The following is a 41,324-nucleotide window of genomic DNA, read 5'->3' as shown; positions in this document are numbered from 1 at the left end:
GGTCCGGACCCGCCACCCGCTGCGGAGCCGGACCCGCCGCCCGTCGTGAGGCCGGCCTGGGTGTCCATTGCCTCGTTCGCCAGGCGGTCGGCGTGCTTGTTGTCGTTGCGCGGGACCCACTCGTAGGTCACCGACTCGAACGCCCGCGCCGCCTCGCGCGCCTCCGCGACCAGCGGCTTCATCGCCGGGTGCTTCACCTGCCAGCGGCCGGACATCTGTTCGACGACCAGTTTCGAGTCCATCCGCGCGACCACCGCCGAGGCGCCCACCTCCGCCGCCGCGCGCAGGCCCGCGATCAGGCCCCGGTACTCGGCGACGTTGTTGGTGGCGATGCCGATGCCGGCCGACCGCTCGGCCAGCACGTCACCCGACGGCGTCCGCACGACCGCCCCGTAGCCCGCCGGGCCCGGGTTGCCGCGCGAACCGCCGTCCGCCTCGACGACGACCTTCACAGGCCCGATTCCCCGGTCCGCACCATGATCGCGCCGCACTCCTCGCACTGCACGACCTCGTCCGGCGCGGACTCCTTGACGTTGTTGAACGCGCTGCGGTCCAGTTCGATGCGGCACGCGCCGCACCGCCGCGACTGCAGCAGCGCCGCGCCGATGCCCTTGTGCGCCCGGACCCGTTCGTAGAGAGCCAGCAGCGGCTCCGGGAACTGCTTCACCACGATCGCGCGCTCGGCGGTGCGCTTGGCCTCGGTGGACTCCAGGTCGGCCAGCGCGCTGTCCCGCCGCCGCGCCGCGTCGGTCAGCGCCTCCTGCGCCTTGTCCAGCTCGACGCGCGCGTGCGCCACGTCCGCCTCGACGGCCTCCCGGCGCTCCATCAGCTCCAGCAGGTCATCTTCGAGGGCCGCCTGGCGGCGCTCCAGGGTGGCCAGCTCGTGCTCCAGGTCGGTGAGCTGCTTGGCGGCGACCGTGCCGGAGGTGAGCAGCTTGCGGTCGCGGTCCTCGCGGGCGCGGACCTGGTCGATCTCGGTCTCCTGCCGCTTGACGTCGCGGTCCAGGTCGCCCAGCGTCGTCTCGATCGTCGTCAGGGCGTCCTGCTTGGCCCGCACCTGCTTCTCGGCCTCGGCGATCTCGTTGATCTCCGGCAGCGTCCGGCGGCGGTGGGCCACGCGCGACAGCTCGGCGTCGACCTGCGCCAGGTCGAGCAGCCTGCGCTGCACGGCGGGTTCGGCTTTCACTTTCAGCGCCCTCCAGTTCGGCTCGTCACGCCGACGGTCCACGGGTCGGTCCGGCGGGTGGAGACGAGGACATCGACCGTACCGCCGAACGCGGCCCGGACCACGTCGGCCGCCTGCCCGCACCACGGCCACTCCCCGGCCCAGTGCGCCACGTCCACCAGCGCGGGGCCGCCCTTGGCCAGGTGCTCACCCGCCGGGTGATGGCGCAGGTCGGAGGTGACGTAGGCGTCCACGCCCGCGCGGGTCGCGGCGGACAGGTAGCTGTCGCCCGCGCCGCCGCACACGGCCACGGTCCGGATCGGCCGGTCCGGGTCGCCGGCCGCCCGCACACCCCACTCGGTCCGGGGCAGGGCGTCGGCGACGCGCTGGGCGAACACCCGCAGCGGCTCGGGCTCCGGCAGCACGCCGATGCGGCCGATGCCGGTGTCCGACGGCAGCGCCGGGATCTCGTTCAGGTTGAACGCGACCTCTTCATACGGGTGCGCGGCCCGCAAGGCGCGCATCACGTCGGCGCGCAGCCGGCGGTCCAGCACGATCTCGATCCGGGTCTCGGCCACCCGCTCCAACTCGCCGACGCTGCCGATCGCCGGGTTCGCCCCGTCGACCGGGCGGAACTGGCCGGTGCCGTCCACGCTCCACGCGGTGTCGCGGTAGTCGCCGATCGTGCCCGCGCCGGCCGCGTGCAGGGCTTCGAGCACCTTCGCGGCGTCGGCCACCGGGACGTACGTGGCCAGCACGTCCAGCTCGCGGCCGGGGTTGGGGGTCAACGGGCCGGTGACGGTCAGGCCGATCGCCTCCGCGAGCGCGTCGGACACGCCGGGATTGGCCGCGTCGGCGTTGGTGTGCGCGGTGTAGAGGGCGACGCCGGACCGGATGAGCCGGTGCACGAGCGCGCCCTTCGGGTCGTCGGCCGGGACGCCGGTCACGCCGCGCAGCAGCAGCGGGTGGTGCGCCACCAGCAGTTGCGCGCCGACCTCGACCGCCTCGTCCACAGTGGACCGGTCGGCGTCGACGCAGAACAGCACGCGGGACACCGGTTCCGCGCGGTCACCGCACACCAGGCCCACCGCGTCCCACGACTCGGCGGTCGCCGGCGGGTAGGCGCGCTCCAGGGTGGCGAGGACGTCGCCGAGCGTGGTCACCGTTCCTCCAGCACGACTCGCAGGGCGTCCACCAGCAACGCGAACTCCTCGGGCGCGCGCACGGCGACCCGCAGGTGGTCACGGGTCAGCCCGGGGAAGGTGTCCCCGCGCCGCACCGCGATCCCCTTGTCCCGCAACGACGCCCGCACCCGCTCCCCGTCGGGCACGCGCAACAGCACGAACGGCGCGTCCGGCGGGACGACGACCAGGTCACCCAGCGCCGCCACGGCATGCCGGGTGTGCTCCTGGCACTCCACGGCCAGGGCTTGCGCCTCGGCCACCGCGGACGGCTCGCAGCACGCCGTCACCGCCTCCAGCACGAAGCTGCTCACCGGCCACTGTGGACGGTGCAACGCCAGTTTCGCCAGCAGTTCCGGCGCGCCCAGCACGTACCCGGCGCGCAGGCCCGCCAGGCCCCACGTCTTGGTCAGGCTGCGCAGCACCAGCAGACCGGGCAGGTCCCCGCGCCCGGCCAACGACTCCGGCTCACCGGGAACCGTGTCGGCGAACGCCTCGTCCACCACCACGATCCGCCCGGGCCGGCTCAGCGACGCCACCACCTCGGCCGGGTGCAGCACGGACGTCGGGTTGGTCGGGTTGCCCACGACCACCAGGTCCGCGTCGTCGGGGACCAAAGCGGGCCGCAACCGGTAGCCGTCGGACGCTGACAGGTGCACCCGGTGCACCGGCACACCCGCGTCCCGCAGCGCCACCTCGGGCTCGGTGAACGACGGGTGCACGACCGCCGCCAACGACGGGTGCAGCGACGGCAGCAGGGCGAACCCCTCCGCCGCGCCGGCCAGGATCAGCACCTCGTCCGGCCGGCGACCGTGCCGAGCGGCGACGGCCTCCCGCGCGGCCCGGTCCGCCGCCGCGCTCGGGTAGGAACCGAGCCCGTCGAGCACCGCCGCGAGCCGGTGCCTAAGCCACGCCGGAGGGGCGGGCATCCGCACGTTCACCGCGAAGTCGACAAGGCCGGGAGCCGCGTCGACGTCCCCGTGGTGGCGCAGCAGCGCCCGGCCGGAATCCTGGCTGGTCATCGCCGGAAGTCTAGGCGATCCACCACCGCCGACCGGCGAGCCCCGGATCACGCGATCCGGGAGGAAGCCCAATCGAGGTAGGCGCCGGGGAGCTCGCGCAGGATCCCCAGCGCGTCCGACTCCGGCAGGTCCGGCAGCGCGTGCACGGTCTGCGCCGCGAGGCTCGTGCAGTACGCCAGCGTGTCCGGCACCAGGCTGGACGTGCGCAGGTCACGCAGCAGCCCGGTCAGCTCCGCATCGGTCAATTCGCGGCCGCGCGCGGCCAACAACTCCCGTTGCGCATCGGTGACCGCCCGCAGCAACGGGAACGTGTAAACGCCCTGGCGGATGTCGTTGCCGGCGGGCTTGCCCAGGCGTTCGGTGGTGGACGCCAGGTCGAGCAGGTCGTCCAGGATCTGGAACAGCAGTCCGAAGTGCGCCCCGTACTCCGACATCCGCACGGCGGTTTCCTCGTCCGCGTCCGCCACGTGCGCGGCCAGCACGCAGCCGACCCGGAACAGCGCGCCGGTCTTGAGCGCGATGGAGCGCAACGCGTTCTCCGGCGTCCGGTGCGGGTCGAACAGGTCGAGCACCTCCAGGACCTGGCCCTCGACGAGGTCGGCGACGGCCGCCGCGAGCTTGCCCGCCGCGAACGGCGAGATCTGCTCCAGGGCGGTCTGGCTCGCGCGGGCCAGCATGAAGTCACCCACCAGGACGGCGGGGCCGGTGCCCCACTCGGCGTTGACCGTGCGGACGCCGCGCCGCTCGACGGCGTTGTCCATCAGGTCGTCGTGCACCAGGGAACCGGCGTGCAGCAACTCGACGCACGCCGCCGAGGTGACCGCCTTCGGCCCGATCTCGCCGGACATCGCCAGGGCGCCCGACAGGATCAGCACGGAGCGCAGGCGCTTGCCGCCGGCGGCCGTGATGCGGCCGGAGAACGTGTTGACGATCGGCAGCGTCGACGAGGTCGCCAGCCGCCGGATCTCGTCCTCGACCACAGGCAGCGCGTCGGCGAGCGCCGGGATGGTCGGCATGGTCGTGGTGCTCACGGGTCGATCGTCGCGCGGGCCTGCTGAGAGGCGGCTGAGACGATCGACCTACATGATCGACGCGGCGACCGCGATCAACACCAGTACGACGCACAGCACCCAATGCCACCGCATCGGCGGACGTGCGTCATGGGCCGCGAAGTCCCTCATTGGGTCGCTCATGTCCTCTCCACGAGGATTTACCGCTACACGCAATACTTCGCACGAATAGGCGCGGACGTTACCCCTGATCGCGTTTGCGGAGGTTTGCGTCGATCTCGGAGATCAGCTTCTCCCGATCGCGTCTGGCCTGCTCACGCTGCTCCTGCTCACGCACGAGCGCCACCACGTCACGCTCCGAGTAACCGGCGGATTCGCGGTAGAAAGCGTCCTCGAACCACCACCAGGAACGCAGTCCGACCCGGGCTATGCGCACCGGCTGCGCACGCCTGCGCACATCCAGTGACGAGAAGTCCGCGATTCGCGTCGGCGGGCACCCGGTGGCGACGAAGAAATGCCGTTTGCGGAACAGGAACCCGCGATCGGTGAAGAAGCCCGCGTTGGCGTCGGGCCGCAACCCGCGCTCCACCGCGCCGGACGGGCGGGGCCGGGCGAACACGGGCGTCTCCGGCCACGACCGCTGCCACCACGAGACCGCGACCAACACCGCGGCTCCCGCGCACAACAGCAGCACCACGCCGACAACGCCTGACATCCGAAGTCCCCCAACGAGCCGGTGGGTCCGATGGTCGGGCGCGCTGGACCGTCGCGTCCAGAACCCTCACCCGGAGCGCCCAACCTGGCAGACTCCTCTGCCGTGACGCTTTCGGTGACCTTTGTCTGCACCGGCAACATCTGCCGCTCTCCCGTGGCCGCGATCATATTCCGCGAGCACCTGCGGCGGGCCGGGTTGGGTGATCAAGTGGAGGTCACCAGCGCGGGCACCGGCGGCTGGCACGTCGGCGACGCGGCCGACCCGCGGGCGGCGAAGTCGTTGGCGGACAACGGTTATCCGACCGAGCACACGGCCGCGCAGGTCGACGAGAACCACCTCGACGCCGACCTGCTGGTGGCGCTGGACTCCGGTCACGCCCGCGCGCTGCGGCGGATGGTGCCCGACCACGACCGGGTCCGGCTGCTGCGCTCGTTCGACCCGGACGCCGACGGGCCGGACGTCCCGGACCCGTACTACGGCGACCGCGCCGGGTTCGACCTCGTGATCGCGCAGGTCGAAGCGGCGATGCCGGGCCTGCTGGCGTGGGTGCGGGAGAACCTGTGACTCCCGGCGAGGCCGCCGCCGAGCTGACCGGGGTGCCCGCGCTGGACGTGCGGCACCTGGGCAACTCGGTGTTCGAAGTCGATCTCGAAGACGGCGACCTGGTGGTGGCCAAGCGGCACGACGACCCGAACGCCGTGCTCGCCGAGGCCAAGTCCCTGGAGTGGCTGGCCGAACCGGAAGGCCCGCCGGTGCCGGGCGTGCGCGGGTTCGCCGGCCACTGGCTGGTCATGGACCAGGTCGAGCGCGGCACGGCCTCACCCGAAGCCGCCGAGGAGTTCGGGCGCCGGCTCGCCGCCCTGCACGCCACCGGAGCACCCGCGTTCGGAGCGCCCCCGCCGGACGGTCCCGAGCACGCCTCCATCGGCCTCGCGCCCATGCTCAACCGACCCCACGACACGTGGGCGGACTGGTTCAGGGCCGATCGCATCGACTTCTACGTGCGCAAAGCCGTCGACCAGGGCGAGCTGACCACGGCCCAGGCCCGGACGATCGAAGCCGTCCGCGTCGAAGCGCCCGACGAGCCGCCCGCGCGGCTGCACGGCGACCTGTGGAACGGCAACGTCCACTGGGCCGCCGACGGGCGGGCCTGGCTGATCGACCCGGCCGCCCACGGCGGGCACCGGGAGAGCGACCTGGCCATGCTCGACCTGTTCGGCTGCACCCACCTCGACCGCGTCCTGGCCGCCTACCACGAGGTCGCGCCGCCGGCGGACGGGTGGCGCGACCGGGTACCACTGCACCAGTTGTTCCCGCTGCTGGTCCACGTGGTGGTCTTCGGCGGCAGCTACGTGCAACGGACCCTGGCGACCGCCCGCGCGCTGTCATGATGGCCGCATGGGGATCTCGGCGTTCGACCGCGACGACTGGCAGTGGCTCAACGAGCCCGCCTCCTGGTCCGACGAGGGCGGCCTGACCATCACCGCCGAACCGGACACGGACTTCTGGCGCACCACCCACTACGGGTACGACCGGGACACCGGCCACGTGCTCGGCGTCCCGCTGACCGGCGACTTCTGCCTGCTGGCCGCCTTCACCGCCGACTACGCCGCCCAGTACGACCAGGCCGGCATCGCGCTGCGGGTCGACGAGCGGAACTGGATCAAGGCGGGCGTCGAGCTGGTGGACGACGAGTTCCAGATCAGCACCGTCGTCACCCGCGACTTCTCGGACTGGTCGGTCGTCCCCGCCGGGCCGATCACCCGGGTCACGATCTCCGCCGCGCGCGAGGGCGACGCGGTGACCGTCCGGTACGGCCTGGGCGACGACGAGCCGACCACGATGCTGCGCCTGGCGTACTTCCCGCCCGAGGTCCCGGTGCTGGCCGGGGTGATGGTGGCTGCGCCCACGGGGCCCGGTTTCGCCGCCCGGTTCGACCGGGTGCAGGTCACAACGGCCTAGGGCTTACCGTGGAACAGTGCGGTTGAGCTTCCTGTTGCGGCCCGGCTGGCTCGCGTTGACGCTGGCGGTCTGGGTGTTCGCGGGCGCGTGCTTCGCGCTGCTCGCGCCGTGGCAGTTCAGCCGCGACGCCGAGCGCGAAGCCCAGAACAACGCCGTGACCTCGTCGATCCGCGACGAGCCGGTGCCGATCGCGTCGGTGCTGGGCGAGCCGAACGCGGCCAACGAGTGGCGGCGGGTCACCATGACCGGCCGCTACCTACCCGAGGGTCAGGCCATCGCGCGCCTGCGGACCGTGCAGGGCGAGGCGGCCTCCGAGGTGCTGACCCCGTTCAAGCTGGACAGCGGCGAGATCGTGCTGGTCGACCGCGGGTACGTGCGGCCGGTGAACGGGCTCAAGGTGCCGGACCTCAAGCCCGTGCCGACGGACACCGTGACGCTGGTCGCCTGGGTGCGGGCCGGGGAGAACGACAACCGGGACGCCATCGAGCGCGACGGCCACCGCGAGGTCTACGCGATCAACTCGGCCGTCGTGGGCCGCGCGACGGGGCTGGACATCCGCCCCGGCTACTTCCAGCTCACCGAGGGCCAGCCCGGCCTGGAAGAGGCGCTGCCGCTGCCCAAGCTGGACGCGGGACCGTTCTTCTCCTACGCCCTGCAGTGGATCGCGTTCGGCGCGATGGCCCTGGCCGGCTGGCTGTACTTCACCGTCCGCGAGGCCCGGCCGGGCGGCGCGCTCAGCGAGCCGAAGGCGAAGCGGAAGTCCGTCGCCGAGATGCTCGCCGAGGACGAAGCAGGAGCGCCAGCGCCGAGGTGACCGCGGCGGCGCCCGCCCCGACCACCCGGGACAGCTCCACCGCCCGGGTCACGTGGCCCGCGTCCGGGTTGCGGCCGTGGCCGAGCACCGGGCGGTCCTCCGCGCCGTGCGAGTAGACCGTGCGGCCACCCAGCCGGATCTCCAGCGCGCCCGCGAACGCCGCCTCCACCTGACCCGCGTTGGGGCTGGGGTGGGCCGACGCGTCCCGCCGCCAGGTCCGCCACGCCTCCCCGCCCGACCCGCCGACCACCGGCGCGCCGGCCGTGGTGAGCAGGGCCGCGAGCCGCGAGGGCACCAGGTTGGCCAGGTCGTCCAGGCGGGCCGCGGCCCAGCCGAACCGGGTGTAGCGGTCGTTGCGGTGGCCGACCATCGCGTCCAGGGTGTTCGCCGCGCGGTAGCCGAGCAGGCCCGGCACGCCGGCGACCGCGCCCCAGAACAGCGGGGCGACGACCGCGTCGGACGTGTTCTCCGCCACGGATTCGACGGTCGCCTTGGCCAGGCCGAGGGTGTCCAGGCGGTGCGCTTCCCGGCCGCACAGGTTGGGCAGCCGGCGGCGGGCCGCGTCCAAGTCGCCGCCGTCCAGCTCGCGGCCCATCGCGGTGCCCTCGTCGGCCAGTGACGACCCACCGAGCACGGCCCACGTGGCGGCCGCTGTGGTCACGGCTTGGAAGACGGGATGCCGTTTGCCGAGGCGTTCCACGGCGACGCCGACCAGCACCGTGCCGCCGACGAGCGCGGCGGTGTAGGCCGCGCCGGCGGCCTTGTGGTCCCGGTAGACCTTGCGCTCGAGCGCCGCGGCGACCCGGCCGAATCCAGCTACCGGGTGATATCTGCGGGGGTCCCCGAACACCGCGTCGGCGGCCACCCCCAGCACCAACCCGACCGCGCGTCCCACACTCACGGGGGCACGGTATCCCGCGCGGGGTCGGTGCCCCGCATTAGGGTGCCTCCCGTGGAACCGGCCCGCCTGAAGCTCTACGCGTACCTGGACGCCCGTGATCACCAGCGCACCTACCTGGCGATCATGCGGCTGTTCACGTCCACGCTGCTGGCCGACCTGTCCGCGGGCGAGGTCGCGGGCGCGCTGGCCGGGGCCGAGCGGGAGGGCCGGGTCGAGCCGGGCGAGTCGCGCATCGAGAACGTGATCAACCGGCTCAAGCAGCTCGTCGAGTGGGGCAACCTGGTGCAGGGCCGGCGCGAGGTGGTGGCGTCCAGCATCGCCGAGTTCCAGCACGGCAGCGTGCGCTACCAGGTGTCCAAGCTCGCCGTGCGGGTGCAGCGGGACGTGGACGAGCTGCTGCGCGTGCCCGAGGGCGCGCGGGAGGTGTCCCGGGAGCTGCTGCCCGCCGTCGAGCGCGGCCTGGGCGCGTTGGGGCACACGCTGTCCGAGGCGCTGATGAGCGAGGGCCGCCGGCCGCGCGAGGTGCTGGCCGAGCAGGTGACCACGCTGTTCCTCCAGCACGCCGAGCTGGCCGCCACGGTCCGCGACTTCTACGCCTACCTGGGCCAGGTCGTGACCCGGCACCACCTGGCGCCCGAGGAGATCTCCGGCTTCCGCAACCTGCTCGTCGAGTACATCCAGATGGTCGTGGAGGACGTGCTGCGGCACACGCCCGCCATCGCCGACGCCCTGTCCCGGTTGAACGGCGCCCGCGGCGAGCTGCTGCGCCTGCTGGGCCGCGCCGACCTGGGCGACCGGGTGGAACGGGCGCGCGGCCGCACCGACGCGGACTGGCAGGAGCTGACCGACTGGTTCGTGGACCGGCCCGGCCGCCCCAGCCAGGTCACCGCGCTGCGGGAGGCGACCGCGCGGGCCATCGGGTCGCTGCTGGCCAGCGTGAAGCGGGCCACGTCCGGCGGCGGGCTGCTGCCGTCCCGGCGCGCGGACCTGCTCAAGCTCGCGGCCTGGTTCGACGCCGGCACCCGGTCCCAGGCGCACACCCTGTACGCGGCGGCGTTCGGCCTGCACTCCGCGCGGCACCTGTCCCCCGCGCCCGAGCACGACAGCGACAACGAGCGCACCCCATGGCGCGACGGCCCGGTGGTGGACGTGACGGTGAGCGTGCGCAGCCGAGCCGACCGGGCGGGCCGTGGCAAGACCTCGCGCATCCTCGACGACCCGATGACCGAGCAGTCACTGCTGGCCGAGGCGCGGGAAGCCGACGAGCGGCGCGCGGCGTCGGTGGCCGAGCTGTCCGCCGCCGCGCCCCGACTGGCCACCACGACCCTGTCCGGCGAGGCGCTGGGCGTGCTGTGCGAGCTGCTGACCCTGGCCATGGCCCAGCGGGACACCGCCGCCGACTCCGGATCGGCCACGGACCCGGTGCGCGGCCTGCGGGTGACGGTGGCCCACGCGCCCGGCCAGTCGGCGGTGGTCCGCTCGCACGGCGGCACCCTGACCCTCCACGACTCGAGTCTGGTGCTCGACTGATGCTCGACGACCTCTCCGACATCGACGCCGCCAACGTGGTCCGCTGCGCCCGGACCCTGCTGCGGCGGCCCCTGCTGCGCGCCGACGGGCCGGACGGCGAGCTGGTGGCCCTGGTGTACCGGCACCGGTTCGTGCTCCAGGACCTGTTCGCCCGGCTGCTGGGCTACCGGCTGGTCGTGGAACGGCGGTTCGCCCGGCTGTACAAGGCCGGTCCGGGCGAGGACGACTCGCGCGGCGTGCTGGGGTTGTCCCCGCGCGGGTACGCGTACGTGGCGCTGACCATGGCGGTGCTGATCGGCATCGGTCGGCAGACCCTGTTGTCCCGGCTGGTCGCGGACGTGCGGGCGGCGGCGGTGGAGGCGGGTCTGGAGGTCGTCGACGACGTCGTGGACCGGCGGGCGCTCACGGCGGCGCTGCGGCACCTGGTGTCGTTGGGCGTCCTGCACGAGACCGAGGGCACGGTCGACATGCAGACCGAGGCGCTGATCACCGTGGACACGGACCTGCTGGGCCAGTTGCTGACCGGTCCGGTGGGCGAGGCGTCGTCGCCGGAGCGGCTGGTGGAGCTGGCGGCCCGGCCCGGTCCGCGCGGGGTGGAGCACGCGGTGCGGCGCAAGCTCGTGGAGAACCCCGTGGTGCTGTACGCGGACCTGCCGCCGGAGCAGGCGGAGTGGTTGCGGCGCAACCAGCGCAAGGAGTCCGTGCTGCTGGAGACCTCGTTCGGGCTGTACACCGAGAGCCGGTCCGAGGGCGTGCTGGCGGCCGACCCCGAGGACTACCTGACCGACCTGTACTTCCCCGGCACGTCCACGGTGGCCCGCTTGGCTTTGCTGGCCCTGCCAGCTTTGTTGGAGGACGAACCCCGCTCGGACGGTCGGCACCCCGTGGTGCGGGAGCGGCTGCTGGAAGTGTGCGGCGAGTTGGTCGAGGACTACCCGGCGGCGTGGTCGAAGCAGTTCACCGACGACCTGGAGCGGTTGGCGGACGAGGTGCTGGAACTGCTGCGCCGCATGGGCCTGGCAGTATCCACAGAGGACGGTTGGCTGCTCAACGCCGCCGCCCACCGGTGGCTGCCGCAGCCCGACGGTGACCCGGAACGTGAAGTGGAGCAGCCGGTGGCTCCGGAGGTGCCGAGCTGGTCGTTGTTCGATGAGGAGAGCGTGTGAACAGGTGGCGGCTGCACCGCGGCGGCATCGTCAACATCTGGCAGTACACCGAGCAGACGTTCGACTTCTCCGGTGGCCGCGCGATCTTCCAGGGCACCAACGGGTCCGGCAAGTCGCGCACGCTGGAGCTGCTGCTGCCGCTGTGCCTGGACGGCGACCTGCGGCAGGTCGGCTCCAAGGGCTTCGACACGGTGTCGCTGCGCCGGCTCATGCTCGACGACTACGACGGCGGTCCCAACCGGATCGGGTACGCGTGGGTCGAGCTGGTGCGCGGTGACGACGAGTACCTGACCTGCGGGTTGGGCGTGAAGGCGTCCAAGACGTCCCAGGCGATCACGGACTCGTGGCGGTTCGTGACCTCGCGCCGGGTCGGGCACGACCTGACCCTGGTGGGCGCGGAGCGGACGCCGCTGGGACCGGCGCAGCTGCGGGACCTGATCGGCGCGGACTGCGTGCTGGAGGAGGCCGCGTTCCGGGCGAAGATCGCCGAGACGGTGTACGGCGTGCCCGCCGCCCGGTACGGCGACCTGCTGCACCTCCAGCGGACCCTGCGCAACCCGGACGTCGGGTTGAAGGTCTTGGAGGGGCAGTTGGAGCAGATCCTGTCCGACGCCCTGCCGCCGCTGGACCAGGCGATGGTGGAGCAGCTGGCGACGTCGTTCGACGACCTGGAGTCGATCCGGGAGAACATCGTGCGGCTGTCGTCGGCGGACGCGGCGCTCGGGACGTTCCTCAAGACCTACTCCGACTACGCGTTCGGCGGCTTGCGGGCGTCGGCGGAGCGGTTGGGGGCGGCCGAGGAGTCGGTGCGCAAGCTGGAGCGGGCGTCGGCGAAGTTGTCGGCGTCGCTGACCGAGACCCTGGCCGAACGGGCCGCCGCCGAGGCGTCGCTGGAGGCGCTGGAGTCCGGTGAGCAGCAGGCCGAGGAGACCATCGGGGCGCTGAAGGAGTTGCCCGCGTTCCGCGACCTCCAGGACCTGCAGACGCGCGAGAAGCTGGTGGCGGAGAAGCGGTCCTCGGCGATCGCCGCCCTGGACATGGCGAACAAGCAGCGCTCGCAGGAGGACGGCGCGGTCGACGGCGTCCTCCGCCTGCTGCGCCGCCTGGCCGACGACCTGTCGGCGGCCGACGAGCTGGTCGAACCCCTGCGCCACCACCTGCGCGTGGCCGGCCTGGACCCGGCGCTGGTGCCGGACGTGCCCCGGGTGCCGGTGCTGGAGGCCGAGGTGCGCACGGAGTCCGTGCGCGCCAAGCCGGACCCGGAAGCCGAGCCCCTGCCCATCGAACGCCGCGTGCCACCGCCCCTGGTGGATCTGGACCTGTCCGCCGCCGATCGCACCGACGAGATCGCCTCCCTGGCCCGCCAACGCGGCGCCCTGGCCCTGGCCCTGCACCAGCAGGCCGAGGAGCTGGAGGCAGGGCAGCGCAAGGTGGACACCCTCCGCCAGACCGCCCGGGACGCCCAGCAGGCGGCGACCGAGGCCGCGGCGCTGCGCAACCAGGAGGCCCGGGAACTCGCCGAAGTCGCCCTGACCTGGCTGGAGGACGTGCGCGCCTGGCAGGACTCCGGCCCGGCCCGCCCCACCGAAGACCTACCCCTGCCGACCACGGTCGACCCCTCTGCCGCCCGCAAGGTCACGTCCGCCGCCCGCGAGTGGGTAGGCCCGCTGGTCGCGGCGGCCCGCGACACCGCCCACGCCGGCACCGCCCGACGCGCCGAACTGCACGCCACCATCGACGCCCTGGACGCCGAACTGGCCGGCTTGCGCTCCGGCACGGCCCGGGTGCCGGAACGCGACCGGTTCGCGGTCGCCGAACGCGACCCGTCGACCGGCTCGCCGTTCTACCGACTGGTCGACTTCGCCCCCGAGGTACCCGAGGCGGACCGCGCCGGCCTGGAGGCGGCACTGGAGGCGTCGGGCCTGCTCAACGCCTGGGTCACCGCCTCCGGTGCCGTCGCAGGGAATAACGCCGCTGTCCCGACGCCGGTGGGCGGTGATCTGGTCGCGGTGCCGCACGAGCCGGTGTCCGGGCCGTCGCTCGCGTCGGTGCTCGTGCCCGCCGTGGAGCCCAGCTCGCCGGTGTCCGCCGACGTCGTGGCGTCCCTGCTGGCGTCGGTGTCCCTGTCGTCCGCCGACGGCAGCCCCTCCAGTGCCCTCGCCGTGACGGCCGGCGGCCGGTGGAGCGCGGGTGTGCTGACCGGCTCGTGGCACAAGGACGCGGCCGAGTTCATCGGCGCCGGCGCCCGCGAAGCCGCCCGCCGCCGTCGCATCGCCGAACTGGAGGACGAACTCGCCGCCCTCCGCTCCGACCTGGGCACCGCCGAAGCCGACCTGGCCGCCGCGCGCAACCTCGTCGAGCAGTGGGAAGCGCACTTGGAACGCCTCCCCACCGACCGCACCCTGGTCGCCAAGCACGGCCGCCTCCAGGCCGCGCAGGAGTCCGCCGACCGCGCCGCCAAGCGCGCCGCGGAACTGCGCGCCGAACTGGAGTCCGCGCAGGTCCGCGGCGAAGCGGCGCACGCCGAGGTCGTCCGGCAAGCCGGTGACGCGGGCCTCCCCGCCACCACCGAGGGCCTGCGCCAGGCCCAGACCGCCGCCGCCGAAGCCCAGCGCACCGCCGACCGCCTCGGCGACGTGCTGCGCCGCCAGTGCCGCGCGACCCTCACCGACCTCACCGACGCCGGCCACCGGTACCACTCGGCGGTCGAGGACCGGGTGGCCGCCGAGTCCGACGCCGAGGCGCGGTGCGTCGACTACGCGACCCAGGCGGGCGCGTTGGCGGAGCTGACCGATGCGATCGGCGGCGAGGCCAAGGAGACCGCCACCCAGCTGTCCACTTTGGAGCGTTCCCGGCGGGAGATGCGGGACGAGCTGAAGGGCGTCCGGGAACGGGTGGCGTCGGCCCGCGAGCAGGCGGCGAAGCTGTCCGCCCAGCTCGACACCGCCGCCGAGCAGCTGGCGGCGGCGCAGGACGCGCGGGCGCGCGCGGTGGAGCAGTTCAAGGCCACCATCGCCGCGCCCGGTGTGCTGGTGGCGGCCCTGCCGGACGTGCCGGAGGACGTCGAGTCGGTGCGTGCGGCGCTGACCATGTCCGACCGGCGCGGCGCCGGCGAGGCGACGGTGATCACCAAGCTCCAGGCGTTGCAGACGGCGCTGGCGGGCAGCCACGACATCGCGGCCGAGCAGCACGAGGGCCTGCTGACGGTGACCGTGACCGGCGAGGAGGGCGCCCGCCCGGTCGCGGTGGCGGCCCGGCAGGTGACCGCGAAGCTGGCCGAGCAAAGAGGATTCCTCGACGAGCGGTACCAGAACATCTTCGCCGACTACCTCATCCGCGACCTCGCCGAGTGGCTGCGCGGCCAGATCGCGGTGGCCGAGGACCTGTGCCGGCGGATGAACGAGGTGCTGGGGCGGGCGCGGTCGTCGCAGGGCGTGCACGTGAAGCTGGCGTGGAAGCCGTCCGCGGCCCTGGAGGAGGAGACCCGGGACGCGCTGGCCCTCGTCCGCCTGCCCTACGCGGACCGCGACCCCGAGCAGGACGCCGTGCTGCGGCGGGTGTTCACCGAGCGGATCGAGGCCGAACGGGACTCGCACTCCGGCAGCTACGCGGAGATCCTGTCGCGCGCGCTGGACTACCGGACCTGGCACCAGTTCACGGTGACCGTCGCCGACACCGGCCCCGACGGCAACCCCCGCGAGCGGCGGCTGCGGCAGCTGTCGTCGGGTGAGACGCGCCTGATCTCGTACGTGACCCTGTTCGCGGCGGCGGCGTCGTTCTACGACGCGGTGACCGGCGACTTCGCACCGCTGCGGCTGGTGCTGCTGGACGAGGCGTTCGAGCGCTTGGACGACCCGACCATCGCGCGCATGTTGGGCCTGCTGGTGGACCTGGACATGGACTGGGTCATCACGTGGCCCAGCGGCTGGGGCGTGTCGGACAAGATCCCGCGCATGCACATCTACGACGTCCTGCGCCCCAAGAACGGCCGCGGCGTGGCCTGCACCCAAACCACCTGGGACGGCGCCGCCCTGGACCGAGTCGACCCCTGACCTGAGACCGCCGAACCCGACCGGGGCAACTCCCCGCCCAGCTCGGACTCAAGCCGCTCCCGGTCCGCACTGGCTGGAGCCGCTCCTCGCTCCACACGGGCCAGAGCCGCTCCAGTTGGCGCAGAGCCAGAGCGGCTTTCCGCTCCACGCCGGCCGGAGCCGCCCACTCTCCCGCGCCGGGTGTGGCCGTCCCCTGCGCGCGTCGGCCCGGGTCAGCGCTGACCGAGGCGGCCGGCGAACCGCTTCGCCCCGCCCGACGCCAGCAGGTCGGCGACCGGCAGCGTGGCGGCCCCGAGAGCCACCGACTCGGGGCCCAGCTCGCACAGCGTGATCGACACCTGCTCGAACGACCGCCGCAGCGCGTGCGTGGCGGCCTCGGCGCGGATCGTGTCCAGCAACCGCTCCCCGAGCAGCAGCCCGGCCCACCCGCCGAGCACCACCCGCGACGGGTTGAACAGGTTGATCAAATTCCCTATCCCCAACCCGGCGAACCGCGCGGTCTCCGCCAGCACCTCGCGCGCCGCGGGCGTGTCGCTGCCGACCAGCGCCCGCAACGCCTCCTCCTGCTCGACCGGCACACCGCCCTCCAGCGCCCGGTACCGCTCCACCACACCCGCCGCCCCGATGTAGGCCTCCAGGCACCCGGCCCCGCCACACCGGCAAGCCCGCCCGTCCAGCGCGACGGTCGTGTGCCCCCACTCCCCCGCACCACCGGACACCCCGCGGTACGGCACCCCGCCCGCGATGACGCTCGCGCCGACCCCGGACCCGATCAACGCGACGACCACGTCGTCCGTCCCCCGCCCGGCACCGAACCAGGACTCCGCCTGCCCGAGCGTGTTGGCGCCGTTGTCGAGGTACAGCGGCAGGTCGGTGCCCGCGCGCAGCATCCGCTCGAACGGCACCCCGTGCCACCCGACCGTCTGCGTGTAGACGACCCCGTCCTCCACCAGCCCGGGCAGCCCGACCCCGACCCCGAGCACGTCGTCCACCCCGGCCTCGGCGAGGCAGGTCGCCAACCCCACCAGCACCTGACGCGCGACCTCGTCCGCCGGGTACGCGCCGGGATCCATCGGGAAGGTCGCCATCGCCAGCCGCCGCAAGGTCAGGTCGAACACCTCGACCAGCACGTGCGTCTCCCCGACGTCCACCCCGACCACGGCCGCGAACGACGGGTTGACCCGCAGCAGCACCCGGGGCCGCCCACCGTCCGAGTCGACCTGACCGGCCTCCACCACCACGCCGTCGTTGATCAACTCACCGACGACGTTGCTGACCGACGCCTGGCTCAACCCGGTGATCCCCGCGAGTTCCTGCCTGCTGCGCGGCTGGTCGAAGTACAGCGCGCGCAACACCCGCGCCCGGTTCCCGGCGCGCAGGTCGCGCACGGTCAGCTTGCGGTGCACCGTCACCCCCCTCATCCAAGCCGAGTGTCGACGGTACGTCATGGCGATCACCCGGGACGGCCCGCAACGATCCCGCCCACGGCGAGTCCCGCTCGCCACAGGCTGCCCTCCCCGACGAGTCAGCGGTCAGGGAGCCGGCGGGTCGGCGGTCGGGGAGCCGGCGGGTCGGCGGTCGGGGAGCCGGCGGGTCGGCGGTCGGGGAGCCGGCGGGTCGGCGGTCAGGGAGCGAACCGCTGGGCGTCCCACTTGCCGTGCGCCTCCAACAGCTTGCGGCCCACGCGCCGCAGGTCGGCGAGATCGCGTTCGGTGAGCGCCCCCGCGAACTCCTCCGCCACGGCGGCCCGGTAGGCGGGCGCGGTGGTCGCCTTGAGCACCTCCCGACCCTCGTCGGTCAACGCCGCGTAGACCACCCGCCGGTTCTCGGGCAGTTGCGACCGCTCCACCCACCCGCGCCGGACGAGCCGCTCCACCAGCCGCGTCACCCCGCTCGGGCTGACCGCGAGCAGGTCGGACAGCTCGGACATCGGCAGCCGCCCGTTCATGTCGATCCGGTACAGCGCCTCGTGTTCCAGCAGCGAGCACCCGGCCGCCGCCTCCACCCGCTCACCCATCGCGACGCGCACGGCGTCCACGCCCTGCTGGACGTACAGCCACGCCAGCAGCGCCTCGCTCGGCTCGAGCCGCTCCACGCCGACCATGCTAGCAAGTCACTTGACGCAGGTACATTTTCAGAGTCAACCTTTGAGTGTGGAAACGACATTGGTCACCGGCGCCACCGGCGCCCAGGGCGGTGCCGTCGCCCGGCTCCTGCTCGACCGCGGGCACCCCGTCCGCGCCCTCACGCGCAAGCCGGAAAGCCCTGCCGCACAACGACTCCGGGCCGCCGGTGCGGAGATCGCCCACGGCGACTTCGACGACCCGTCGTCGCTCAAGCACGCCCTCCACGGCGTCGGCTCGGTCTTCGCCGTCACCACCCCGTTCGGCACCGACATCGACACCGAGATCCGGCAGGGCATCGCCCTGGTCGACGCCGCCCACGAGGTCGACCACATCGTGTTCACGTCGGCCTCGAACGCCGACCGCGACACCGGCATCCCGCACTTCGACAGCAAGCAGCGCATCGAGGAGCACCTCGCCCGCGGGCACGTCCCGTGGACCGTCCTCGGCCCCTCCGCGTTCATCGACGACAAGTTCGGCGAATGGACGCTCAGCGGCCTGCGCCGCGGCATCCTCGGCCTGCCGCTGCCGTCGGACAAGCCGCTGCACCTGGTGGCCGTCGCCGACATCGCGGCCGTCGCGGTCCCCGCGCTGGAACAGCCGGACCGCTTCACCGGCCGCCGCATCGACCTCGCCGGCGAAGCCCTCAGCCCCGCCGGCATGGCGGCGGCCCTGACCGAGGCGATCGGCCGGCCGATCCGCCACCACCGCACACCGATGGAGGTGGTGGCACGGCACTCGGCCGACCTCGCCGCGATGTTCCGCTACTTCACCGAAGTGGGCACGGACATCGACGTGCCCGCGCTGCACGCCGACCTGCCCGAGATCACCTGGCACCGGTACGCCGACATCGTGCGCACCGTCCCGTGGGCCGACGTGCTCTGACCCGCAGCACAAGCTGCCGCGCAAGGCATGGCTGGGAACGCCCTCACTTCCGGCGGGACGCGGCGACCCGGCCCTCCGCCCCGTCAGCGCACCGGACCACCGACCGACGCGGAACGCAGGCGCCGGCGTTCCGCCCCGGTCGACAGGTGCGGGAGACGAGCACCTCCCGCTAGGACGGGTCCGCCGCCAGCCACGACTGGATCATCCGGTACGCGATCGACGCGCCCGGTGCCAGCAGCAGGTCCGGCACACTGCCCGGCTCCGCCAACGCCTGGCGCACCTGCGCCCGGGTGACCCACTTCGCCTGCGCGATCTCACCGTCCGCCGGCCGCAGCGGCTCGTTCGGGTCGCCGACCGCCTCGAACCCGACCATCAGCGACCGCGGGAACGGCCACGGCTGGCTGCCGAGGTACCGGATGCCGGACACCTCGACCCCGACCTCCTCGGCGACCTCCCGGGCCACGCACGCCTCCAGCGACTCGCCGGCCTCGACGAACCCGGCCAAGACGGAGTACCGGCCCGCGGGCCAGCCCTCGCCACGCGCGAGCAACACCTGGTCGGCGCCGTCGTGCACCAGGCAGATCACCGCCGCGTCGGTGCGCGGGTACTCCTCGCGGCCGCACCGCGAGCACACCCGCGCCCAGCCCGACTTCACCGACTCGGTCGACCCGCCGCACTTCGTGCAGAAGGCCGCCGACCGGTGCCAGTGGAACAGGGCCACCGCGGACGTGAACAGACCGGCGCCGGTGTCGTCCAGCAAGGCACCGATCGCCCGCAGGTCCAGCCACTGCGGCTCGTCGGTCAGCTCGGGCGCGAACCACGCCCGGCCGGCGGGCGCGGCCACGTCGGTCTCGTCCGCCGTCGGCACCGCCCACCACGCGACGCCGTCCTGCTCGCCGAGCAGGACGGCGGTGTCGGGCGGCCCGTCACCGAGGTCGGTGGCGGGCCGGTCGACCAGCCGCGTGCCCTGGTCCGCGACCAGGGCCCGACCGTGCGTGTCCACGGTGATGACCCGGGCCTTGGGCCACAGCTGTGCGATGCGCTCGGTGTCGCCGCGCAGCGGTTCCCGCCGGTCGACGGTGAACCGCGACAGGGCGGGCAGCTCCACCAGCTCGAAGCTCACGGCAGGGTGACACCACCCAACGACCGCAACTGCGGCGCGAGCAGCTCGGCGTCGCCCACCAGGACCCCGGTGAACGCGGTGGGTGCGAAGAACTCCAGCGCCACCTCGGCCACCTGCTCCACGGTGACCTCCGCGAGCCGGTCCGGGTGCCCGGTGAACCACTCGATGCCCAGACCGAGCCCGGCGAGGTTCACCAGGAACGACGCCAGCCCGCCCTGCGACGACGTCGCGGTCAGCAGCGACCCGATGGCGTACCGCCGCGCGGTGTCCACTTCGGACTCGGTCGGCGGGACCAGCGCGAGCCGGCCCAGCTCGTACCGGGTCTCCAGCAGCGCCGCCGCGGTGACCTCGCTCGCCGTGTCGGCGTCCACCAGCAGCGTCGCCCCACCCGGCGTGAACTCCGGGTGCGAGCGGGCGCTGTAGGTGTAGCCCTTGTCCTCGCGGATGTTCTCCACCAGCCGCGACGAGAAGAACCCGCCGTACACGAGGTTGGCGATCTGGAGCGCCGGGTACCGCGGGTCGGTGCGCACCAGGCCGCGCCCGGCGAGCCGGATCTGCGACTGAACCGCGCCCGCGCGCGGCACGAACAGCACGTCACCGCCCTGGACCGGCGGCAGGGGGCGCAGCGACACCGCGCTGCCCTCGCCGACCCACGAGCCCAGCGCCGCCTCGACCGCGCGCACGGCGGCGTCCGGCTCGACGTCGCCGACCAGCACCAGCACCGACCCGCGCGGCAGCACGGCCTGCGCGTGCAGCGCGAGCACGTCCTCCCGCCCGACCTCGGCCACCTCTTCCGCCTCGGGCATCTCCTTGGCGAACGGGTGGTCGCCGTACAGGTGCCGCTGCAGCGCCTCCCGCGCGATCACGTTCGGCTGCGACCGCGCGAGCCGGATGCGCTCCACCAGCCGGGCCCGCTCCCGCTCGACCTCCTCGGCCGGGTAGGTCGCGCCGGTGAGCACGTCCCGCAGCACGTCGAGGACCGTGTCCAGCCCCGACACCAGCGAGTTGCCCGAGAACGCCAGCCGCTCCGGGTCGACCACCGCGTCCAGCTCGCCACCGACCAGCGCCAGCTCGGTGTCCACGTCCACCCGGCTCCGCGAGGCGGTCCCGGTCAGGATCGTGTTCGCCAGCACCTCGGCCCGCGCGGCGTGGGTGGAGCCGGCGCTGGAGTCCGCCGGGTCCGCGAACGGGATCCGCAGCCGCACCTCGACCAGCGGCACCGACGACCGGCGCACCGCGATGACCCGCAGCCCGTTGGACAGCTCGACGTCCACCGAGGACAGGTCCGCGGCGGCCCGCTGCTCGCCCAGCTCGGGCAGCGGACGCGGCCCCCGCTCCGTGCGGCCGATCTCCTCGGCGCTGCGGTGCGTCGTCGGGGCGCTCACTCGGTACCTCCGTTGTTCTCGTCGTTCTCCACGTCACCCGCCGGCTTGAGCAGCAGGACCGCCCGCGAGTCCGCCCGCAGCGCCTTGGCCGCCGCGGCGACGTCCTCGGTGGTGACGGCGGCCAGCTTCTCCGGCAGCTCGTACAGCAGCTCCGCCCGCCCGAACAGCAGCTCCGCCGAGCCGAGCCCGAGGGTGCGGCTGGTCAGCCGGTCGTGCTCGCGGTGCATGGTGGACACCCACCGCGCGGTGACCTTCGCCAGTTCCTGCGCCGAAGGTCCTTCCTCCGCCAACCGCAGCAGCTCCTCGTCCACCGCCGTGATCACCCGTTCGGACGCGACGTCCGGCGCGTGGATCGCGGTGATGCTGAACGTGTCCGGGTCGCGCGCCTCCAACGGGCCGAACAGCCCGCAGCCGGCGCCGACGTCGACCACGATCGCGTCCCGGTGCACCAGCCGCTGCTGGAGCCGCGAGCCGTCGCCGTCGGTCAGCACGCCGGCGAGCACCAGGTAGGTCAGGTACCCCTCGACGTCGGCCACCGGGTCCGGGATGCGGTAGCCCAGCGCGATGGCCGGCATCGGGGCGTGCTGGTCCGTGTGCTCCGCCCGCACCTCGCCCTTCGGCGGCGCCTCCGCGAACGACGGCCGCACGGGCACGGGCCGTGCGGGCACGTCGCCGAAGTGCTTCTCCACCAGCGCGCGGGCCGTCTCGGGTGCGAAGTCGCCCGCCACGGTCAGGACCGCGTTGCCCGGCGCGTAATAGGTGTCGAAGAATGCGGCGCAATCATCCACTGTTGCGTTTTCAAGGTCCGTGAAATCGCCGTAGCCGTTGTGCGCGTTGGGGAACGTCTGGAACAGGACCGGCGGCAGCAGGATCCAGGGGAACCCGCCGTACGGTCGGTTGAGCACGTTGAGCCGGATTTCCTCCTTCACCACGTCGATCTGGTTGCGCAGGTTCTCCTCGGTGAGCTTCGGCGCCCGCATGCGGTCCGCCTCCAGGAACAGCGCCCGCTCCAGCGCGGCGGACGGCAGCACCTGGTAGTAGTCGGTGTAGTCGGGGTGCGTGGACCCGTTGAACGTGCCGCCCGAGGACTGCACGTGCCGGAAGTGCGCGAGCTTCTCCAAGCTCTCGCTGCCCTGGAACATCAAGTGCTCGAACAGGTGCGCGAAACCTGTCCGACCTTCCGGCTCCGAACGGAATCCCACGTCGTAGTGCACGCTCACCCCGACGACCGGAGCGCTCGGGTCTGGGGCGAGCACCACCCGCAGGCCGTTGGGAAGCGTGAACCTGTGCAGTTCGGGTAGCGCCATGGACGCAGCCTACGGGTTTCCACCCCCGCGAGGGCCGCAGGTAGGCCGCCCGGACCGCGAGCCGGCGTCAGCCCAGCGCGAACTGCGCCGACACCCGCCACACCGCTCCGCCCACCGCACCCGATGCCTGTCGAGTCGGGTGGCCGGACGAGACAAGTGTCGAACAGGAGTTCGACTCAGCGCAAGATCACGATCGGGTGATCATCGGAGCGAGCGCAGGTGACCGGCCTGCGCCAGCAACCCGTCCACCGCGCCGAGGAAGTGCGGGAACCGCTGCGCGAACCGCCCGAGGTCCGTCGACTGGTCGGACTGCCCGAACCAGTACAGCCCCGACCGACCGCTCGCGAACGTCCCCAGCCAGCGCTCGGTCTCGCCCAGCACCACCGCGTACGGCAGCGACCGCGAGAACACCATCTCCCGGTCCTGCTCGGGGATGTCCCCCGGCGACGCCGTGCGCAGGAACCCGCGCAACCCGCGCACGTGCTCCAGCAACGCCGCACCGCGCTTGGTCCGCGCCGGCATCCACCGCGCACCCAGCGCAAGGCCCACGCCCGCGACAGCGACCACTAGACCGAACAGCGCGGGCCCGGAGACCAGCGCCAACCCCACCGTCCCCACGACGCCGAGCGCCACCACCGCGAGCCCTGCCCACCACCACAGGCTGCGCTCGGCGTCCGGCCGCCGCACGAACCAGTTGCGCGCCACCACGTCCGCATAAAGCTCGTCGCGCACGCGCGTAAGGTCGATCCGCCTGCCCCGTAGCTCAGAGAGCAACACGGAGTCCACACCGTCCGGAAGGACGGCCTCGTACACAGCGCGCTCATAGCCGGACAGCGAGGAGTCAGCCGGGTTGCGGCGCACGAACCGCCAGTCGCGCTCGCCGACCTCCTCGATCCACACGTAGTTGCGCACAGCGAGGTCCACGACCGTCGCGGTCACGTCCACGACGTCCACGTGCTCGTCCACAACGGTCCCGACCTGCCCGGGCAGCACACCGTCCGGCGACGCGAACGCCATCCGCCCCGAAGGGTCGGTGACCAGCACGTTCACCGGCCCGACATCGCTGGCGAGCGCACGCGCGTCACGGCCGCGGAGGTACCAGAGCAGGGCCAGGCCACCGAGCAGCAGCACGACCAGCCCGCCCAGGCCGATCCCGGTCGCCGGGGTCAGCGCGAACGCCGCGGCCAGGCCGGACGTCTCCTCCACGCGGGCGTTGGCGGGCGCGGCGCCGTCCTGCAACCCCACCGCCACATCGATACGCTCACCTGCGGAAAGACCGATCTCGGTGGCCCGGACGCCCCGGCCGTCGCCGAGGTCGGCAGTGGTGCACGGCTTGGACGTGCCCGGCGCTCCGGCCAGGCAGTTCACCGATTTGGGGGCGTCCGGCGTGATGACGGAGACCTTCACCGAGTCCAGGACGGTGTCCCAGCCGCTCGCGGGCTGCCAGCGCAGTTCCAGCGTGTCACCGATCTTCGCGACGGTTCCCACGACCGAGTACTTGACGGTGGACGTGCCGGATTGCAGCGCGATCGTCAGTTCGTCTTCCGCGACCGTCGCCGTCCCGTTGCCCTCTACAGAGGCGTCGGTCACATCGAACACGCGATCGCGGTTGTCGCCGACGGCGATGCGCAGCGGCACGACGCGTTTCGCGCTCTTGCCCTCGGGGACGCTGACGACCTCGGTCACGGTCAGCTTGCCGTCGCGCTCCAGCTTGAGGCGCACGTCGGCGCCGACCGTGCCGGGCAGCCCCGCGGGACTGCTCGGCTGCGCCGACGCGGTGCCGGCGAACGAGCACAGCGCGGCGGCGCACAAGATCGCCGCTCCCCAGTTTTTCAACACGGCCGCGGAGAATAGCGGAGCCGCCCTATGCTTCTGTGCTGATTCGGGCATCCGCGATTTGGGGGACCACCAGCGATGACGCAACCACCACCGCCGGGTGGCTGGCCGCCACCACGACCGGTTGGGCCGCCACCCGTGCCCGCTCCGCTGAACCCCCAGCCCACCCGTCCGTGGCCGATCCAGCAGCCGCCGCCCGCGCAGCAGCAGCAACCGTGGCCGCCCGCCCAGCAGCCGCAGTTCCCCGGTCAGCAGTTCCCCGGGTCGCGGCAGCAGTACCCGCCCACGCCGCCGCCGGGGATGCCACCGATGGGCGCGCCGCAGCCTCCTCCGATGGCCGCGCCGCAGCCGCCGCCCGCGAACTGGGGTCCGCAGCCCGGTTGGGGACCGCCCGGTCAGCCTTATCCACCGCTGCCGCGCAAGAAGAGCAACGGGCCGCTTGTGGCGGGCGTTGTCATCGGAGTCGTCGTCCTGGGTATCGCGGCGATCGGAATCGTGGCCACGGCCAGCAAGCCGAAACGCCTGAACGACTCCGCCTATTCGGGCTACTCGAGCTACACCTACTCGTATCCGACGACGACCACTACGACGGAAACGACCACCACGACGACCACTACAACGCGCACTACGGCAACCAGCACCAGCAAGGCCGGCCCCAAGGCCGTGATCGCGCTCGGCGACAACCCGATCCACGGCGCCGGTCTGGGCGCGTTCAACATCGACGGCTGCCCGCTGCCCGCCATGAACTACTCGCCCGAGGGTCAGGACAACTTCCTGCGGTCGGCGCTGCCGTGCATCGAGGCCATGTGGAAGCCGTCGTTCCAGAAGGCGAACCTGCCGTACCAGCCGGTGGAACTGGTCATGGTGACCTCGCAGATCACCAACCCGTGCGGCGGCATGGGGCCCGACCGGACCGCCATGTACTGCGAAGGCACCATCTATTGGACGCCGATCCACTACGCCAACGAGCAGGGCGCGGCGAACCCCAACCACCCGGGCAAGTACCTCGGGCAACTGGCGCACGAGTACGGCCACCACGTCCAGTGGCTGTCGGGCATCCTCCGGGCGTCCGGCCAGGCGCAGTACGAGAAGGGTGGCTGGGACACCCCGGCCGGCCTCGACCTCAACCGGCGCAAGGAACTCCAGGCGACCTGCTTCGGCGGCATGACGCTGGCCCCGCTCTCGCACGGCGCGGTGCCCGCTGACGTGATCTCCGTGGCGCTGACCGACGCGGGCAACCGGGGCGACTACCCGATCTACCCGCACCGCGACCACGGCGCGCCGGAGCGGAACGCCGCCTGGGTCAACCACGGCTTCAAGAACAACGAGACCAGCGCGTGCAACACTTGGCTCGCGAGCGCGGAGGACGTCAGCTGACCCGACTGGAGGACCGTGCACACGCCTGAGCAGCCCAAGAACAACCCGATGGTGCTCGTCGGCGTGTTCGCGCTGATCGTGTCGTCGGTCCTCGGTCTCGGTCTGGTGACCCAGTGGGACAACGGGCGCAAGATCCCCGGTAGGGCGATCGCGGGTCCTTATACGCCTCCGTCGACCCCTACGACGACCGAGGCGCCACGTCCGCGCGCGGTCCACCGGCTTGGTGACCACCCGTTGCTGACGACGCCCGTGAAGTTGACGACGCCGGGGTGCGCATTGCCGGAGTTCGGGGCGTCTGATGCGGAGCTGTCGGCGTACTACACGGCCGGGGTGGCGTGTTTGGACCAGGCGTGGAAGCCCGCGTTGGCGCAGGCGAACCTGCCGTTCGAACCGCCTGGGCTGGACGCATCGCCGGACCTCAAGGAGGGTCCGTGCGGTGTCGCGCCCGCTGAGAGCGAGGCCGTCGCCTATTACTGCGGTCGTAACAAGACCATTTACATGCCGACGAGCCGGCTACGAAACAACGGCGGTGGTGAGCGCCCGGGGATGCACCTGGCGACGTTGGCGCATGAGTACGGGCACCACGTTCAAGCGTTGACGGGGATGCTGCGGGCGGCGGACAGCAAGATCTCCGACGCGGGCGAGGACTCGCCGGCCGGGCTGGAGATGTCCCGCCGGATCGAGTTGCAGGCCAACTGCTTCGCGGGGATGTTCCTGTCGGCGGCGTCCGGGTCGATCGGCGAGGAGCTGGCGCGGGAGGCCGCGGACGACTTCCAGTACGCCGTGGAGGAGCCTGCGGAGAAGAACGCGCACGGTAGCCCTCAGAACCAGGGCATGTGGGCGTCTTACGGGTTCGACTCGGCTACTACTACGTCGTGCAACACCTATACGGCTTCCGCGGAGGCTGTGGGCTGAGGTCTGTTGCGTCCGCCGATGAGGTGGGCGTAGAGGCCGCCGGCCATGCCGCTGAGGCAGGTGAGCAGGACGGCCAGGCGGGTCTCCAGCGGCATGCCGGTCGGGGTGCTGGTCGCGGCCTGGACGGTGAAGTCGCCACTGGTGTCGGCCGGGACCACGACCTCGACGACCTCGTTCTCCTGGTGGCCGCAGCCGTCGAGCCGGGCGGTGCGGGGCTTGTCGCCGACCTTGAGTTCGACGCGGTCGTAGGCGTCGCCGCCGCCGCAGCGGGCCGGGGTGACGACCGTCGCGGACGTCCGGTGCGCGGGCGCGGTGGAGCCGGCCGGCCACCAGAACGCGACCGCTGCCGCAATGCCCGCCAGTCCCAGGACCAGCAGGACCAGCGCCCAGCGCACTGGACTCAGCCGAACCGCCACAGCGTGGATGGTCGCAGACGGGGTGGCCGGTTGTCGTGTGGCGTCCAGGCGTCCCGAGCCGTTGACGATCACCCGATCGTGATCTTGACGCATTCGAACACCAGTTCGAGACTGGATCCATGACGAACCGACCAGATCCAGTTCCCCGCCCGACCGCCACCGCGAGCAGACATCGTTTCCGGCCGGCGCGCGGGCCGTGAGGCGCCCGGAGCTGAGCGAAGGCTGAAGAGGTGGGCGGTGCCCGACGTCCACCACGCGTTCCCCGATGTCGACCACGCAGAATGAGGAGGTGTCGACTGCTGCCAGGGTGCTGGTGATCGAAGACGCCGAGGCCATCGGCGCCGCGGTGAGTTCGGCCCTGCGCGAGGCCGGGTACCAGGTCCAGGTCCGTCCGGACGGCCGGGACCTGGAGGGCGAGCTGGCGAGGTTCCGCCCGGACCTGGTGGTGCTCGACGTGATGCTGCCGGGCCGGGACGGGTTCATGCTGCTGGAGGTCATCCGGCGCACCAGCGGGGCGGGCGTGGTCATGCTGACGGCCCGCGACGGTGTGGCGGACCGGCTGCGCGGGCTGGACCGCGGTGCGGACGACTACGTGGTGAAGCCGTTCGTGCTCGCGGAGCTGGTCGCGCGGGTCAGCGCGGTGCTCCGGAGGCTGGGCCGGACGCCGTCCACCGTGCAGATCGGCGACCTCCTGGTGGACGCGGACTCGGCGGTGGTGCTGCGCGGTGACGCTCCGGTGGAGCTGACCGCGACGGAACTGCGGCTGCTGCGCTACCTGGCCGCCCAGCGGGGCCGGGTGGTGGGCAAGACGCAGATCCTGACGGCGGTGTGGGGCTACGAGGACTACGACCCGAACCTGGTCGAGGTCCACGTGAGCGCCCTGCGCCGCAAGCTCGAGGAGCACGGCCCGCGGTTGCTGCACACCGTGCGGGGACTCGGGTACGTGCTGAGGGCGGACGAGACGTGAGCCTGCGGACGGTGTCGTTGCGCCGCCGGGTCACCATCTCGGCGATCATCGTCCTCGGCCTCGTGCTGGCCGGCCTGGTGCTGGTGGTGGACGCCATGTTCGCCGCGCAGTCCCGGCGGGACGTCGAGACGGCACTGTCCGAGAAGTACCGCATCGCGCAGAACCTGTTCGCGAAGCAGCCGCGGATGCGCGGGCAGGAGTTGGTGAACCGGCTGGAGGGCCGGGGCGTGCAGGCGTACGTGGTGATGCCGGACGGCACGGCGTTCGGCCACCACCCCGCCGAGGACGCGGCGCACAAGGTCAGCCGGGAACTGCCGGACGGGTCGAAGCTGACCTTGTGGGCCGAGTCGTCGGTGATCACCGACGCGCAGTCCCGGCTGCGGCGGTTGCTGCTGCTCGTCGGGTTCGGCGCGCTCGGGGTGACGGCGGTGGCGTTGGTGTGGGTGGTCCGGCGGGCGTTGGCCCCGTTGGACGCGATGACGACGTTGGCGCGGTCGATCGCACGCGGCGACCGAGGGCATCGGCTCAACCCGTCGCGGAGGGACAACGAACTCGGCCGGACGGCGGCGGCGTTCGACGACATGCTGGACTCGTTGGAGGGATCGGAGGAGCGGACCAAGAGATTCGTCGCGGACGCCGCGCACGAGCTGCGGACGCCGATCGCGGGCGTGCAGGCCGTGTCGGAGGCGTTGATGCAGACCGGCAGCGCCGAGGACCGGGAGCGGTTGAACCTGTTGCTGGTGCGGGAGTCCCGCCGAGCCGGGCGGCTCGTGGACGACCTGCTGGCACTCGCCCGGATCGAGGCCGGCCTGGAACTGCACCGGGAGCGCGTGGACCTGCTCGCCCTGGCGGAGGCCGAGGTGGGTCGCACCCGGCTGCTCGCGCCGGACTTCGACATCGCGGCGTCCGGCACGTCGGCACACGTGTGGGGCGACCCGCAGCGGTTGGCGCAGGTGTTGGCGAACCTGGCCGACAACGCCCGTCAGGCAACGGGCCCGTCGGGCACGGTGCGCCTGCACGTCTCGACCGCGGGCAGCTACGCGCTGCTGACGGTCACCGACGACGGGCCGGGCGTCCCGCCGGAGGACCGGGAACGCATCTTCGACCGCCTGGTCCGCCTGGACGAGGCACGGGACCGCCGCTCCGGCGGCTCGGGCCTGGGGCTGCCCATCGCCCGAGGTGTGGTGCGGGCTCACGGCGGCGAACTGTCCTGCATCGCCCCGACAACCCCGATCCCACCCCACCCGACCCCGCACTACCTCGCAGACCCACTCACCGGCGCCATCCACCCGGCGACCGTGTCCCAGGCAATGCCCCAGACCGGGCCCAAGACCGGGCCCCAGACCGGGCCTGCGGCCCGACCGCAGACGACGACCACGGCCACGACCGCAGCCGACCCACCGCACTCTGCCTCCGACACGACGCACCCGAACGACGCGACTTCACACCGCACGCCACCGGCCAACCCGACGCCAGCCGACCCGACAGCGGCCAAGGCGGCCGGCGCGGAGGCCGGTTCGGGCGAGATGACGGACACTGCGACGAATTCTGGTGAGGCGGCGGGCACATCGGGGGGCGCTGGCGAGGTGGCGGCTTCTGGTGGGGCGACTGGCGCTGATGCTGCGGACACAGGCACTGCGGACACAGGCACTGCGGACACAGGCACTGCGGACACAGGCACTGCGGACACAGGCACTGCGGACACAGGCACTGCGGACACGAGTGCTGCGGACGCGAGTGCTGCCAACGTGAGCGCCGGCGGTGCTGGTGGTGGGCTGGGTGCGGGCGGGGTGGGGTTGGGGGAGGTTGTAGGGGGAAGGGCTCCGGGGGCGGTGTTTTTGTTGCGGCTGCCGCTTGCGGATTGAGGTTGGGGTTGTGGCTTGGTTTGGGTCATATGACCTTGTTCGGCCTTGATCCTCTGGTGATTCTTGTGGTGTGAGTGCGTTTGTCCGCAAATGTGCGGGCGGGCGCTGCTCTTGATCGCTGGAATGGGTGTCTTGTTCCCGAGTTTTCGGGAACGGTGGCCTCTGGTTTTCGGGAAGTCCGAACCGGAATGCTGCCTCCCGATCGGACACCCCGAACTTCACCAGAGGATGTGATGATGTCCGCTCCCACCGAAGACCGAGGACAGCAGAAGCCCCGCCCGCGCGACGCCGGTCTGCCGAACCTGCCGCCGCCCCCGCCGTCGCCCCTCCCCCACGAGCACTGGCACCCGCGACTCGGTGACCTGCGGCTTTGGTACCCGACGTTCGAGGTGTACGCCGCCAGCGCGGGGGCGCACAACCCGTACTTCCACGGGCCGCACGTCGGCTCGCCGGTCGACCTCGACCGGGTCTGGCTCGGCATCCAGTGGTTCCAGGACCGGTACGGCGACGGCGCGTCCGGATTGCCGGCGTTGGACGAGATGAACGCCGAATTGCGGGTTCGTGGCCACGGCGGCGGTGGTCCGGGTGTCGCCGATGAAGGGTCTCCCTGTCACAACTTCTGGCACTGGATCCACGGGGAATGAGAAAACTCCGGTTACTTCCCTAGGGGGCGGCAGTGTATTCCGGTGGTGCGGCGGCGGCGCGGAAGTCGTGGCCTGATCCGGCGATCGCGGTGTCCCGGCTGCTCGCGGCGGTGGCGGCGGCGCTCGTGCTGAGCGCCGTCGTCCGGGTCGTCGTGGCGGACGGCGTCGCGTCGCACCCGCGGAACTGGTTCGTCGCGGTCGTGTTCACGTTGGTCGGGGTTCGGGTCGTCGCGCACGCCCGGGCCAACGCGGTCGGGTGGACGATGCTGGCCACCGGCGTGTCGTCGGCGGGCGCGGTAGGGGCGGAGGCGTGGCCGGAGGTCTGGTGGGCCGCTTGGGTCGGGACCTGGTTGTGGTGGCCGGGGTATTCGCTGCTGCCCGTCGTTCTCCTGCTCTTCCCCGACGGGCGCCCGCTGTCGCGGTGGTGGTGGCCGGCGCTCGTGTGCGCGCTCGCCGGGGTGGTGTTGCCGGCGGTCGGGTTCGGGTGGGCGTCGTGGTCGGCTCCGGCGACGTTCTGGCATGACGCGGTGCACGGGACTGCTCGGCGCGGGGTGCCGTTGGTCGTGGCGGTCGTCGGGTTCGTGGGATTCGTCGTGGGACTGGTGGGCGGGCTGGTGTCGCTCGTCCTGCGGGCGCTGAGAGCCCAAGGCGTGGAACGGCGGCTGTTGGGCGCCGCGATCATCGGCGCGGTCGTCGCGATCGTGGCGTTCGTGCTGGAGGTCGTGGCGTCGCTGGACGGCGCGTGGCTCGCGATGGCGGCGGCGTTCCCGGCCGCCGCGCTGGTCGCGATTTTGCGCTACGGCCTGTACGACATCGACCTGGTCATCCACCGGACCTTCCTCTACGGCCTGCTGGCGTCGTCGCTGATCGGCGGGTACGTCCTGACCGTGCTGGCCGCCGCCGCGGTGGTCATGCCGGGCACGGCGCACGTCGTGGGCACGGTCGCCGTGGTCCTCGCGGTCGCGCCGCTGCACCGGGCGCTGCTGCGCGGGCTGAACCGGCTGCTGTACGGCAACCGCGCCGACCCGTACCGGGTGCTGTCCGAGTTGGGCCGGCGGTTAGAGCACCCGCTGCACCCGGACGCGGTGTTCCCGACCGTGGCTCGGTCGGTGGCTGAGGCGTTGAAACTGCCCTACCTCGCCATCCACCTGGAGACCGAGGACGACTTCGAGGTCGTCGCCCGGTACGGGCGGTCGCGCGGGCGGCCCGGGGTGCGGTTGCCGATGGTGGTGAGCGGGCGGCGTGTCGGGGAGCTGGTCGCCGAGGCCCGGTCGCCGGAGGAGCGGTTGAGCCGGCTCGACGCCAAGCTGCTCGCCGACGTCGCCCGCCAGGCCGCGCCGGCCGCCGAGTCCGCCCGCCTGGCCCGGCAGCTCAAACAAGCGGACGAGCACTTCGAGCAGGAGCGCAAGGAGGACCTGAAGCGGATCATCCGGGACCTCCACGACGCGATCGGCCCGAGCGTGTTCGGCGTCCGGCTGCTGGTCAAGGCCGCCCTCCAGGAGGTCGACGGCGGTTCGCCACTGGGCGGCAGGCTCACGCAGGTGCTCGACCGGCTGGACGCGCTCCAGTCCGAGGTGCGGGCGGTGGTGCGCAGCGCCCGGCCGCGCGACCTGGACCACGGGCTCGTCGAGGCGGTGCGGCGACAGGCCGACCGGTTCACCCGCGAGTTCGACGTCGAGGTGGTCGCCGACCCGGGCGTCGACGGGTTGCCGGACCGGGTGGAGCTGACCGTGTACTGGATCGTCAGCGAGGCGCTGAACAACATCGCCCGGCACGCGCACGCCTCGGTGTGCCGGATCCGGATCTCCCGGACACCGGAGCTGGAACTGGTGGTGACCGACGACGGGCGGGGCATCCGGCCCGACCAGGCGCTGTCCGGCGGTTTGGCCACGATGCGTGAGCGCTGCACGGAAATCGGCGGCACATTCACCGTCGAACCGGCCTCGCCGGGCACCCGAATCGTGGCCCGGCTCCCGGTCGAAACGCATTGATCGCGAATGCGTCCTCGGCGGGCCGCCGGACCGGTGCGGAACGGGCCGGGAGTACGCTGGCGCCAGGCGACACGTGATCGGCGGGCGAGGAGTGCATCGTGGCCGAAGAGGCGCTTCCGGTTTTGATCGTCGATGACCACCCGACGTCACTAATGGGCTTGCGCGCACTGCTCGACATGTCCGGATTCAGCGTGGTCGACGAATGCCGGAACGGTGCGGACGCGGTGCGAAAGGCGTTGGAGCACAAACCGGCGGCGATCGTGATGGACCTGCGGATGCCGCGCCGGGAGGGTGACGCGGTGACCTCGTGCGGCGCCGACGTGATCCGGGAGATCCGCGACCAGTGGCCGGACGCCGTGGTCGTGGTGCTCACGATGGACGAGGACGACGAGCCGGTGCTGGCCGCGCTGCGCGCCGGAGCCCGCAGCTACCTGCGGAAAAGTGATGAATCGTCGGACCTGGTGCAGCACGTGCGGCTCGCGGTCGCGGGCAAGGCCGTGATCGAGGCGTCCATGCTGGAGACGCTCGCGCGGCGGGTGGCCCAGGCGCCCAACGGGGCGCGCAAGTACCGGCTGACCAACCGCGAGCAGGAGCTGGCGACGTTGCTCGCGGACGGCCTGACCAACCGGCAGATGGCGCGGGAACTGGGGCTCCAGCCGAAGACGGTGGACAACCGGGTCAGCGACATCCGGGTCAAACTCGGGGCGCGGGACCGAGCGGAGGCGGTGCAGATCGCCCGGGACGCGGGATTCGGGTCGGAAAGCTGAACCGCTCCCGGGAGCGGTTTTCCCGGATCTCCGGGAAAACGGGCACTTGTTCCCGGGACGGCGGGAGGTGGACCGTTTCCGCCGTGACCAATTTGGCGCTGGCGCACCCGGTGTACCGCACGGTGCTGGCCTTCGACGTCGAAGGATCCACCGGGCGGAACAATCGCGGGAAAGCGTTTTTACGGGAACTCATGTTCGAGGTCGTCACGGCCGCGTTGGAAGCCTGCGGCATCGGTGCGCAGGACTGCGACGCGGTGGTCCACCGGGGTGACGGCGTGCTGGCGCTGATCCGCCCGACCGACCACGCGCCGAAGACCCTGCTGCTGGCGTCGGTCATGCCGACCGTGCGGCTGCTGCTCGACGCGCACAACCGCGAGCGGCCGGACGAGCCGTTGCGGTTGCGGGCGGTGCTGCACGCGGGCGAGATCGTGCACGACCGGCACGGCACGTTCGGCGAGACGCTCGACGTGGCGTTCCGGCTGCTCGACGCGCCGCCGGTGAAGCAGGCGTTGCGGGACACGGCCGCGCCGCTGGTGCTGGTGGTGTCCGATGACGTCCACCGGTCGGTGGTGCGGCACGACTACGCGGGTATCGCGCGGCCGGCGTTCCGGTTGGCTGTGGCCGTGGAGGTGGGTGGTTCTTGCTGGTCGGGGTGGTTGCACGTGCCCGGCGAGCCGCCGCCGCCGTGGCCTCCGGCCCCCGAGTCGATCGTCCCACTGGGTACCGACAATTCGGGGAGCGGAGGTGGGGCGGCGGTTGATCGGATGGGGGCGGACGACATCGGCCGGGGACCCGGTGGTGCGGTGGTGCGGGTCAGGCTTCCTTCGGTGGGGTCACCTTCTTGACGTACAGGAGGCGGTCGCCGGCTTCCACGGCGTCGGCTTCCGGGGCGTCCACGCGGTAGAGGGTGCCGGCGCGGACGACGCCCAGCACTATGTCCGGCAGGTGGCGCGGGGAGCCGCCGATCTCCGACGGTTCCACGTCCCGCTCGGCGATCGACAGGCCGGCGTCGGGGGTCAGCAGGTCCTCGACCATGTCCACCACCGACGGGGTCGCGGTCGCCATGCCGAGGAGGCGGCCGGCCGTCTCGCTCGACACGACTACCGAGTCGGCGCCGGACTGGCGCAGCAGGTGTTCGTTCTCGCGTTCCCGGACCGACGCCACGATCTGCGCCTTGGGCGCGAGTTCGCGCGCGGTGAGGGTGACCAGGACGGCAGTGTCGTCGCGGTTTGCGGCCACGACGACCGCCCGTGCGCGGGGGACGCCCGCCACGCGCAGCACGTCGTTGCTGGTACCGGTGCCGTGCACGGTCACCAGGCCGATGGCCGACGCCGCGTCCAGGGCCTCCTGGGTGGTGTCGACGACGACGATCGAACCGGGCTCGATGCCGTCGCCGAGCAGGGCGCTGACCGCGGAGCGGCCCTTCGTCCCGTAGCCGACGACGACCACGTGGTCCCGCACCTTGGTCCTCCACTTCTGGATGCGCAACGCCTGCCGCGAGCGTTCCGTGAGCACTTCGAGGGTCGTGCCGACCAGGACGATCAGGAACAGCACCCGCAGCGGGGTGATGACCAGGACGTTCACCAGGCGCGCGGACGAGCTGGCGGGCGTGATGTCGCCGTAGCCGGTGGTCGAGAGCGACACGGTGGCGTAGTAGAAGGCGTCGAGGAAGGACAGCCCGTCCTCGTTGACGTCGCGGTAGCCGTCGCGGTCCAGGTAGACGATGAGCACGGCGGCGAGCAGGGCGGCCATCGCCCCGATCACGCGTTTCATGATCGCCCGGGTCGGGCTCTGCACGACGTCGGGCATCTTGATCACGCCGACGAGCGAGTGGCCGGGCCGTTCAGCCAGCGGTTGGCCCGCGTGGAACCGGCGGATCATGACAGCCTCTCCGGGAGCAGCCGCCACAGGCGGGCCGCGGCCTCCGCGCCGCGCAGCAGTTGGGGCACGACGACGCGCTCGTTGGGCGCGTGGATCCGATCATCCGGCAAGGTCGCCCCGAGGTACACGACCGGCACGCCGATGCGCTGGTGCAGCAGTGCCGCGGGGCCGCTGCCGCCGGTGCGGCTGTACCGGACGGGCTGGTCGAACGCGGCCTCGACCGCTTCGCGCAGGGCGCCGACCGCCGGGTGGGTGACGTCGACGGCGTAGGGCGGTGCGCCGTCGCCGGCGGGCACGACCTGGGCGTGCAGGCCGGCGGGGGTGTGTTCGGCGACGAACTCGCGCAGCGCCGCCGCGACCCGCTCCGGGTCCTGGTCGGGGACGAGCCGGAAGGACAGCTTGATGCGCGCCTCCGCGGGCACGATCGTCTTCAGCCCGGGGCCGCCGTACCCGCTGTGGATGCCGTTGACCTCGGCGGTCGGCCGCACCCACACCCGTTCGAGGGTGGACCAGCCCTGTTCGCCGGACAGCGCCCGCGCGCCGCCGGAGTTCGCCAGCCACACGTCCTCGTCGAACGGCAGGGCGGCGTAGTCGGCGCGTTCGGCGTCGGTGGGTTCGACGACGTCGGCGTAGAAGTCCCGCAGCGCGACCCGGCCCTTGTCGTCGTGCAGGGCGGCGACGAGCCGGGCTGCGGCGGTCGCCGGGTTCGGCACGCTGCCGCCGGCGCGGCCGGAGTGCACGTCGGACGTGCCGCCGGTGATGACGATCTCGGCCCCGTACACGCCGCGCTGGCCGGTGCAGATGGTGGGCGCGTCACGCGCGTAGATCGGGGTGTCGCTGAAGACCACCAGGTCGCAGTCCAGTTCGGCGCGGTGGTCGTCGAGCAGCCGCAGCAGGTTCGGCGAGCCGGACTCCTCCTCGCCCTCCACGAACAGCTTCAGCGTCACCGCCGGGCGGTCCGCGCCGAGGGCCGCGAGGTGCGCCTTCACGCCGAGCAGGTGCATGGCGACCTGGCCCTTGTCGTCGCTGGCGCCCCGGCCGAAGAGCTCCTCGCCGACGACGGTCGCCTCGAACGGCGGGTGCTCCCACTGCTCGACCGGGTCGACCGGCTGCACGTCGTGGTGCCCGTAGACCAGGATCGTCGGCGCGTCAGGATCGGCCGCGGGCCAGCACGCGTAGACGGCGGGGAGGGCCGGGCCGGTGTCCCACACCCGCACGTCCGGCCAGCCGTCGCGGCGCAGGGTGTCGGCGAGCCAGTGGGCGGATCTGCCCACGTCGCCGTGGTGCGCCGGGTCCGCGCCGATCGACGGGATCGCGACCCACTCGCGCAGGTCCGCGAGGAAGTCGTCGGCCAGCGCGGCCACCGCCGCGCGCTCGGGATGTTCCGGATTTTCGGGATCACCGCTCACGGTGCGGGAGGATAACCCTGGGCGGGCCGGCGGGCGGGAGGCATGACAGGGTGGTCGGCATGGAACCCACTCGTTCCCGCTCGCGGTCGGCGCTCGCGCTGGCCGCGCTCCTCGGCGCCGCGGGTGTCACGCACTTCGCCAAGCCGAAGCCGTATGACGCGATCGTCCCGCGTTCACTCCCCGGCAAGCCCCGGACCTGGACTTACGCCTCGGGTGTCGCGGAGGTCGCGCTGGCGGCGGCGGTCGCGGTGCCGCGCACGCGGCGGCTGGGCGGGTTGCTCGCGGCGGGGTTCTTCGCCGCGGTGTTCCCGGCGAACGTGAAGATGGCTTACGACTACCGGACGAAGTCGCCCAAGGCGCGCGCGATCGCGTACGGGCGGCTGCCGCTCCAGGTGCCGCTGGTCCTGTGGGCGCTGAAGGTTCGCCGTAGCGCGCCCTGATCACTCTCGGCGTCGGGTTCGACACCCTGAGCGCCCGAGGACTGTCATTGAAACCGCAACCAGCCCTAGGATGCCCGAGTGCAACCGCTCCTCCACCCTGCCGCGTCGGCACTCGGTTGGCGCGGCATCGTCGTACCCGACGTCGCCGTGCTGGGACACCAGGTGTCGGCGGTCGTGCGGGTCCGTGCCGACGTGCACGAGTGGCGCAGCGCGAACGGCTGGCCGCCCCAGGCGGACCCGTCGTGGTTCCGGTCCTGGTTCGAGCCGGCGGCGCACGACCGCCTGCCCGTGCCCGCGGTGGAGCTGGTCGGCGTCCTGGTGGGTGAGTCGACGGTGGACCGCGCGCTCCAGTCGTGCGGGACGCTGATGACCCTCGCGCCGTGTTCGGTGGTGCTGCCCGCGCCGCAGGGCTCGCGGTCGTGGCCGTTGATGGAGCTGGACTACTACGGCATCGGGGTCGTGGCGGTGGACGAGGCGGGCGCGGCGGAACTGCTGGTGCCGCCGGAGGACCGGTCGACCGAGTTCGGGCCGTCGTTGTTCGGGCGGTGGCTGCTGGAGGTCCTGTACGACCGGGTGTTGAAGGAAGTCCCCGCGCACGCCCGGGTGCACAGCTAGACCGGGACTTCCCGGATCAGGTTCCGCAGGCCGTCGGCGTCCAGCAGGTCCGCGGGGCGCAGGGTGTGGTCGTGCCGCACGTAGTGGAACGCGGCCCGCACCTTCTCCACCGGTGTCTTCTTCAACGCCGCCCACGCCAGCCGGTACGCCGCGAGCTGAACGGACAGCGCGGGCAGGCGTTCCTCGTCGGGCACCGCACCGGTCTTCCAGTCGACCACGGTCCAGCCGCCGTCGGGGTCGGCGAACACCGCGTCCATCCGGCCGCGCACGGACAGTCCGTCGATCTCGGTCTCGAACGGCACCTCGACGTCGTACGGGGTGCGGTCGGCCCACGCGCTGGCCAGGAACGCCTCCTGGAGGCGCTTCAACTCGGTGTCGGGCGCGGCGCCCTCGTCGGCCGCCCCGGGCAGTTCGTCCAGGTCGAGCAGGCGGCTGGCACCGAACCGCTGTTCCAGCCAGGTGTGGAAGGCGGTGCCGCGGCGGGCCATCGGGTTGGGCGGGAACGGCAGGGGGCGGCGCAGGCGGCGGGCCAGCAGGTCCGGGTCGGCGGCCAGTTCGACGAGTTGGCTGACCGACAGGTGGTCGGGCAGCACGACCCGTTCGCGCCGGTCCGCGGCGGCGGCCCGTTCGGCGAGCAGCACGTCGACGTCCCGCGCCCAGCCTTCGGGATCGGGGTCGTCTTGCTCCTCGGGTTCGGGGTCGGCGTGCTCCTCGGGCAGCGCGGGTTCTTCGAGGTCTTCGGGCTCGGGCGGTTCGTCGTGGTCGTCCGGTTCGGGTGGGAGGTCGTAGTCGTCGGGTTCCGGTGGCAGGGCTTCTTCAGGTGTCAGGACCAGCGGGAGTTCGATCTGTTCCGGGGCCTGCTCGGCGAGGTGCCGGTCGAGGGCTTCGAGGACGAGCCGCGCGCCTTCGGCCACGGCTTCGCGGCGCTTGCCGAGGGGGTCGGCGGGCCACCGGGTGCTCTTGACCTCGGAAGCGAGCGGGTTCGGCTCGTCCTCGGCGGGCGGCGGGGACCAGTGGGCGATGTCGGCGGGCGGGTGGTCGGCGGACAGCACGGCCTCGCGCAGCTCGACCAGGAACGCGGACGGACCCTTCGGCTTGTCACCCGTCTCGGCCCACCAGTGGCCGGACACGAGCAGGCTCTGCTCGGCGCGGGTCAGCGCCACGTAGAGCAGTCGGCGTTCCTCGACCAGGCGGCGGTCCTCGAAGTCGTCGGCGTGCCGGTCGAGTGCCTCCTCGACCTCCTTGCGGTTCGCGCCCGGCGGGATGCGCAGCGTCGGCAGGTCTTGGGCGTCGCCGCGCAGCTCGGCGGGCAGTTCGGCGACCGCCTTCAGCCAGCACGAGGTCTTCTTGCGGCCCGGGAAGACGTCCTTGACCACGTGCGGCAGGGCGACGATGTGCCACTCCAGGCCCTTCGCGGAGTGCATGGTCAGCACCTGCACGCGGTTCTCCGCGACCTCGACCTCGCCGGGTTCCAGGCCGTCCTCGGCGTGCTCGGCGGTGTAGAGGTAGTCCAGCAGGGCGGGCAGGGTGGCGGACGGGCTGGCCGCGGCGAAGTCCGCGACCACGTCCGCGAACGCGTCCAGGTGCGCGCGGCCGACGCCGCCGGGTCGGGCCATCGCCTCGATGTCGAGCAGGAGGGTGCGTTCGACGTCGGCGACGAGTTCTGGCAGCGGCTGGTCGAGGCGGCGGCGCAGCGCCGACAGTTCCGCGCCGAGCCGGCGGATGCGGCGGTAACCCTCGGCTGAGTACGTGGTGGGGTCGCCGGGGTCGTCCAGTGCATCGGCGAGGCCGGCTTGTTCGGCGTGCTCGCCCGGGAGTGCGTCGGCGAGGACGGCCAGGGGGTCGTCGACCACGGACTGGCGGGTGGGTGATCCGGCGAGTTCGCGGGCCCGGGACCAGAGCGCGGCGAGGTCCTTGGCGGCGACCCGCCAGCGCGACCCGGTGAGCAGGCGGGCGGCGGCGGTGCCGGCGAGCGGGTCGACCAGGACGCGCAGGGCGCTGACCAGGTCGCGGACCTCCGGTTCGTCGAGGAGTCCGCCGAGACCGACGACTTCGACGGGGAGACCGCGTTCGCGCAGGGCGGCGGCGATGGGGGCCATGTCGGCGCGGCGGCGGACGAGGACGGCGGCGGTGGGCGGTTCGTCGCTCTCGTCGAGGTGGGCTTCCCACTGGGCGGCGACGGTGTCGGCCATCCAGTCCAGCTCGGCGCGGACCGTGTCGAACAGGCCGATCCGGACGTCACCGGGGCCTGCGCCGGGGCGGGCGCGCAGTTCGTCGACGTCGAGGCCGGAGGCGCGGAGGGGTGCGGAGACGGCGTTGGCCAGGGCGAGGACTTCGGGCGGGTTGCGGAAGCTGGTGAGCAGGCCGTACTTGCGGGCGGGCGGGAAGTCCTGGACGAACCGGGGCAGGTTGGCCGCCGACGCGCCGCGCCAGCCGTAGATCGCCTGCGCCGGGTCGCCGACGGAGGTGACGGCCATGGGTTCGCCCCGGCCGAAGAGGGCGCGCAGGAGGACGCGTTGGGCGTGGCCGGTGTCCTGGTACTCGTCGAGCAGGACCGCGCCGTAACGCTCGCGCTCGCCTTGCGCGACCTCGGGGTACTGGTCGGCGAGGCGGGCGGCGAGCGACATCTGGTCGGCGAAGTCCATCGCCGCTTCCTTGCGCTTGCGGGCCTGGTAGGCGTCGAGGAGCGGGAGGAGGTTGACGCGGAGGCGTTGGGCGTTGACGACGTCCTTGAGCTTTTCGGGGAGGCCGTCGCGTTGGCGGGCGGTTTTGGGGGCGTTCTCGATGGTGGCGGTGAATCGTTCGGCGTGCCTGCGGAGGGCTTGGGGGTCGACGAGGTGTTCGCCGAGTTCGCCGGCGAGGGCGAGGAGGTAGCCGGTGATGGTGGGCGGGATCTTGTCGGTGTCGATGTCCTCGGCCCACGTGGAGACGACCCGGTGGGCGAGTTGCCAGGAGGCGGTCTCGGTGAGGAGGCGGACGCCGGGTTCGACGGGGAGGCGCAGGCCGTGCTCGCTGACGAGGCGGCCGGCGTAGGCGTGGTAGGTGAGGATGACCGGTTCGGCGGTGAGCACGGCGGCTCGTCGTTCGCCGCTGGGGTCGAGGCGGTCGAGGAGGGGTGAGCCGCCGAGGCGGCGGAGGCGGGCGCGGACGCGGTCGGAGAGCTGGCGGGCGGCTTTGCGGGTGAAGGTGAGGCCGAGGACGCGGTCGGGGGTGACGAAGCCGTTGGCGACCAGGTAGACGACGCGGGCGGCCATGGTCTCGGTCTTGCCGGCGCCGGCGCCCGCGACGACCAGGGCGGGGGCGGTGGGGGCGGCGATGACGGCGGCTTGCTCGGGGGTGGGCTTGGGGAGGCCGAGGGCTTCGGCGACTTCGAACGGGCTGGCGAGTTGGTTTCGCCCGTCCGTCCGCTGCTCGCCTGGTGCCGCCACCCCTGCATTCTCCGACTCCGGTCGGACGAATCTTCGGCGACCCGCAGTAGTGGGAGTGGTGGGGTGGTTGATGTGGTGCTGGTTACGCGTGGGGTCGACGTGTGCGGGCTGCGCGTGGCGTGGCCTCCGGCCCCCGAGTCGATCATCTCACGGGGTACCGACAATTTCGGCCGGCTTGGGGACCGGGGTGGGAGGACCTGGGGTCGGTGGGGCCAGGTCAGGTCAGGTCGGGAGGGGTAGGGCGGGTCGGCGGGACAGGGCCGGTTGGCGAGGAGGAAGCGCGGACGCAGAGGCCGGCAGGCAGCGCCGGCAGGCAGCGCCGGCAGGCAGCGCCGGCAGGCAGCGCCGGCAGGCAGCGCCGGCAGGCAGCGCCGGCAGGCAGCGCCGGCAGGCAGCGCCGGCAGGCAGCGCCGGCAGGCAGCGCCGGCAGGC

35 protein-coding genes are annotated in these 41,324 nt (G+C 72.7%); 18 read left to right on the top strand and 17 right to left on the bottom strand.

Features of this window, described 5'->3' with window-relative positions:
- From RIN75_RS34715 to RIN75_RS34690, 6 genes are all read right to left on the bottom strand, one after another.
- A partial coding sequence (locus RIN75_RS34715) for a reverse transcriptase-like protein (protein ID WP_309116320.1) occupies positions 1-452 on the bottom strand: 452 nt, incomplete at its 3' end.
- On the bottom strand, positions 449-1,186 hold the full coding sequence (locus RIN75_RS34710) for a C4-type zinc ribbon domain-containing protein (RefSeq protein WP_309116319.1): 738 nt from the start codon (positions 1,184-1,186) through the stop codon (positions 449-451). The genes RIN75_RS34710 and RIN75_RS34715, both read right to left, overlap by 4 nt.
- A gap of 2 nt (positions 1,187-1,188) precedes the next feature.
- A complete protein-coding gene (locus RIN75_RS34705; protein ID WP_309116318.1) occupies positions 1,189-2,328 on the bottom strand; it encodes a Nif3-like dinuclear metal center hexameric protein in 1,140 nt (379 codons plus the stop codon).
- Complete coding sequence (cobC, locus tag RIN75_RS34700; RefSeq protein WP_309116317.1) at positions 2,325-3,368, bottom strand: Rv2231c family pyridoxal phosphate-dependent protein CobC; 1,044 nt, start codon at positions 3,366-3,368, stop codon at positions 2,325-2,327. Before cobC ends, RIN75_RS34705 begins: the two co-directional genes overlap by 4 nt.
- A 47-nt stretch (positions 3,369-3,415) precedes the next feature.
- Complete coding sequence (locus RIN75_RS34695) at positions 3,416-4,399, bottom strand: polyprenyl synthetase family protein (protein WP_309116316.1); 984 nt, start codon at positions 4,397-4,399, stop codon at positions 3,416-3,418.
- 220 nt (positions 4,400-4,619) lie between these two features.
- Positions 4,620-5,093, bottom strand: a complete 474-nt coding sequence (locus RIN75_RS34690; RefSeq protein WP_309116315.1) for a hypothetical protein — start codon at positions 5,091-5,093, stop codon at positions 4,620-4,622.
- A gap of 153 nt (positions 5,094-5,246) precedes the next feature.
- Between RIN75_RS34690 and RIN75_RS34685 the strand changes: the two genes are divergently transcribed.
- From RIN75_RS34685 to RIN75_RS34670, 4 genes are read left to right on the top strand one after another with little or no spacing between them, the layout of a single operon-like run.
- The gene (locus tag RIN75_RS34685; RefSeq protein WP_309116314.1) at positions 5,247-5,657 is read left to right on the top strand and encodes a low molecular weight protein-tyrosine-phosphatase; all 411 of its coding nucleotides are present in this window, start codon (positions 5,247-5,249) and stop codon (positions 5,655-5,657) included.
- The gene (locus RIN75_RS34680; RefSeq protein ID WP_309116313.1) at positions 5,654-6,484 is read left to right on the top strand and encodes a fructosamine kinase family protein; all 831 of its coding nucleotides are present in this window, start codon (positions 5,654-5,656) and stop codon (positions 6,482-6,484) included. The genes RIN75_RS34685 and RIN75_RS34680 overlap by 4 nt, the downstream gene beginning before the upstream one ends.
- 7 nt (positions 6,485-6,491) lie before the next feature.
- Positions 6,492-7,055: a DUF1349 domain-containing protein gene (locus RIN75_RS34675; protein WP_309116312.1), complete on the top strand. Its 564-nt coding sequence runs from the start codon at positions 6,492-6,494 to the stop codon at positions 7,053-7,055.
- Positions 7,056-7,071: 16 nt separating this feature from the next.
- Positions 7,072-7,869 carry an SURF1 family cytochrome oxidase biogenesis protein gene (locus RIN75_RS34670; RefSeq protein ID WP_309116311.1) on the top strand — a complete coding sequence of 266 codons (798 nt, stop codon included), beginning with the start codon at positions 7,072-7,074 and terminating at the stop codon, positions 7,867-7,869.
- Here RIN75_RS34670 and RIN75_RS34665 read toward each other — a convergent pair.
- The gene (locus tag RIN75_RS34665) at positions 7,790-8,770 is read right to left on the bottom strand and encodes a cobalamin biosynthesis protein (RefSeq protein WP_309116310.1); all 981 of its coding nucleotides are present in this window, start codon (positions 8,768-8,770) and stop codon (positions 7,790-7,792) included. The two genes, RIN75_RS34670 and RIN75_RS34665, sit on opposite strands and share 80 nt — an antisense overlap.
- A 51-nt stretch (positions 8,771-8,821) precedes the next feature.
- Here RIN75_RS34665 and RIN75_RS34660 point away from each other — a divergent pair, with 51 nt between their 5' ends.
- From RIN75_RS34660 to RIN75_RS34650, 3 genes are read left to right on the top strand one after another with little or no spacing between them, the layout of a single operon-like run.
- Positions 8,822-10,300 (top strand): DUF2397 domain-containing protein, encoded by a 1,479-nt coding sequence (locus RIN75_RS34660; RefSeq protein ID WP_309116309.1) that lies wholly within the window; start codon positions 8,822-8,824, stop codon positions 10,298-10,300.
- Positions 10,300-11,466, top strand: a complete 1,167-nt coding sequence (locus RIN75_RS34655; protein WP_309116308.1) for a TIGR02678 family protein — start codon at positions 10,300-10,302, stop codon at positions 11,464-11,466. The genes RIN75_RS34660 and RIN75_RS34655 overlap by 1 nt, the downstream gene beginning before the upstream one ends.
- Positions 11,463-15,518 carry a TIGR02680 family protein gene (locus tag RIN75_RS34650; protein WP_309116307.1) on the top strand — a complete coding sequence of 1,352 codons (4,056 nt, stop codon included), beginning with the start codon at positions 11,463-11,465 and terminating at the stop codon, positions 15,516-15,518. Before RIN75_RS34655 ends, RIN75_RS34650 begins: the two co-directional genes overlap by 4 nt.
- A 212-nt stretch (positions 15,519-15,730) precedes the next feature.
- Here RIN75_RS34650 and RIN75_RS34645 read toward each other — a convergent pair whose 3' ends face one another.
- The gene (locus tag RIN75_RS34645) at positions 15,731-16,939 is read right to left on the bottom strand and encodes an ROK family transcriptional regulator (RefSeq protein ID WP_309116306.1); all 1,209 of its coding nucleotides are present in this window, start codon (positions 16,937-16,939) and stop codon (positions 15,731-15,733) included.
- Positions 16,940-17,142: 203 nt separating this feature from the next.
- Entirely contained in the window at positions 17,143-17,613 is a 471-nt protein-coding gene (locus RIN75_RS34640) for a MarR family transcriptional regulator (RefSeq protein ID WP_309116305.1), read from the bottom strand.
- Between the two features lie 58 nt (positions 17,614-17,671).
- On the opposite strand from RIN75_RS34640, the gene RIN75_RS34635 reads away from it, so the two are divergent.
- Positions 17,672-18,526 (top strand): NmrA/HSCARG family protein, encoded by an 855-nt coding sequence (locus RIN75_RS34635; RefSeq protein ID WP_309116304.1) that lies wholly within the window; start codon positions 17,672-17,674, stop codon positions 18,524-18,526.
- 169 nt (positions 18,527-18,695) lie between these two features.
- Here the strand turns inward: RIN75_RS34635 and nudC are convergent, their stop codons facing one another.
- The 4 genes from nudC to RIN75_RS34615 all read right to left on the bottom strand — a co-directional run bounded on the left by nudC (position 18,696) and on the right by RIN75_RS34615 (position 24,180).
- Positions 18,696-19,649, bottom strand: a complete 954-nt coding sequence (nudC, locus tag RIN75_RS34630; protein WP_309116303.1) for an NAD(+) diphosphatase — start codon at positions 19,647-19,649, stop codon at positions 18,696-18,698.
- Positions 19,646-21,034, bottom strand: coding sequence for a pitrilysin family protein (locus tag RIN75_RS34625; RefSeq protein ID WP_309116302.1), 1,389 nt, complete (start codon positions 21,032-21,034; stop codon positions 19,646-19,648). Before RIN75_RS34625 ends, nudC begins: the two co-directional genes overlap by 4 nt.
- A complete protein-coding gene (locus tag RIN75_RS34620) occupies positions 21,031-22,341 on the bottom strand; it encodes a pitrilysin family protein (RefSeq protein WP_309116301.1) in 1,311 nt (436 codons plus the stop codon). Before RIN75_RS34620 ends, RIN75_RS34625 begins: the two co-directional genes overlap by 4 nt.
- 201 nt (positions 22,342-22,542) lie before the next feature.
- Positions 22,543-24,180, bottom strand: coding sequence for a DUF2207 domain-containing protein (locus RIN75_RS34615; RefSeq protein WP_309116300.1), 1,638 nt, complete (start codon positions 24,178-24,180; stop codon positions 22,543-22,545).
- A 135-nt stretch (positions 24,181-24,315) separates the two neighbouring features.
- Between RIN75_RS34615 and RIN75_RS34610 the strand changes: the two genes are divergently transcribed.
- Both RIN75_RS34610 and RIN75_RS34605 read left to right on the top strand, forming a co-directional pair.
- The gene (locus tag RIN75_RS34610; RefSeq protein ID WP_309116299.1) at positions 24,316-25,554 is read left to right on the top strand and encodes a neutral zinc metallopeptidase; all 1,239 of its coding nucleotides are present in this window, start codon (positions 24,316-24,318) and stop codon (positions 25,552-25,554) included.
- 15 nt (positions 25,555-25,569) lie between these two features.
- Complete coding sequence (locus RIN75_RS34605; RefSeq protein ID WP_309116298.1) at positions 25,570-26,469, top strand: neutral zinc metallopeptidase; 900 nt, start codon at positions 25,570-25,572, stop codon at positions 26,467-26,469.
- On the opposite strand, the gene RIN75_RS34600 is transcribed toward RIN75_RS34605, so the two are convergent.
- Complete coding sequence (locus RIN75_RS34600; RefSeq protein ID WP_309116297.1) at positions 26,439-26,885, bottom strand: hypothetical protein; 447 nt, start codon at positions 26,883-26,885, stop codon at positions 26,439-26,441. The genes RIN75_RS34605 and RIN75_RS34600 overlap by 31 nt on opposite strands.
- Positions 26,886-27,174: 289 nt before the next feature.
- Between RIN75_RS34600 and RIN75_RS34595 the strand changes: the two genes are divergently transcribed.
- From RIN75_RS34595 to RIN75_RS34570, 6 genes are all read left to right on the top strand, one after another.
- Entirely contained in the window at positions 27,175-27,852 is a 678-nt protein-coding gene (locus RIN75_RS34595) for a response regulator transcription factor (protein WP_309116296.1), read from the top strand.
- Entirely contained in the window at positions 27,849-29,717 is a 1,869-nt protein-coding gene (locus tag RIN75_RS34590) for a HAMP domain-containing sensor histidine kinase (protein WP_309116295.1), read from the top strand. The genes RIN75_RS34595 and RIN75_RS34590 overlap by 4 nt, the downstream gene beginning before the upstream one ends.
- A 236-nt stretch (positions 29,718-29,953) precedes the next feature.
- Complete coding sequence (locus RIN75_RS34585; RefSeq protein WP_309116294.1) at positions 29,954-30,361, top strand: hypothetical protein; 408 nt, start codon at positions 29,954-29,956, stop codon at positions 30,359-30,361.
- Between the two features lie 32 nt (positions 30,362-30,393).
- The gene (locus tag RIN75_RS34580) at positions 30,394-32,352 is read left to right on the top strand and encodes a sensor histidine kinase (protein WP_309116293.1); all 1,959 of its coding nucleotides are present in this window, start codon (positions 30,394-30,396) and stop codon (positions 32,350-32,352) included.
- A gap of 98 nt (positions 32,353-32,450) precedes the next feature.
- Entirely contained in the window at positions 32,451-33,119 is a 669-nt protein-coding gene (locus RIN75_RS34575) for a response regulator transcription factor (protein ID WP_309116292.1), read from the top strand.
- 83 nt (positions 33,120-33,202) lie between these two features.
- On the top strand, positions 33,203-33,964 hold the full coding sequence (locus RIN75_RS34570) for a hypothetical protein (RefSeq protein WP_309116291.1): 762 nt from the start codon (positions 33,203-33,205) through the stop codon (positions 33,962-33,964).
- On the opposite strand, the gene RIN75_RS34565 is transcribed toward RIN75_RS34570, so the two are convergent.
- Together RIN75_RS34565 and RIN75_RS34560 are read right to left on the bottom strand one after the other, a co-directional pair.
- Positions 33,933-35,000, bottom strand: coding sequence for a potassium channel family protein (locus RIN75_RS34565; protein ID WP_309116290.1), 1,068 nt, complete (start codon positions 34,998-35,000; stop codon positions 33,933-33,935). The two genes, RIN75_RS34570 and RIN75_RS34565, sit on opposite strands and share 32 nt — an antisense overlap.
- Positions 34,997-36,409 carry a M20/M25/M40 family metallo-hydrolase gene (locus tag RIN75_RS34560; protein WP_309116289.1) on the bottom strand — a complete coding sequence of 471 codons (1,413 nt, stop codon included), beginning with the start codon at positions 36,407-36,409 and terminating at the stop codon, positions 34,997-34,999. Before RIN75_RS34560 ends, RIN75_RS34565 begins: the two co-directional genes overlap by 4 nt.
- A gap of 59 nt (positions 36,410-36,468) precedes the next feature.
- Here RIN75_RS34560 and RIN75_RS34555 point away from each other — a divergent pair, with 59 nt between their 5' ends.
- On the top strand, positions 36,469-36,849 hold the full coding sequence (locus tag RIN75_RS34555; protein WP_309116288.1) for a hypothetical protein: 381 nt from the start codon (positions 36,469-36,471) through the stop codon (positions 36,847-36,849).
- A 78-nt stretch (positions 36,850-36,927) separates the two neighbouring features.
- Positions 36,928-37,464 carry a hypothetical protein gene (locus tag RIN75_RS34550; RefSeq protein WP_309116287.1) on the top strand — a complete coding sequence of 179 codons (537 nt, stop codon included), beginning with the start codon at positions 36,928-36,930 and terminating at the stop codon, positions 37,462-37,464.
- Here RIN75_RS34550 and RIN75_RS34545 read toward each other — a convergent pair.
- Positions 37,461-40,892: an ATP-dependent DNA helicase gene (locus tag RIN75_RS34545; RefSeq protein ID WP_309116286.1), complete on the bottom strand. Its 3,432-nt coding sequence runs from the start codon at positions 40,890-40,892 to the stop codon at positions 37,461-37,463. The genes RIN75_RS34550 and RIN75_RS34545 overlap by 4 nt on opposite strands.
- Positions 40,893-41,324: the final 432 nt, after the last annotated feature.

The organism is Saccharothrix sp. (assembly GCF_031180885.1).
GTDB lineage: Bacteria > Actinomycetota > Actinomycetes > Mycobacteriales > Pseudonocardiaceae > Actinosynnema.
The sequence above is the reverse complement of the archived record's forward strand: the minus strand, read 5'-3'. Positions and strand labels throughout refer to the sequence as shown.

Bases quoted from the DNA above. Each gene is read 5' to 3' on its own strand.
- cobC (WP_309116317.1), bottom strand. From the start codon at position 3,368: ATGACCAGCCAGGATTCCGGCCGGGCGCTGCTGCGCCACCACGGGGAC.
- RIN75_RS34565 (WP_309116290.1), bottom strand. From the start codon at position 35,000: ATGATCCGCCGGTTCCACGCGGGCCAACCGCTGGCTGAACGGCCCGGC.
- RIN75_RS34645 (WP_309116306.1), bottom strand. From the start codon at position 16,939: ATGAGGGGGGTGACGGTGCACCGCAAGCTGACCGTGCGCGACCTGCGC.
- RIN75_RS34675 (WP_309116312.1), top strand. From the start codon at position 6,492: ATGGGGATCTCGGCGTTCGACCGCGACGACTGGCAGTGGCTCAACGAG.
- RIN75_RS34655 (WP_309116308.1), top strand. From the start codon at position 10,300: ATGCTCGACGACCTCTCCGACATCGACGCCGCCAACGTGGTCCGCTGC.
- RIN75_RS34585 (WP_309116294.1), top strand. From the start codon at position 29,954: ATGTCCGCTCCCACCGAAGACCGAGGACAGCAGAAGCCCCGCCCGCGC.
- RIN75_RS34555 (WP_309116288.1), top strand. From the start codon at position 36,469: ATGGAACCCACTCGTTCCCGCTCGCGGTCGGCGCTCGCGCTGGCCGCG.
- RIN75_RS34690 (WP_309116315.1), bottom strand. From the start codon at position 5,093: ATGTCAGGCGTTGTCGGCGTGGTGCTGCTGTTGTGCGCGGGAGCCGCG.
- RIN75_RS34620 (WP_309116301.1), bottom strand. From the start codon at position 22,341: ATGGCGCTACCCGAACTGCACAGGTTCACGCTTCCCAACGGCCTGCGG.